The sequence below is a fragment of the Nonomuraea sp. NPDC050786 genome (assembly GCF_040654115.1).
Lineage (GTDB): Bacteria > Actinomycetota > Actinomycetes > Streptosporangiales > Streptosporangiaceae > Nonomuraea.
In genome coordinates, this window is sequence record NZ_JBFAHJ010000053.1 from 1 (window position 1) to 41,774 (window position 41,774).

Here is a 41,774-nt window from a genome sequence, read left to right on the forward strand (position 1 = left end):
TGTGATCTGGGTGCCGAAGTGGGCGGCGTGGCGTTCGCGCAGGGTGCTGTTGATGCCGTCGCCGGCCACGATGAGGTCGGCGCCGGCCAGTTCGTTCTCGTGGGTGATCTCGTGCTCGTACTCGATGCGCACGCCGAGGGAGCGGGCCCGCTCGGCCAGGACGGCCAGCAACTGGTGCCGGCCGATGCCGAAGCCCTCTTCGCCGTGGTCCACCGTCAACGTCGCGCGGCGGTGCAGGTGGGTGACCCAGCTGTCCCAGCGGACGATGTGCTCGCCGATGGCGCGCGCGGACTCCGGATCGGCGAGGTGAAGATTCTGGTACATCTCATCCCAGAAGGTCACGCCCCAGCCGTACGTCGATCCGGCTGGATCGCGTTCGTAGACGGTGATGTCATGGGCCGGATCGGCCCGTTTCATCAGGATCGAGAAGTACAGGCCGGCTGGTCCGCCCCCAACGCACGCGATCTTCACAAGAACCCCCGATTGCCACTTACTGCTATCGATATATCACGTAGAGTAGCCAGGAGTGTCGAACGTGCGGCGGTGGGCGTGAGATAATGATGTCCACGGAGCCCTCTCGGCCTCGGGCGCAGCCCAGGCGAGAGGGTTTTTTCATGCCCGCGGACGCAGTGACGCTCTGCCTGCGGCGGGCGCCCCCGTTCATCCGAATGAAGGAGTCCTCCCATGGACCTTGGTCTGACCTGCCCACGTTTCACCTGGCCCGGCGGCGACGCCGCCATCGCCGGCAGGTTCGCCGCCGTCGCCCGGGGCGCCGACCAGGCGGGCCTGCGCAGCCTCTGGGTGATGGATCACCTCTTCCAGATCCCCAACTTCGGCTCCGCGGAGGACCCGATGCTGGAGGCGTACGGCGCGCTGTCCTACGCCGCCGCCCTCACCAGCCGGGTGAGCCTGGGCGCGCTCGTCACCGGCGCCGTCTACCGAGCGCCCGGACTGCTGGTCAAGCAGGTCAGCACCCTGGACGCGCTCTCCGGCGGCCGTGCCGTCCTCGGCATCGGCGCGGCCTGGTACGAGCCCGAGGCCCGCGGCCTGGGACTCCCCTTCCCGTCTTTGGCCGAGCGGTTCGAGCGGCTGGAGGAGACGCTCCAGATCGCCCGCCAGATGTGGAGCGGCCAGGACAAGCCGTACCACGGCCGGCACTACCAGCTGGAACGTACGCTCGACGCGCCGCGCGCCAACCCGCCCATCCTGATCGGCGGCAGCGGGGAGAAGAAGACCCTCCGCCTCGTCGCCCAGTACGCCGACGCCTGCAACTTCCTGTACGGCGCCGACGTACGGCACAAGCTCGACGTGCTGCGCGCCCACTGCGAGCGGCTGCGACGGCCTTACGAGGAGATCGAGAAGACCCTTCACCTGCGGATCCCCGAGGGCCAGAGCGTGGAGGAGAGTGTCCAGCGCTGTGCCGAGCTGGCCGCCCTGGGCATCGATCACGTCATCGTCGCCGTGCCCGACCCGGCCGACGACGCATGGCTGACCCACCTGGCCGAGGTCGCCGTACGGATATCCGCCATCACCCCGCTCGGCCGCTGAGCCTGCCGTTCCAGCGCCGCCGAGACTTGGCGAGGTCTTGGCAGCTCCCATGCCAATCCCCGAACCCCCCGTGCACAGCCTGCTACGGACCGCGTGTTCGACTGGGTGAGGGGATTGGCGTATGGAGACTCAGCGACGCTGGTCGATTACGACGCGTATCACGCTGTTCGCCGGAGTGGTGGCGGCACTGCTGTCCGCGCTTTTGGCCGCGACGGTCCTGATCGCCACCCATCGGTTCGCCATGCAAAATCTCATCGGAGAGCTGGCCGCGGCCGGTGGCCGCGTGGCGCACGAGGTCGAGCAGAACGAGTTCGCCACGCCGCTGGTCGATCGCGGTGGCCGCGACGTGCAGATCGTCGACGCCACGAGGCGGGTCGTCGCGTCGACGCCGGCGCTGCGGGGCAAGCCGGCCATGGCCGACTTGAACCCCGACGGCAGGAAGATCCTCAATGGCACCGTATGCGGCGGAGTCTTCCCCTCCGGCGAGTGCCACACGGTGGTCGCGCAGTCGGCGGACCGGGCGGGGCAGGACTGGGTGGTCTACAGCTCCTCGCCCGTGGTCCCTCCGTACGTCGATCCGTGGCTGGGCGGGACCGTGATCGGCGCGGCCCTGCTGATGGCCCTGGCCATCACCGTGATCGGCCATCGGATCGTCACCGAGTCCCTCAGGCCGGTGGCCGCCATCCGGGCGGAGCTCGACCGGATCACGGAGACCCGCCCCGACCGGCGGGTGCCTCTCCCGCCGAGCCAGGACGAGATCCGCGACCTGGCCGACAGCGTCAACCGGACGCTGGGACGGCTGGAGACCGCGATGAACCAGCAGCGCCACTTCACCTCGGACGCCTCCCACGAACTGCGCACCCCCATCGCCGCGATACGAGCCGAGGTCGAGGACGCCCTGCAGGCGCCCGAGGAGACCAGCGTGCCCACGCTGGGCGCCACCATCCTGTCCAGCCTGGACCGGCTCGAGGCGATCGTGGGCGACCTGCTGACGATCGCACGGCTGGAGGCGGGCACGGCGGGCCGGCACGAGTCCATCGACCTGGCCGAGTTCGTGACCTCGGAGTGCGAGAGGCGGCCGAAGCCGGACAAGCGGTTCGAGTACTCGCTCGAGCCCGGCGTGGTGGTGACCGGCGACCGGTTTCACCTGTCGCGCCTGCTCACCAATCTGATCGACAACGCCGAGCGGCACGCCGCCACCACCGTCGCCTTCCACGTACGGCATGAGCCCAGCTGCAAACGTGACGCCCAGCGCTACCCGCACGGCGTCGCGATGCTCGAAGTGATCGACAACGGGCCCGGCATCGACCCGGACAAGCGCGAGCTGGTCTTCCAGCGCTTCACCCGGCTGGACACCGCCCGCGACAGGGACGCCGGAGGCACCGGCCTCGGCCTGTCGATCGCCCGGCAGATCGCCGAGGCGCACAACGGCACCCTCCAGATCGAGGACAGCCCCCACGGGAGCCGCTTCGTCCTCCGCCTCCCTCTCGACTAAGGGTGTCATGGCAGGTCAATCGGGTACTGGCCGGAGCGCGGGGGAGTCCGGCACGAGCTGATCGCGCCACGCGAAACCTTCATGGCCTGGAGACGTCCGCCGCTCGTACGGCACGAATCTCGACCAGTCATGTGAGGGGACGCATGAGCACGAAATCGGACACCCTGGCCCGCGCGCTGGGCTGGGTCAGCCTGGCCCTGGGCGCCGCGCAGCTGGCCGCGCCGCGCACCGTCAACCGCCTGAGCGGCGTCGACGACTCCCGCCTCGCCAGGACGGTGACGCGCATGGTGGGCACGCGGCAGCTGATGCACGGGGCGGCGCTGCTGGGCAGCCGCCGGCCCGGACCGTGGACCTGGAGCCGCGTCGTGGGCGACGCGCTGGACCTGGCCCTGCTGGGCAGGGCGGTGACGAGCCGCTCGCGGCGCTCGGGCCGTTCGGGGGCCTCGGGCCGCTCCGGCCGTTCGAGAGCCTCCGGCGGCTCCGGCCGGAGACGCCGGCGGGCGGTCGCGGCGACGGCCGCCGTGGCGGGCATCACGGCCCTGGACCTGACCACCGCCCTGTGCTCCTCCGGCCTCGGCGTCAGGCGGCCGATGAGGCTCCAGGCCTCGATCACCGTCAACCGGCCGCGCGAGGAGGTCTACGCCTTCTGGCGCGACTTCGAGAACCTGCCCGCGTTCATGCTCCACCTCGACTCCGTACGCGCCACGGCCGAGCGCCGCTCGCGGTGGCGGGCCATGGTCGCGACGGCGGACGTGGAGTGGGAGGCGGAGATCCTGGACGAGCAGGCCGGCGAGCTGATCGCCTGGGCGTCGGTGCGCGGCTCCATGGTCACCACGAGCGGTTCGGTCCGGTTCACCGACGGTCCCGCCGGGCGGGGGACGGCGGTCCACGTCACGCTGGAGTACCGCGGGCGCGGCCGGGCTCTCGGCGCCACGGTGGCCAGGATGTTCGGCGAGTACCCGGAGCAGCAGCTCCGCGACGACCTGCGCCGCTTCAAGCAGATCATGGAGACGGGAGAAGTGCTGCTCTCCGAGGGCAGCCCCGAGGGCGTCCGGCTGCTGCGCCCGCTCGGGCAGCGCCCCGCCCAGCCGGTGGGAGGCCGGTCATGAAGGCCAACTGCTACATGGGGCGCAACACCGTCGAGGTGCTGGACGTGCCGGAGCCGCGCATACTCAATGCCCACGACGCCGTCGTCCGCGTCACCTCGACCGCCATCTGCGGCTCCGACCTGCATCTGGTCGACGGCTACGTCCCGGCGGTGAAGAAGGGCGACGTCCTCGGCCACGAGTTCATGGGCGAGGTCGTGGAGGTCGGCCCCGAGGTGGCGAACCTGCGCCCCGGCGACCGGGTGGTCGTGCCGTTCCCGATCGCCTGCGGCCGCTGCTTCGCCTGCGCGGAGGGCCTGTACTCGATCTGCGAGAACTCCAACCCCAACGCGGGCCTGGCGGAGAAGCTGATGGGGCACGCGCCGGCGGGCGTCTTCGGCTACTCGCACCTGCTCGGCGGCTTCGCCGGCGGTCAGGCCGAGTACGCGCGCGTGCCGTTCGCCGACGTGGGACCGATCAAGATCGAGGACGACCTGCCGGACGAGAAGGTGCTGTTCCTGTCCGACATCCTGCCGACCGGGTACATGGCCGCCGAGATGTGCGACATCCAACCGGGGCAGACCATCGCGGTCTGGGGCGCGGGCCCGGTCGGGCAGTTCGCCGTGGCCGCCGCCTACATGCTCGGCGCGGGCAAGGTCATCTGCATCGACCGCTTCCCGTACCGGCTGCAGTACGCCCGGCGCGCGGGCGCGTACACGCTCAACTACGAGGACGTGGACGTGCTGGACGCGCTGCGCGACATGACGGGCGGGCGCGGGCCCGACGCCTGCATCGACGCCGTCGGCATGGAGGCCCACCACCCCACCCCGGCCATGTACGGCTACGACCGCGTCAAGCAGGCCGTGCGGATGGAGACCGACCGCCCGTACGCGCTGCGCGAGGCCATCCTGGCCTGCCGCAACGGCGGCGTGGTCGCCGTCGTCGGGACGTACGGCGGGCTGCTGGACAAGTTCCCGATGGGCTCGCTGATGAACCGGTCGCTGACGCTGCGCACCGGCCAGTGCCACGTCCAGCGCTACCTGCGGCCCCTGCTGGACCGGATCCGGGCCGGCGAGATCGACCCGAGCTTCGTCATCTCGCACCGGCTGCCGCTCAGCGCGGCGCCGCACGCCTTCGAACTGTTCAAGAACAAGCGGGACGACTGCAACAAGGTCGTCCTGACACCCTGAGCCCCGGCCGCCGGATGACCTGATCCGCACCTTGCCAAGCAGGCCGTCAGGAGAGATACGTGGAAGAAGATCCATGTCACTGGGAGGAGACGTGTCGGTGATTCCCGGACCGCCCGCGCGAGGCGACGGCGGGCTGCATGACATCGCTTCCGCGGGCGGCCTGCACGCCTACCAGCTGCGGCTGCACGCCGAATACGGGCCGGTCGTACGCTTCGAGCTGCCCGGCGCGGACTCGGCGGTCTCCGTCGCGGACCCGGTGCTGCTCGAGGCCACGGCCGGGATCGACAAGCGGCCGGAGGAGCTGTTCGCGTTCCTCGCGCCGCTGTGCGAGGCAGGCAACCTGCAGACCCTGCCGGCGGACGAGCACACACCGTGGCGCCGCGCGGTGCTGTCCGTGCTGGCCGGCCGCCGCTCGCACGAGGCCCACTTCGCCGGCCTGGCCGCGCTGGCCGGCGACCTGGCCGACCGGTGGGCGGAGCGCGCCGGCGACGGACCGGTCGAGCTGCAGAAGGACCTGAGCGCGCTGTCGCTCCGGATGATCTGCCAGTACGCCCTCGGCAACGGCGTGGACGACCCGGACGACGTCGTGACGGCCTTCGAGGTCGTGCTCACGGAGTACCTGGGCCGCCTGTACCAGCCCGCCGACCCGGGCACGGAGGAGCAGGGACGCAAGCGTGCGCAGGAGGCGCTGACCTACCTGCGCACGGTCGTGAACGGCGTGCTCGCCTCGGCCCGGCCGGACGGCAACGACCTGGTCGCGGCTCTGGCCGCGGCCGGGATGAGCCCGGCCCGCATACGGGACACCGTATTGATGATCATGCTTGCCGCCCATCACACGACCGGCGTGGCGGTCTCGTGGACCCTCCACCTGCTCTCCCGGCACTCCGCCGAGGCCGAACGGGTCACGGCGGAGATCGACCGGGCGCTGGGCGATCGCGTGACGCCCGAGTACGCCGATCTCAAACGGCTGCCCCGGCTGCGGATGGCGCTCCAGGAATCGATGCGCCTGTATCCGCCGGGACCGTACGGGGCTCGCCAGACCACCGAGGACCTCGTGCTGGCCGGCTACGAGATCCCCGCAGGGACGACCATCTTCTACCCGTTCTGGGCCGTCCACATGAACCCGCGGTACTGGCCGGACCCCCAGGCGTTCATCCCTGGCCGTTTCGCTCCCGAAGAGGTCGCCAGGCGACCCCGCTACTCCTACATCCCCTTCGGCCTCGGACCGCGCAGTTGCGAAGGCGCGAGCCTGGCCATGGTGGAGGCCGAGCTGGTGCTGGCGATCCTGCTGAGGAGGTTCCGCCTCCAGCCGGCCTCCGGGCACGACGTCGTCCCCGTCGAACGGTTCGTCTTATGGGCCGCCGACGGCATCCGCATGAACCTGACGCCCCGGTGACCTGGTCTCGCCGCCCCGCCCGCGCCCCGCGAGCTACTTGATGCGGCCGTGCAGGAGTTCGGCCAGTGTCGCGTGCGTCCGCTCGATCGGCCGGTCCGGATAGAGGGCGCGCCGCTCGATGGCAACCGTCAGGACCATGCCGAACACGGCCGTCGCCGCCGTCTCCACGTCCAGGTCGGCCCGGATCTCGCCGTTCGCGGCGGCCCGGCGCAGCACGTTGGCGTACACGCTGAGCGCGCTCCGGCGCAGCCGTGCCACCGCCTCCTGCCACGCCGTGCGCCACATCTCGGCCAGCAGCACCCGGGCGAAGGCCCCGTGCTCCTCGAAGAACCTGAGCTGGCCGAGCACCACCGAGTCGAGCGCGTCCAGCGCGCTCTCCCCGGTATCGGCGGCGGCCAGCGCCTCGGCGAGCTTGCTGATCGAGTGCTCCAGCAGCGCCTCGAACAGCCCCTCCTTGCTGCCGAAGTTGTAGAACACGGTGCCCTTGGCCACCCCGGCCCGCTCGGCGATGGCGTCGACCGTGGTGGCCGCGTACCCCAGCTCGGCGATCAGCTCCACAGCCGACCTGAACACCTTCAGCCGGGTGTCCTGCCGGCTCCCGCGTCTGGCGGTGCGCTCGCTGCTGTGCCCATTGGTTCGCTCGCTTCGCTCGCTCACAGTGCCAGCTCCGGGTGCAGGCGCTTGACGGTCCAGATGCGGCCGCGCTCCACGGCGAGCGTGGTGAGCGCGAGCCCGAGTACGAGGAAAGCCGACAGCACGCCGCAAGCCTGCCACACCACCGTCGGATCGCCACCGCTGATCAGCCTGCGCAGGGCCGACACCGTCCAGCTCATCGGCAGCCACGGCGAGATCGTCTGGAAGAACCCGGGCGACGTCTCGATGGGATACGTCCCGGCGGCGGAGGTGAGCTGCAGCATCAGCAGCGCCAGGGCCACGACCCGCCCGGGCGGGCCGAGCAGCGCGTTCACCGCCTGCACGACCGCCATGGACGCGGCCGCCGCGAGCAGCAGCAGCCCGACGACCCCGGCCCAGTGCGCGGCCTCCAGCCCGAGCCCGAAGCGCAGCACCGCCACCAGCACGCCCACCTGCGCGGCCCCGAGCGCCGCCCCCGGCAGCCAGCCCGCCAGCGCGATCCGCACCGCGCCCGTCGCGCCCGCCAGCCGCCGCTGGTTCAGCGGTTTCAGCACCATGTACGCGATCATCGCACCGACCCAAAGCGACAGCGGCAGGAAGAACGGCGCGAAGCCGGTGCCGTAGTTGGGCACCTCGTTGTCGACGGTCTTGGCCGGCCGGACCGGGTCGCTCATCATGTCCGCGCGGGCGTCGCGCTCCTTCCTGTCGTAGTCGGGTATCCGGGCGGCGCCGTCGCCGAGCCCGCGGGCCAGGTCCTTCGAACCCTCGGCGAGGCCGGTCATGCCCTTGCCCACCTGGCCGGCGCCGTCGTGGAGCCGGTCCACACCGGTGCTCAGCTCGTTCGCGCCGTCGCTCAGCCTGACCAGCCCGCCGTTCAGCCGGCCGATGCCGTCGGTGACCTGGCGGGAACCGTCGGCCAGCGCGGTCGCGCCCTGGTAGAGCCGGTTCGCGCCGGTGGCGGCCGTGCCGAGGCTCGCGTGCACCTTCGCGGCACCGCCGGCCAGCTTGCCCAGGCCCGCGTCCAGGGCGTTGAGCTGGTCCTTGGCGTGGTCCAGCCTGGAGCCGAGCCCGGGGGCCGCGGCCGCGATCTCGCGAGCCTGCTTCGCCAGCTCCCTCGCCTGGTTCCTCAGGTCCGCGACGGCGCCGGCGTCGCTCGTCCGGGCGGCGTCGCTTCCCGTGCCGCCGGCCGCGCTCGTCCGGGCGGCGTCCTGGGCTCGGTCCGCCTCGGCGGCGGCCCGTCGCGCGGCGGCTGCCGCGTTCCGCAGCAGTTCGCGCACCTGGGGGTCGGCGTCTGCGCCGAGGCGGTCGATCGCGGCCTGTGCCTGCGAGCTCGCCTCCCTGGCGCTGTCGGCCGCGCTGCCCGCCTGGGTGCTCGCCACGCGGACGCTGCCCGTACTCGTCGGAGCGGCGCCGGTCGGCCCGCCGCCGGCGGCGACCTTGTCGGCGGCGGTGGCGACCGCCTCGGCGGCCTTGGAGATCTTCGGCCCCCAGTCGTCCAGTACGGGGACGTACGTGTCGGCGAGCTGGTTGATCGTCCGGGTCTGAGCGTGGACCTGCTGGTATGCCTGCCTCGCGCCGGAGCTGAGCGGAGCGGTTCCCTCCGTGCGGAGCTTGTTCAGGCCGTCGCGCAGTTGCCCGATCGCCTGCTGTGCCTGCGTGAGGCCCTGCGTGACCTGGGCCGAGCCGTCACGCAGCCGGACCGTGGCGGTGTTGGCGCCGCCCAGGCCGGCGGAGAGCCGCCGGGCGCCGTTCTCGGCCGTGCCCAGGCCGCTGCTGAGCCGGGAGACGCCGTCACCGAGTCGCACGGCGCCGTCGTGCAGCTTGTCCGCGCCCTCGGCGGCCTCCGTCGTCTTGTCGTGGATGTCGCCGATCGAGACGAAGACGTTGTCGAAGTAGTCGTGGATCGCCGTGCGCTCGGCGGCCGCCCGTACCTCGTTGAACACCGCGTCCGAGACGCTGCCCATGACGTAGCTGCGGCCCGTGTCCACGCGCAGCCCGAGCCGCGCCGGGCTCGGAGCGGCGGCGTCGTCGGCGGGTGAGGCCAGCTTGGCGCTGAAATCGGCGGGCACGGTCAGCGACAGATAGAAGGTGCCGTCGGCGACACCGTCGGCCGCTTCCCGCGCGGTGGCCTCGTGCCAGCAGAACACGTCGCGCTTCAGCAGCTCGGAGGCCAGGTCACGGCCCGCGTGCAGGGTCTTACCCGCGGCTTGGGCCGGTCGGTCCTCGACGACCAGCGCGACCGGCACGCGGTCCAGGTTGCCCTGCGGGTCCCAGAACGACCACAGATACAGTCCCGCGTACAGGAGCGGCAGCACCACCACCGCCGCCAGCGCGGCCCGTGTCAGCCGCGACCGCAACAGGCCCTTCACGACAGCTCCACGAGCTGGTCGAAGCGGGCGGGCGGCGTCACGCAGGCGGCCACCACCGTGTGGTCCAGGTCGCGCAGCAGGTCCCACAGCGCCTGCTGCCGGTCGGCGGGCAGACCCGCGTCCACGTTGTCGGCGACGATCATCTCCGGCTCGTCCAGCAGCGCGAGCGCGACGCCCAGCCGCACCTGTCGCTCCCGGTCCAGCTCCCGCGCCGGCACCCGCTCCTGGCCCGCCAGCCCGACCCGCTCCAGCACCTCCTGGTACGGCCGGCGCCGCCGCTCCCGCAGGTGCTCCCCGACCGTCAGCGACCGGTCCAGATCCGTCACGCCGTCGACCAGCGCCAGCGCCACGGCTCTGCGGATGGCCCGGCGCGTGACGTGCCCGGCGACGTTCAGGGTGCCTTTCGTGGGCTTCATCCGGCCGGCCAGCGTCAACAGCAGGCTCGTCCGCCCGCTTCCCGCCGGACCCGCGACCACCGTGAGCGTGCCGGCCCCGGCCTTCAACGAGACCTCCGGATACACGCCTTCGACCGCCAGCCCCTCCGCAATGATCAACTCGACTCCTCAATCTTTATACTGACCAGTCAGTACAAAGATAGACCTGGGCCGAGCGCCGCGCTCCGGATGATGTGGTGGCATTCGTCACCTTCAGGCACAGGTGCGGCGCTCTTCCTCAGGGACACAGAGGCCGGCGGGGGGCGGGCTCACGGCCGGGTGGCTGCTGGACGTGCTGCCGCGGAGCCGGCGCCGGCGGGTTCGGCAGGGTGACCGGCTCCGCGCTCAGCGGGAACGGCTCGCCGTGATGGGTCAACGTGATCGGCAGGCCGTCCAGCAGCCGGTAGCTCGTCGTCCCGCTGGTGACGCCGACGTGCAGCAGGCTGCCGCGGTAGCGCAGCCGGAAGGCCAGCCGGGTGAGGCCCGGCGGCAGCCTCGGGGCGAAGCACATCCGGCCCTGGCCGGCGCGCATCCCGCCGAATCCCGCGACAAGGGAGATCCACACCCCGGCCAGCGAGGCCATGTGGAGCCCGTCGACGGTGTTCCGCTCCAGGTCCGCCAGGTCCATCATGGCCGCCTCGCCGAGGTAGCGGTCGGCGAGTTCGAGCTGCCCCACCTCGGCGGCGATCACCGCCTGGGTGCAGGCGGACAACGACGAGTCGCGAACCGTCAGCGCCTCGTAGTAGGCGAAGTCGCGGGCCTTCTGCTCCGCCGTGAACGCGTCGCCGCGCAGATGCAGCGCCAGCACGAGGTCGGCCTGCTTGACCACCTGCCGCCGGTAGAGGTCGAAGTAGGGGAAGTGCAGGAGCAGCGGGTACTGGTCCGGCTTGGTGGCGGCGAAGTTCCAGACGCTGTGCCGGGTGAAGCCCTCGCTCTGCGGATGGACGCCCAGCCGCTCGTCATAGGGGACCGACATCGCGCTCGCCCCCTCCCGCCACGTCGTGATCTCCTCCTCGGTGACCCCGAGCCGCGCCGCCAGGTCGGGATGGCGGGCGGCGGCCTCGGCCGCCTCACGCAGGTTCAACTGGGCCATCAGGTTGGTGTAGACGTTGTTGTCGGCGACGGCGCTGTACTCGTCGGGCCCCGTCACGCCGTCGATGCGGTACCGCCCGTCGCTCTCGTGATGGCCGAGGGCGCACCACAGCCGGGCCGTCCCGGCCAGCAGCGGCAGGCCGATGTCGCGTTCGAACGCCGTGTCACCGGTGGCGTCGACGTAGTGCGTGACCGCGTGGGCGATGTCGGCGTTGATGTGGAACGCCGCGGTGCCGGCCGGCCAGTAGCCGGAGCACTCCTCGCCGTGGATCGTCCGCCAGGGGAAGGCGGCCCCGGACAGCCCGAGCTGCGTGGCCCGCGCCTCCGCCATCGGCAGGGTCCCCCTCCGCCACGACAGCGCGTCCGCCACGGCCCGAGGGTAGGTGTAGGTGAGCACGGGCAGCACGAAGATCTCGGTGTCCCAGAAGGCATGCCCGTCGTAACCGGAGCCGGTCAGCCCCTTGGCCGGGATGGCGCGGTCCTCCAGGCGCGCGGACGACTGCAGCAGGTGGAACATCCCGAACCGGACGGCCTGTTGCACCTCGGCGTCGCCCTCGACCTCCACGTCCGCGCCCTCCCAGAACGCGTCGAGGAACTGCCGCTGATCCGCGCACAACCCGTCCCAGCCGACGAGCCGGGCGGCCGCCAGCGCGGCGACGACCTGGTCGTGCATGGCGGGCCGGGAGCGCCGGGCCGACCAGCCGTACGAGAAGAACTTGACCAGCCGCAGCCGCCGGCCCGGCGGCAGGCGCGTGGCGACGGTCACCCGGCTGACATCGGCGCTGCCCTGCGCGTCGATTTGGGTGCCGTCCGGCCCGTCGACCTCGTGGCACATGGCGGCCGCCACCCGCAGGCCGCTGGCCCGGGTGTGGTGGACCATGACCGCCACGCCGTCGTTGGCCGGCAGGTTCTCCTCCAGGACCAGCGGCGACTCCAGCGGGGCGGCCACCCGCGGGTCGCCGCTCGTGTACTGCCGGGTCTCGTTGGCGACGAGCTCCGACTGCACGACCACGTGCCGCGACCGGTCGACGGCCTCGACCTCGTACAGGATCGCGGCCACCGCGCGGTGCGTGAAGGAGACCAGCCGCGTGGAGGTGATCCGCACCTGGCCTCCGGTCGGCGAGCTCCACAGAGCCGTGCGGGTCAGCGTCCCCGCGCGCAGGTCCAGGGCCCGCACGTGCTCGTGCAGCGTTCCGTACCGCACGTCGAACGGCTCGTCGTCCACCAGGAGCCGGATCACCTTGCCGTTGGTGACGTTCACCACCGTCTGCCCCGACTCCGGATAGCCGTAGGCCGTCTCGGCGTACGGCAGCGGCCGCACCTCGTAGAATCCGCCGAGGTAGGTGCCCGGCTCCCCGTACGGCTCGCCCTCCTCGAGGTTGCCGCGCAGGCCGATGTGCCCGTTGGACAGCGCGAACACCGACTCGGTCTGCGCCAGCACGTCCAGGTCGAGCCGGCACTCCCGCACCGTCCACGGCTCGACGGCGAACGCCGGATGCCGGATCACCGCGCCGCCCCATAGCGCGGGTCCAGCAGTTCGGCGAGGTCGCTCACCACGATGTCGGCACCGTGCTCGCGCAGCGCCTGCGCCTGCCCGGTCCGGTCGACGCCGACGACGAAGGCGAACCGCCCGGCCCGGCCCGCCGCCACCCCCGCCAGCGCGTCCTCGAACACCGCCGCCTCCGACGGCTGCAGCCCCAGCGCCTCGGCGCCCGCGAGGTACATGTCCGGGGCCGGCTTGCCGGCGAGATGCCGCGTCCGGGCCACCACGCCGTCGACGCGGGCCTCGAAATGGCCGGTGAGGCCGGCGGCCGACAGGACCCGCTCGGTGTTCGCGCTCGACGACACGACGGCCCTGCGCAGCCCCGCGTCCCGGGCGGCCAGCACGTACCGGACGGAGCCGGGGAAGGTCTCCACGCCGTCCCTGTCGAGGACCGTCTGGACGAGGGCGTTCTTCCTGTTGCTGAGGCCGTGCACGGTCATGGCGTCCGGCGGATCGCCGGGCGACCCCTCGGGCAGGCCGATCCCTCTGGACCGCAGGAAGCTCCGCGTGCCGTCCAGCCGCTCCTTGCCGTCGACGTAGCGGTCGTAGTCGGCGACCGCGTCGAACGGCACGAACGGCTGTCCCGTCCGGTCGGCCCACCGCCGCAGGAACTCGTCGAACATCGACTTCCACGCGGCGGCGTGCACCGTGGCGGTCCGCGTCAGCACGCCGTCCATGTCGAAGAGACACCCGCGCACTCCGTCAGGCAGCCCGAGCATCAGCCCCCCGATCCGGCACGTCTTCCGTGCCTGCGTGGCGAACTACCCCCCATCCCATGCTTCTCACCGAGGAGGCCCCGTGTCGAAACTTTCGGCACTCACGCGGGGTGTCTTCGCAGCTCATGCAGACATCCATGAGGTTAATGATCGAAATATTTCGGCTCTTCGTTGACACATTTCGAAGGGCTCTTCAGACTGATCGCCTGCCCTCATCCAGAAGGGAGTGATCACCGACACCGGCACCTCGACGATGAACGGATGGACGGTCACCTTCACCCTGCCGGCCGGGCACACGCTGACCGGCTCGTGGAACGGCACCGCCACCGTCACCGGGCAGACCGTGACCATCAGGAACGTCGGCCACAACGGCACCATCGCCCCAGGAGCCAGCCTCACCAACGTCGGCTTCCAGGGCAGCCGCCCGAACGGCGACACCGCGCTCCCGTCCGGCTACACCTGCGCCTGACCACCTCGCGGCCCACCCGTCCCTCACTCAGCTGGGTGGGCCGCTTCGAGGTCAGCGGACGTAGATGTTCGGCCGGGGCGGGGTGGGCATGCCGTCGCCGATGAAGAAGCTCGTGTGCGGCGGCTGGTTGTAGGCGGTGTTCTGCCAGGCGACCGACACCCGGTAGAGCGGGTCGTGCATCAGGGTGTAGATGCGCCGGTCGGTCGGCGTGGTCGTGGCGTAGATCCGCAGCGCCCGATTGTCGCTCGTGGGCCAGATGACCTCCTCGCGCCAGTCGCCGAACAGGTCCGCCGACAGCGACGGAGTGGCCTTGGTGCCGTTGTTGGAGTGCACGCCCGAGGCGGTCAGCAGGCGGGTGTCGCCGCTCGTGCCGTACTTGTCGATCCTCGTCTGGTCGAGCAGCTCCCGCAGCGGGTCGGCGTCCCACCAGATCAGGAAGTTCACCGAGGACGGCTTGCGACCGGCGTTGTTGCCGGTGACGCTGCGCAGGTTGGCGTCGGCGGCGGACCAGAACTCGCTCGCCACCCTGACGGTCGAGATGTCGCCGGCCACGCCGCGGCCGTTGTCGCCGTTGGCGGGCGTGGACCAGAGGATCTGGCCGTTACGCGGGTCGATGTAGAGCGAGGAGGGCTGCGAGCCGGACTCGCTCACCTTGAAGTACTCCAGACCGGCCCTGGCCGGGTCGAAGTCGCCCAGATGCTGCGCGTCGCCGTGGCCGGTGCCCGTGCTCCACATGCCGGTGCCGTTGTCGTTCACGGCCATGGCCCCGTACACGATCTCGTCCCGGCCGTCCTGGTCGATGTCGCCGACGGACAGGCTGTGGCTGCCCTGGCCGGTCCACTGCGAGCCCGCCGAGTTGCTGTCGAACGTCCAGCGCTTGGTGAGCGTGCCGTTGCGGAAGTCCCAGGCCGCGATCACGGAGCGGGTGTAGTAGCCGCGCGCCATGATCAGCGAGGGACGCTCACCGTCCAGGTACGCCGTCCCGGCCAGGAACCGGTCCACCCGGTTGCCGTACGAGTCGCCCCAGGACGAGACGGTGCCGCGGGGCGGGTCGTAGCTGACCGTGGACATCGCGGCGCCGGTCTGGCCGTTGAACATGGTCAGGAACTCGGGGCCGGACAGGACGTACCCGCTCGAGTTGCGGTAGTCGGCCGAGGCGTTGCCGATGACCGTTCCCCGGCCGTCCCTGGTGCCGTCGGCGGTCTTCATGGCGACCTCGGCCCGCCCGTCGCCGTCGTAGTCGTAGACCTGGAACTGGGTGTAGTGGGCGCCCGCGCGGATGTTCCGGCCCAGGTCGATGCGCCACAGGCGGGTGCCGTCCAGCCGGTACGCGTCCACGTACACGTTGCCGGTGTAGCCGGACTGGGAGTTGTCCTTGGCGTTGGACGGGTCCCACTTGAGCACGATCTCGTACCGGCCGTCGCCGTCCACGTCGCCGACACTGGCGTCGTTGGCGCTGTAGGTGTACGCGACGCCGTCCGGCGTGGTGCCGCCCGACGGCGGCTGGATCGGCACGTCGAGGTAGGAGCCGCCGGTGAAGCGGAGCGAGGCGGGCGAGGCGGCCTGCTCGGTCCCGCCGACCACCGCCCTGACCGTGTACGAGGCGTCGGCGGCGGCGCCGTTGTCCAGATAGTTGGTGGAGGCGGTGAGGTTGGCGGCGACCAGGGTGGAGCCCCGGTACACGTTGAAGGCCACGCCGTCGGGGTCGGTGCCGAGCAGCCGCCAGGACACGAGGTTGCCCGAGCCCGACCGGACGCTGACCAGGCCGCGGTCAAGGTCCTCCATCTGCTTCGTGGGCGGTGCGGCCTGGGCGGGCACGCCGCCGATCGCCAGGGCGAGAACCGTCACCATGCCGGCCAGTCGTAAACGCACGTTGCTGACTCCCTTCGCGGTAAGCGCTTTCCCATAGGCCCGAAAAAACGAAACTTTCATCGCGGGCTCCGGCCGTCGGTCAGCGCTGACACGGACGCGCCGGTAAGGAAGGTTCTGGAAGTGAGGACCGGAGCTGCGGGAACGTTCAACGGGTCTCTCCTCGTCGGCGGCGGGAGCGTCCTGCCCCGCGCCGCGCGGTATTAAAGCCTCCGCCCCTCGCCCCCGCAAGCCCCCGGAGTCAGGTCAGGGCGTCCAGCGCGCGGTCGACATCGTCGGCCGTGTTGTAGATGTGGAAACTGGCGCGTACCTTTCCCGCGCGTACGGCCGCCCGGATCCCGGCCGCCGCCAGCCGCTCGCCCGGGGCGTCCACGGAGACGATGGCGGTGTCGGACGGCTCCAGGCCGAGTCCGGTCCTGAACCGGTTGGCGAGGGCGACGTTGTGGTCGCGGACCCGCTCGACGCCGAGCTCGACGAGCAGCTCGATGGCCGGGGCGGCGCCGACGTACGAGAACCAGGCCGGCGACAGGTCGAACGCCCGCGCGTCGGCCGCCAGCCGCAGCGGCGGGCCGTAGTAGGAGCCGCCCTCGTCCGCCCCGCCGTACCAGTTGGCGGCCAGCGGGCGCATGCGCTCGCGCAGGCCGGGCGACAGGTAGCCGAACGCGGCCCCGCGCGGTGCCATCAGCCACTTGTACGCGGCGCAGGCCAGCGCGTCGACGCCCTCGAGGTCGACGGGCAGCCAGCCGCAGGACTGGGAGCCGTCGGCGATGACGAGCGCGCCATGGGCCCGTGCGGCCTCGACGATCTCCCGGAGCGGCGCGACGTAGCCGGTGGCGGACTGGACGAGGCTGAAGGCGACGGCGGCGGTGGAGCCGTCGATCGCGTCGGCCAGCCGGTCGGCGGGGACGGTCTCGACCTCGGCGGCCACCGCCCACGGGAAGAGGTTGCTGGTGAACTCGATCTCCGGCACCACGACCCGCGCGCCCGGCGGGAGCGCCGTGGCCACGGTGGACATGATCTGCGAGACGGTGGAGCTGACGGTGACATCGCCGGCCGGGACGCCGATGAGGCGGGCGAAGGCCTCGCGGGAGCGGCCCACGAACGCGTCCCAGGGTTTCCAGTCGCTGCTGCCGTGCCGCCAGTCGGTCAGGACGGCCTGGAGCTCCTCGAAGGCGCGGCGAGGTGGCAGGCCGAAGGAGGCGGTGTTGAGCCAGCCGGGATCGGCGTCCCAGAGCGTGCCCGCAGCGGCGATATCCATCTGATCAGCCTAGGGTGCTCGGTGCGGGCGATGGGCACCGCTGCGGATGATCCCCAAAGCCGACATCGCGCTGTTCGATGTGGATTGTTGAACGATGCTACGATCCCCTTGAACGTGCCCATGCGCCCCGGCCTGCAGAAGGACGCCCCTTGACCAGCGACGACAACGGCCAGACCCGGTCCGCCGAAGAGGCGGTGCGTGCCTGCGCGCTCCGGGCGAAGCAGAGCTGCGCGACCCTCCACAACGCGACGGACACGGCCATCGACACCGCGCTGCGCGCCATGGCGGAACGGCTGCGGGCGGCGCGGGACACCCTCACGTCCGCCAACGAAGCAGACCTCGCCGCAGCCGTCTCCGCGGGGATGTCACCCGCCCTCCAGGACCGGCTGCGGTTGACCGGCCCACGGCTGGAGAGCATGGCGGCGGAGCTGCGCACGCTGGCGGACGTGGCGCACGAGCCTCGCGACCGGGCCCTCGAAGAGCGCCCGGACGGCCTCACCCTGCTGGAGCGCCGCCGGCCGGTCGGCGTCATCGGCGCGAACTTCGAGGCACGTCCGAACGTCACCCTCGACATCGCCTCCCAGTTCCTCAAGTCACGCAACGCGGGCGTGCTCCGCACCGGTTCGGCCGCGCTCCGCTCCTCCCGGGCCATCGTGGAGCAGGTGATCGCACCGGCCCTCGGCGAGGCCGGTCTCGATCCGGACGCCATCCAGCTGGTTCCCAGCGAAGACCGCTCGGCGGCGTACGCGCTGGTGTCCCTGCCGGAGCTCATTCCGCTGGTCATCCTGCGCGGCAGCGGAGAGAGCACCCGCGACCTCGGCCGCGAGGCCGCCCGCCACGGCGTGCGCACCCTCGCCCATGCCGACGGCGGCGGGGTCCTGTACGTGGATCCGGCCGCCGACGACAAGGTCGTGCATCAGCTGATCGCCGACAGCCTGGACCGGCTGGGCGTGTGCAACCGGCTCAATCTGCTGCTCATCGACCGGTCCGTCTACGACGAGCGGCTGCCCGGCATTCTCCAGGTCCTGGACCGCCTCGGCGTCACCGCCTCCCTGCCCCCGCACACCCACCCGCGCGGGTATGAGTGGTCGCTCGACCCGAAGCGTGCGGCCACCGTGACGGTCGACGCCGTCGACGGCCCGCTGCACGCGGCCCGGGTCGCCAATGAGGAGACATCCGGGCTGGCCGCCGCCATCGCGACCGAGGACCCGGCGGTCGCCGCGCGGTTCATCGACGCCTACGCCGGCTCCGGGGTCTTCTGGAACTCCACCACACGGCTCCTCGACGGCTTCAAGCTGCTGCGGCTGCCCGAGACCGGCATCAACATCGACCGGGTGCCCGGCCCACGCGGTCCGGTGAGCTTCCGTGATCTGTATCTGCGGCAGTACGTGGTTGTGCCGAGCGGACGGTTCACGTCCTGACGGGACCGTCGTCACCCCCGGCCGGGGCGATGTCCCTGATGAAGACGATCCCGTCCGTCCCGCCCACCTGGCCGGGGTCCAGGGGGAGGTAGCCGTGGTTGGCGGAGGTGCGGAGCGTCAGCCCGGCGTCCGCGATGACCGTGCTCAGGCGCCTGGAGTCGACGAGGGAGCGATCGTCCGCGAGTGAGGCGTACAGGACACCCTCCAGGGTGTCCGGCGGGGGAGCGGCGAGTCCGAGGTGGGGCGCCGCGCCGAGCGCCGTGGCGAGGAAGGCGTACTCGGCGCCCACGTGCGCGGCGACGATCGCGCCGGCGCTCCACCACTCCAGCAGCAGGTCGCCGCCCGGCCAGCCGGCCGTCCGCCAGACGCTCCTGTCGCGCTGGAGGTGGCGGTTGTGGGCGTGGACCAGGACCGGCCCGTGCGGCGGCGCGATGGCCAGGAGGTTCTCGGCCATCATCGCGTCCCGCAGCCCCATGAGGCGCCCGACCCGGGCCGGCGACGGGTCGGCCATCCCGGCGTGGTAGCGGAGCAGGCCCGTGGCCGTGCGCCCGTACAAGGAGGCCCGCCACCACGCCTCCCGTGAGGTCGCGGCGATCAGGCGCGGCGACTCGGCCATGAGCAGGGCCACGAGGTCGTCGGCGAGGAGGCGGAGCGAGACGGCCTCGCCGGAGCGACCGACGGACCGGGCGGGATCCATGGTCGCCGCGGGGTCGGTCCACCGGGCGTCGGTGTCGAGCAGCCGGTCGAGGTCGTCGAAGGGCAGGACGTCGAGATGGGCGGCGAGGTAGCCGTGCAGCCCGGCGAGCGCCTGCCGGGGGCTGCCGGGGCCGGACATCTCGAGCGGGCCGTCGAAGCCGAAGAACCGGATCCGCCCGGACGCCGGCCGGTCGCGGTTGTACGACCGCATCCACGCCACGAGCTCCCGATTGGCGGCCGACCCGCCGAGCCCGTGGCTGAAGCCGCGCCGCATGACGTCGTCGAGCGTCCCCACGCCCCGCGTGACGTAGTCGTCGACGATCAGGCCCGCGAGGCAGTCGCTCTCGATCGCGATCGACCGGTACCCCTCGTGCTCGACGAGCTGACGGAAGACCTCGTTGCGCTGTGCCGGAAGCGCCTCCTCGCCGTGCAGGGGCTCACCCAGGCCGAGCAGACGGGGCGGCGCGGGAAGGAGCCCGGTGATCGAGGTGCTGTCGAAGGGCCGGGCCGCGGCAAGGATCTCGGAGGACATGCCTTCAACCGTATCGTTGAACTCCTTGTGTAAACTTTGCCGATGCCTCGTGAGCGACTCCGACCCGTGGACCTGGCGCGTGTGCACGGCCTGTCCACCCAGGCGATCCGAAACTACGAAGAAGCGGGCATCCTCCCGCCGGCGGCGCGCACGCCCAGCGGCTACCGCGCCTACACCCCCGCCCACGCGGGGGCCCTGCGCGCGTTCCTCGCCCTGGTGCCGGGCCACGGGCACCAGACGGCCACCTCGATCATGCGGGAGGTCAACAGGGGCGCCGTCGAGCAGGCCCTGCGGCTGATCGACGAGAGCCACGCCCAACTGCTGGAGGACCGCAGCACGCTGCTGGCCGTGGAGCGGGCGCTGCGCGACCTGACGTCCGAGGACGGGCCCGCCGAACGTCCGGGGCCGGGCGGCGTCACCTTCATCGGCCCGCTGGCCAGGAGGCTCGGGATCAGGCCCGCGACCCTGCGCAAATGGGAGGCCGCCGGGCTGGTCCAGCCGCGACGCGACCCTCAAACCGGCTACCGGGTCTACACCGCCGCAGACGTGCGGGACGCCCGGCTGGCCCACCAGCTCCGGCGCGGCGGCTACCTGCTGGAGCAGATCGCGCCGCTGCTCGCCCAGGTGCGCGCCGCCGGAGGGCTGGCGCCCCTGGAGGCCACGCTGCGCGACTGGCAGGCCCGGCTCTCCGCGCGCGGCCGCGCCATGCTGGCCGGAGCCGCCGCGCTTGACGCCTACCTCCGGGAGGGTCTGCCGAAGGATTAAGATACAGTACAGCTCTGTATAGTAATCCGCCGTGACAGGCAGATGGGAAGACGCCATGGGTGCATACGTGCTCGGCTTCCACGACATCGACAAGACCCTGCTCCCCCTGGTCGGTGGCAAGGGGGCCAACCTGGGCGAGCTGACCGCCGTCGAGGGCGCGCGGGTGCCACCGGGCTTCTGCGTCACCACCGAGGCCTACCGCGCGGTGGTGGAGTCGGACGGGACGGTCGCCGGACTGATCGACGGGCTGTCGGGGCTGCGGGCGGACGACCGGGGCGGGGTCGCGGAGGCCGCCGCGCGGCTCAGGACGGCCGTCGAGACCCTGCCCGTGCCGCCCGAGATCGAGAGCGACATCCTGCGCCACCTCGGCGAGCTCGGCGATGGGCCGTGGGCCGTGCGCTCCAGCGCCACCGCCGAGGACCTGCCGTCCAGCTCGTTCGCCGGGCAGCAGGACACCTACCTGAACGTCAGCGGGGCGCAGGCGGTGCTCGCGAGCGTGCGGCGCTGCTGGGCGTCGCTGTTCACCGACAGGGCGGTCGCCTACCGCATCAAGAGCGGCTTCGATCATCGGGCGGTCCGCGTGTCCGTGGTCGTGCAGCGGATGGTCTTCCCCGAGGCGGCGGGCATCATGTTCACCGCCGACCCCGTGACGGGCAACCGTAAGGTGGTCTCGATCGACGCCGGGTTCGGCCTGGGGGAGGCGTTCGTGTCGGGCGTCGCCAACGCCGACAACTACCGGGTGCGCGCGGGCGAGATCATCGCGCGGAACGTCGTGACCCAGACCGTCGAGCTGCGCCCGTCCCCGGACGGCGGCACCGAGGAGCGGGCGATCGAGCCGGCGCGCCGGCACGTCCAGACCCTGACCGACGAGCAGATCGTCCGCCTCGAACGCCTCGGCCGCCGCATCGAGCGCCACTTCGGCCGCCCCCAGGACATCGAGTGGGGCCTGGTCGAGGGCGACTTCCAGATCCTGCAGAGCCGCCCCGTCACCACGCTCTACCCCGTGCCGCCCGTGTCCGACGGCAAGAACCACGTCTTCATGTCGTACGGCCACCGCCAGATGATGACCGACGCCTTCAAGCCCCTCGGCCTGTCGGTCTTCGCCCTCCTCCACGACCGGCTGGGCCGCTCGGCGGGCACGGTGTCCGGCGGCCGCTTCTACAAGGACGTGTCGCCCGAGCTCTCCTCGCCGTGGGCCCGCGCGGTCACGCTCAAGAGCCTCGGCCAGGTGGACGTCCTCATGGCCAACGCCCTGCGCCAGGTCCTGACCAGGAAGGACTTCATGCGCGACCTGGCCCACGGCAAGACCGAGATGCTGAACTTCGGCGAGGGCGGGCTGCTGTCCATGGGCCGCCAGTACCTGAAGCTGTCCGGCAGCGACGACGCCGGCGTCGTGCCCGAGCTGATCGCCGAGAACGACAGGACGGTCGAGGAGCTGCGGCGGGGCATCGCCGGCAAGTCGGGCGACGAGTTGTTCGCGTACATCCTCGACGACCACGACGTGCTGGCCAGGCTCACGTTCGACCCGCGCAGCGTGGCGGCGGCCTTCGTCGGCATACAGGCGGTGAACTGGGTCGACAAGCACATGAAGACCTGGCTCGGCGTGGAGAACGCCGCCGACGCCATCGCCCGGTCCGCCGACCACAACGTGGTGGCGGCCATGGGCCTCGATCTGCTCGACGTGGCCGACGCGATCCGCCCGTACCCCGAGGTGATCGAGCACCTCGAACGGGCCGGCCGGGACACGCTCCTCACCGGGCTCGACGGCCTGGAGGGCGGCCCCGAGGCCCGCGAGGCGATCGAGGGCTATCTGCGCGCGTACGGGATGCACTGCTCGGGCGACATCGACATCACCAGGACGCGGTGGAGCGAGGACCCTGCCCAGCTCGTCCCGCTCCTGCTCGGCAACGTCAGGAACTACGCGCCCGGCGAGCGCGCCCGCAAGGTGGAGCGGGGGCGCGCCGAGGCCGAGCGGACGGTCGCCGACCTGCTGGAGCGCCTGCAGGCGCTGCCCGGCGGCGAGCGCAAGGCGAAGAAGGCGGCGCGGCGGATGAGCCTCATCCGCCACTTCATCGGCTACCGGGAGTACTCCAAGCACGCCCTCCTCCAGCGGTACGAGCTGTACAAGCAGGCGCTGCTCGCCGAGGCCGGCCGGCTCGCCGGGCGGGGAGTGGTCAGGGAGCCCGAGGACGTCTTCTTCCTGTCGTTCGACGAGTTCCGGGAGGTGGCGCGGACCGGGCGGCTCGACCACGCCCTCATCGAGGAGCGGCGGGCGGCGTTCGAGGAGTATCGCAAGCTCACGCCGCCGCGCGTCATCACCTCCGAGGGCGAGGTGATCTCCGGCGAGTACGACACCGGCGCCCTGCCGGCGGGCGCGCTGGCCGGCATCGCGGTGTCGTCGGGCGTCGTCGAGGGGCGGGCCCGGATCGTGCTGAGCATGGACGAGGCCGCCGTCGAGGAGGGTGACATCCTCGTCACGGTCTTCACCGACCCGAGCTGGTCGCCGCTGTTCGTCTCCGTCAAGGGGGTGGTGATGGAGGTCGGGGGAGTGATGACCCACGGCGCGGTGGTCGCCAGGGAGTACGGCCTGCCCGCGGTCGTCGGCGTGGAGAACGCCACCCAGCTCATCAAGGACGGGCAGCTCATCCGGCTCAACGGCACCGAAGGGTACGTCGAGCTGCTCTGACCTGGCCGGATACGGGCGGTCCCGGGCTTTCCCGGGGCCGCCCTTTCGCTTGTCGGCCGGCATCGCGACCCTCCTTCTGGACGCCACCGGCACCGGCTTCCTCGAATACAGCCGGGACCTGTTCGACCGGGCCACCGCCCGCGCGCTCGTCAGGCGGCTGACCCGCCTGCTCGACCAGGCACTCGCCGACCCGTCCCGGCCGATCGGCCGCCTCGACCTGCTGGACGCCGCCGAGCGCCGCACCCTTCTCCAGGAGTGGAACGGCGACCTGGTCAGCGAGCCGGGCGCCACCCTGCCCGGCCTGTTCGAGGAGCAGGCGCGCCGCACGCCCGGCGCGACCGCCGTCGGCGACCTCATCTACGCCGAGCTGAACGCCCGCGCCAACCGCCTCGCGCACAAGCTCATCGCGTACGGCCTCATCGCGTACGGCGCCCGTCCAGGCGGCGTCGTCGCCCTGTCGCTGCCCCGCACGCCCGACCTGGTGGCGGCGCTGCTCGCGGTGCTCAAGACCGGGCGGCCTACCTGCCGCTGGACCCGTCGTACCCGGCCGACCGCGTCAACCACATGATCGCCGACGCCGCTCCCGTGTGCGTGGTGGACGAGGGCTGGCTGGACGACCTGGGGGAGTGGCTGGACCACGACCCCGAGCGTGACCTGCGGCCGGGCGACGCCGCGTACGTCATCTACACCTCTGGCTCGACCGGCCGCCCCAAGGGGGTGGTCGTCACCCACCACAACGTCGTGCGGCTGCTGTCGGCCACCGACCACTGGTTCGGGTTCGGGGCGTCGGACGTGTGGACGCTGTTCCACTCGTACGCGTTCGACTTCTCGGTGTGGGAGCTGTGTTCCTGTTCCCGCTCATGTACCAGGACGTGCTGGGGCCTCGGCGGCGGATGCCGGCCTGGTGGTGTTCCCCGAGGCGCTGGGGCTCATGGTCGCCGGCTTCGTCGTGGACCGGGCCTGCGCGACGTGGGGCGACAGGCGGGTGATCGCCGCCGGACTGCTCGGCGGCGCGGCGCTGTTCGCGCTGCTCGCCCTGGCCGAGCCGGGGGAGTGGGGGCTGCGGGCCGCCATGTTCGGGGTGGGGCTGGTGCTCGGCCAGGCGGTGACGGCGGTGCAGGTGTCGGCGTTCGCGACGGTCGGGCCGGAGGTGATGGGCCGGGCGATGACGCTCTTCCAGTCACTGCGGATGCTCGGCGGGGGCCTCGGCGTGGGAGCGTGCGCGCTGGCGGCCTCACACGCGGGGTACCGCGCGGCCCTGCTGGCGGCGACGGCGTTCCTGCTGGGCGCCTTCCTGGCGGCCGCGAAGGCGTCCGTACCGAGGGACTCTGCCCGAAGATCCCTTCCTGAGCTGCTGGTGATCACCGTACGTCGGTCGGCCTCGGTGGACGACAGCTATTCGAACAGGGACGTGTCTCCCGTGCCCCGGCGGAGAATCTCGGGTTCCTCCTGCGAGAAGTCGACGACGGTCGTCGGAGTGGCGCCGCATTCGCCGGAGTCGATGACCGCGTCCACCACGTGGTCGAGCCGCTCCTTGATCTCCCAGCCCTGCGTCGAAGGTTCGGTCTCGTCGGGCAGCAGCAGGGTGCTGGACACCAGCGGTTCGCCGAGCTCGGCCAGCAGCGCCTGGGTGACGACGTGATCGGGGATGCGGACGCCGACCGTCTTCTTCCGGGGATGCAGCAGCCGCCGCGGGACCTCCTTGGTCGCGGGCAGAATGAACGTGTACCCTCCGGGAGTCGCCGCCTTGACCTGGCGGAACAGCGCATTGCTCAGGCGAACGAATTGGCCGAATTGGGCGAAGTCACGGCATACCAGGGTGAAGTGGTGGTCGCTGCCCAGGCCGCGGATCTCCCTGATCCGGTCCAGGCCCTCCTTGTTGCCCGGTCGGCATCCGAGGGCATAGCACGAGTCGGTGGGGTAGGCGATGAGCCCGTCCGCCCGCAGGATCTCGGCGATCTGGCTGATCAGGCGAGGCTGGGGATTGTCCGGATGAAGATCGAAGTATCTGGCCACGCCTCGGATCTTAGGGGTCGTCACCATGGCAGGACAGGCGGCCCCAGGGCAGCACGGTCTCGCCGTCCGGCAGCGTCCCAGCAGAGCGCGTTCACCCGCTACAAGGCCGCCCGGGCCGGGATCGCCTGCATCCTGGCCTCGTCGATCCCGCCTACACCAGCCAGCCCTGCCCGCGATGCGGATGGACCATCAGGACGAACCGGATGGCACGCGGCCGCTTCACCTGCACCCGGTGCGGCCTCTCTGGGCACGCCGACCACATCGCGGCCCGCAACATCGCCCGACGCGGCGCCGCGGGCTGGGTTGCCGTCAACCAGCCACACGCTACCGGCCTCCCCTCAGCCAGACGGGACCCTGAATCCAAACCACCGGCTTCAGCCGGTAGCAGTTGATGAGAAGATCCACATGATGACTGGTCTGATGAGCGGCTGCGGCCGCCGAGCAAAGGCGACGGCCACAGCCGTGATCACCACGGACTCGCCGCGCGCATCAAGCCGGGCAGTCACGGCGGGCTCTGCCCGCCCTGCCCGCGTGTGCGATGGCCTACGGCCCGCCCGGGCCGGGCGCGGCGATGTCCGCACGACGGAGGGAGGCCCCATGTGGTGCTCCACTGGCCGGCGCGCGGAAGATCGAGCCGAACGAGGGCGGGCGCGCTTCATCATCGCCCTTCTCTCATTGCGCACGTGGTGAGCATGTCAGCCGCGCCGACCGAGGACCGCAATACGCTCGCGGACACCGGGGTCCGCGTGCCGGCAAGCAGTGGAGGTGCGGGTCAGAGCGTGCCCGGAGCCTTGCCGCGCTCGGCAGATCCCCACGGCATCGTCGAAATCGCCGGGTTGCGGCCGCGTCAGCGACCCGGCGACGGCGGACAGGTGTCCCAGGCGGACGTGGACCTCATCGACGCCCTGGACCCCCTCGCGTGGCGAACCGTGGCCGACTGGCTGCAGGAACGACCCAGCGTGGCCGGGAGAGGCGCCCGCGTGCAGATCCTGGCCGCATTTCTCCGCTGGTTGCACACGGTCGAGCCGGGCCTGAATCTGCTCGCCGCCACCGGGGAACACGTGGACACCTATTGCCGGCAGGCCCGGTCCGGGGCGCTCACCGTCGGTGTACGCATTCCAGGGAAGCCTCTCTCAAGCGCCACGGTCACCGCGAGAGGCCGCGTGTTGTCCTCCTTCTACCGCTTCGCCTGGTCAGCCGGTGTTCTCTCGCAGGCGGCCACGCCGCCGGACATCACCTGGCCGCGCGCGATGACCCGTGACGAACGGCGGCGGCTACGCCATGGTGCCTCCTGCTTGGCGGCCGACGGTCGACTGACGGAGGCTGCGGCCGTGGCCCTGCTCGAAGCAACGGGGGCCGGCGTGGACGCGCTGGCGAGCTTGACCGGTCGCGACCTGCATGCTGTGGGCGAGTCGCTCGTGCTGATCACCGTTCGCAACAGCCAGCGGGATGTCGTGACCTTCCCGATACCCGAGTCGGTCATGCCCTGGCTCCGGGTGCGGAGTTCGCTTCGGTCGCCCGAGGACCTGCTGATCGCGCGCCACGATGGCCGCCCTACGGACTCGGAGTGGTTGAGACGCGCGCTGGTGGACGCGGCGCTCGCCGGCGGCATCCCTGAACGGAGGGCCAAGGCGCTATGCCCGCCCATGTTGCGCGCTGTGACTGCCACATCTCTTGTGGAGCAGGCGGCCTGCGATGTCCCGGCGAGCTCCGGCGCCTGATGCACGTCCTGGTGATCACGTCCGTGGGACACCTATAAATCTACAAAGTAAAGGCGCCGGGACCAGAGGTCCGCTACCGTCAGAGCGAGAACGACAGCGGCGTCGAGGAGAGCCCTGTCGGCAGTGGCGGTGACGGCAGCGGCCGCGAACGCGGGATCGTGCGGCACGGCGTCCCCCGAGCCGATGTCGAGCATCGGATGGATGGCCCGCACGACGTGCGACACGTTCGCCATGTCCGTCATCGCGAACGGCTCCCGCTCCACGGGTTCCGGCCGCCCGAGCGCTCTGGCGTTGGCCGCGTAGAGACGGGCGAGGCCGGCGTCGTCGCGGAAGTCGAGGTAGTCGGGCTCCGGCCGGGTCAGGCGCGCCTGGCAGCCGGTGGCCAGCGCCGCCCCCTGGAAGCAGGCCTCGACGCGGGCGCGCAGCCCGGCGAGGTCCTCCGCGGCGGTGGCCCTGATCTCGTAGGAGGCGGTGGAGCGGGCGGGGATGACGTTGGGCGCCTCGCCCGCGGAGCGCACGACGCCGTGGACGTGCCGGTCGCGGGGGAGTTGCTGGCGTAGCAGCCCAGGAGGACCTGGACGCCCTCCTGGCCCTGGGCGTGACCCCCGTGGCGTCACGAACGGTCAGGGCATCGGCACCCCGCCCGCGTACCTGACCGGCAAGGTCAAGGGCATCCCGGTCGTCGGCAACCTGCTGCAGCCGGTCATCGACAAGGTCGTGGAGGTGGAACCGGACCTGATCCTGGCCGGCGACCTGCAGGACCAGCAGCTGCTCGACCAGCTCCGCAAGATCACTCCCGCGACGGTGGTGACGATGGCGCCGACGGACGACTGGAAGCTGTCGTTCATGGGCATCGGCAACGCGCTGAACAAGCTGGATGCGGCCAGGAAGGTCATGGCCGCCTACGACGCGCGTGTGGCCGAGGCCGAGGGCAGGATCAAGCCTGCCGAGGTGAGCATCGTGCGGTGGAACCCGCAGGGGCCGAGCTGGACGGAGAGGCGGCAGTTCGCCGCCTTCGTCGCCGCCGACCTCGGCCTGACCCGGCCGGCCGCGCAGGACAAGGACGGCACCGCCCGCTCGATGCCGCTCAGCCTGGAGGCGCTGTCGGACATCGACGGGGAGTGGCTGTTCGCGTCCACGCTGACCGCCGAGGGGCAGAAGACGCTCGATAGGGGGCGCGGCGTTCAAGGAGCTGAAGGCGGTCAGGAACGGCCACGTGGTGTCGGTGGACGGCTCGGTCTGGAGCACGCGCGGCGCCTCCCTGGCGGCGGGCATCGTCATCGACGACCTGGTCAAGGCCCTGTCGGGCGGCTAGCTGGCTGCCGACACCGCCGGCTGCCGGGCGCGCCTTCCTGGATGGGAGACCCGCGCCGACCCGGCGACCGGTGGATGTCCGGCCCCCCGGAGGCGTCAGACGACGGCGACGGCGTCGATCTCGACGAGGAACCCGGGGCCCAGGCCGGCCACGACATGGACCGTGATGGCCGGCGGCGGGTCGGCCGGGTTCCACACCTGCCGGAAGGCGGCCACGCCCTCGTCGAACGAGTGGCCGTCCACCACGGCGACGGTCCAGTGCACGATGTTGGACAGGGTCGCGCCCTCGCTCTCCAGGATGGTCGCGAGGTTGCGGAGCGCCTGCCCGGCCTGCTCTCCGACCGTGGGACCGACGACCTTGCCGCTGGCGTCCACGCCGTTCTGACCGCCGATGTAGATCGTCTTCGTGGGCTGTTCGACCACGACGGCCTGGCTGAAGGCCGGGTTGCGGTGGAGCCCCTCGGGGTTGATGTGCCGTACGCCCATGTGCTGTTGCCCTCCTCCAATGGCGAAACCAGTTAAAGGGGTTTCGCTAGCAACACCACTTATAGTGGTTTCATGAGAGTGAACGCAACCGGACGGGTGCTCCATGACCCCAAGGGAGGGTCGTTCCGGTTCGACGCCGGCGCCGTCTGCCTGGACTTCGCCCACACGGGCGGGGAGGGCCAGTACGCGATATTCGAGACTCTCCACGAGCCTGCCGACCTCGGCGAATGGCTGGCCCAGCCGCCGCTGGCCGCCGTCATGACGGTTCCCGTGACGGCCCGCGAGCTGGCCGAGGCCAAGGCCCTGCGCCAGGCGATCTGGGACGCGGCGCACGCCCGGGCGGCCCGCGTCCCCCTCCCCGCCGAGGCGGTCGCGATCATCAACCGGGCCGCGGCCAAGGCGCCGCTGACCCCCGAGCTGGCCGCCGACGGAACGACCGCGGGGTGGGCGCCGCCGGTGCGGGCCACGCAGGCGCTGTCGGCGCTGGCGCGCGAGATGATCGACCTGCTCTCCGGGCCGCTCTCCGAGCGCATCCGCGAGTGCGCGAGCGACAACTGCCCGCTGGTGTTCGTCGACACGTCCCGCCCCGGCGCCCGGCGCTGGTGCGCGATGGAGCGCTGCGGCAACCGCCACAAGCTCCGGGCTCTCCGCGCCCGGCAGGCCGCGGACTCGTGACGGGTGCCGGTGCTCCTGCTCGTGCGCACCCGGTGTCGAGTCGGGGCCGATTTGCGCGCGGGTGGTGAGCTTCCCCCCGCGTACGGCGACGTCTTGTCCGTGGTGACGGCAAGCTACCGGCGCTCGAGAGAGGTCAGGGCGGGCCGTGCCGTCACCGTTGCTCGGCGTGTTCTTGCTCGGCGGCCGCGGCGTAGGCGGCGTCGAGGCGCTCGAACGGGCCTGGACCCTCGTGCGGCCTCGGCGGGGCGCCGAGGTGGCGGACGCGAAGCTCGTCCATGAGTTCCTCGATGAACGCCGGACCCTCATCACGCATGAGCTGCTGTCGGCTTCGGAGCTCGTCGCTGCCCGGGCGCCAGTCGAGGCCCCAGTTGCCGAGGGCGTAGATGATCGGAAGAGTCTGGATACCGGCTTCAGTGAGGCTGTAGCGAGCGCGCTGCCCCCGCGCGGCGGTGCCGCGGGCGAGGATCCCTGCCTCGACGAGCCGTACCAGGCGGTCGGCGAGGATGTTCGAGGCGATGCCCTCGATCGACCCGGTGAGCAGCGCCCGGAAGTAGCGGCGATCGCCGAAGATGACGTCGCGCAGCACGAGCAACGACCAGCGATCTCCGAGCACCTCGACGGCGGCGTTGATCGGACACCCGGACCGTGGTTCCACGATTCCTCCTTGACACATATTTCGCCCTCCCTATAGTAGTTGCAAAATACAATCACTCTTGGGAAGAGAAGCTGATGGGCCGCTTCGTCTATTCGATGCAGGTCTCCCTCGACCTGCGGATCGAGCAAGTTCCGGGGGACAACGGCGCCGGCGAGTGGCTGCGTATCGACGAGGAACTGCACCGCGAGTGCAACGTGCTGACGCAGGCGCTCGCGCTCATGGTCCAGGGCCGGGTCTATTACGAGGTCATGGAGGAGTACTGGCCACGGGCGCGCGAGGACGCGTCGCTGCCGGACTACATGCGTGACTACGGTGAGATCTGGACCGCCAAGCCCAAGGTGCTGGTCTCCCGCACCCGCCGCAGCGCCGATCACAACACCCGGATCATCGGCGGCGACGACGCCATCGGGCAACTCGCCGCCCTGCGGGCCGCGACCGACGGCAGCATCAGTGTGGGCGGCGCGGCGCTCGCCACGCAGCTGCTCAGGGCGGGGCTGCTCGACGAGCTGCTGCTCTTCACCCATCCCGCGATCCTCGGCTTCGGCAGGCCGCTGTTCGACGACTACGACGTGCCGATCGAGCTCGACCTGCTCGAGCAGCGATCGTTCAAGCAGGGCGTCACGATGCATCGTTACGCCATCCAGGACGCAAAGGAGGCGAGCTCGTGCTGAGGCAGGTCGCGGAGGGTGTGCTGGTCCACGAGAGCGAGTTCGTGCAGAGCAACGCCGTTGTGGTGCAGGGCCGGACCGGTGTGCTGCTCATCGACCCGGGGGTGACCGGCTCCGAGATCGACTGCCTCGCGAACGACCTTCGCGAGCTGGGTCAGCCTGTCGTGGCAGGGTTTTCCACGCATCCGGATTGGGATCACCTGCTCTGGCACGCCCGGCTCGGCGAGGCGCCCCGTTACGGCACGGCGCGCTGCGCGGCCACTGTCCGAGATCAGCTGTCGGACGCGGGTGCGAAGGCCCGCATCGCCGCCCACCTGCTCGAGACGGAAATCGCCGGGCAGGTACCGCTGGACCTTTTCGGCCTCATCACCGGCCTGCCCGCCGAAACTGCGCAGATCCCTTGGGATGGCCCTCACGTCCGGATCATCGAGCATCAAGCGCATGCCCCGGGCCACGCGGCGCTGTTGATCGAGGAACGCGGGGTTCTCGTCGCCGGCGACATGCTGTCCGATGTCCTGATTCCGATGCTCGACTTGACCGACACCGCGGACCCGATCGAGGACTACCTCACCGCGCTGCGGCTGCTCGAGGGCGTGGCGGGCGACGTCGATGTCGTCGTCCCGGGCCACGGTTCCGTCGGCGGGTCCGACCAGGTACAGGCGCGGATCGAGCAGGATCGGGCGTACGTACTCGCGTTGCGGAACGGCCAAGTCCCCGCCGACCCGCGGATCGGCCCATCGGCCAAGCCTGGCTGGGAGTGGGTGAGCGACGTGCACCAAGGGCAACTCCAGCGCCTCGCCCGAAGAAGCGAGCGCGATGGGGCGGCCCGCTAGCGATCGGTGCGCGACACAGCCAGTACGCGCGGGTCGCCGCCGGGACGTGGGACAGCGGCACGATGTTCTCCCACCGTTGCCGCAATCGCCCGAACCTGATCGGCATCCCGTAATCCAGCGGGCCGACCTGGCGGAGCGCGGCGGATCGAACGCCGGTTCCTGCCGCCGATGCGGCACTGCGCGGGATCGTCCTCCCACACGGACCCGGAACAGGCCCCGTGCGGCTCAGGAACAGAAATCCATGATGGTGTCGGTGAGGATGCCGGTGAGGCGGTCCAGCGAGGTCAGGTCGACATATTCGGTGGCCGCGTGGGCCCCCGCGCCGTCGACGCCGAAGAGCAGACAGGGGATGCCGGCGCGGTCCAGCAGGGCGCAGTCGGTCCAGAACGGCTCGGCGCGCACCACGGGCGGGTGCCCGAGTGCTCTTTCGGCGTGGCGCGCCAGGGTTCGGGCGATCGGGGACTGCGGGTCGGCCTCGAAGGGCTCGCGATACAGGCCGCGGGTCAGCCGGTACTGGAAGTCGGCCACAGTGGCGGCAAGGTGGTCGAGTACGGCAGTCAGCTCCTGTTCGACGCTGTCGGCGCTCTCGCCGGGGATGGTGCGCCGTTCGAGGGTGATGCGGCAGTGCGCCGGGTAGGTCGAGGGCTCCTCGCCTCCGCGGATGACCGAGGCGTGCACGGTGCCGGTGCCCAGGAGCGGATGGGCGGGGCCATGCGCGAGGCGCCGGCCCAAGTCCTCCAGCGCCACCAGGAAGTGGCCGGCCTTGACGATGGCGTCGATGCCGAGCTCGGGGCGCGAACCGTGGGCGGCGCGGCCCTCGATCTCCACCTCGAACCAGGCGAAACCCTTGTGGGCGAGGGTGAGTTCGAGATGGCTCGGCTCGGTGACGATCGCCGCGTCGGCGGTGAAGAACTTCAGCACTTCCTCGGTGCCGGAGCTGGCGTGCTCCTCGTCCGCGACGCAGGCGACGATCACGTCGCCGCGCAGGGGGCCTCCTGCCGTGGCGCGCGCCGCGGCGACCATCATGGCGGCGATGCCGCCTTTCATGTCGAAGGTGCCGCGGCCGAACATCCTGCCGTCGCGGATCTGCGGGTCAAGGGGGTCGCCGTCGTAGCCGGCGAGGCCGACCGTGTCGAGGTGGCCGTTGAGCATCAGCGAGCGGCCGCCGCCGGTGCCGCGGGCGATCGCGACGAGCGAGGGACGGCCCGGTCGCTCTTCCACGTGGTGCACCTCGAAACCGCGGGCGGCAAGCCAGGAGCCGCAGAAGCCGGCGATGGCGCTCTCACCTGCTCCGCCGGGTACGAGGTCGGGGTTGACGGAGTCGAGGGCGGTCAGCCGGGCCAGGAGCGGAACGGGGTCGAGGTCCTCAAGATCGGAAGCCGCTGAGATCGCAGAGGGTTCGGGCAGCATGAAAGGCCTTCCGCAGCGTTGACGTGTCATCCAGGCACGGCGAGGGGCGGTGGGATTGCCGACGGCGTGTTCGTCAGGCGAGCATCGTGCCCCAGGTCGATCGCGTCGGTCCAGCGCAGGTTCGGCAGCGGAACGTCGACCTCCGTCTCCAGCAGGGAGAGTTCTTGGGAAAACGTCTGATTCGTCGGTCTTGCTGATGAATATAGGTTGAGAACATTCGCTCGACCGATCAGAGGAAAGGGCCGCAGGCTGAGGACGTGCTGGACGATGCTTCTTTCACGAGGATCACGAGGACCCTGCCGTGGTTCGCGCGGCCCGCTGCCCGGTCCTGGACCTGCGCGCCCGCCCCTGCCGGGGTGCGGGACTTTCACGCCGCCTTGCCCGGCTACGCACCCACCCCGCTGACAGAACTTCCCGCACTGGCCGCCGAGTTGGCGGTCGGTCGCGTGTTCGTCAAGGACGAGGCGTCCCGCCTGGGTCTGCCGGCCTTCAAGGTGCTGGGCGCGTCCTGGGCGGTGCACCGTGCCCTGGCGGAGCGTACTGCCCACCACCCGCGTACAGAGCCCGTCACGCTGGTCAGCGCCACCGACGGCAACCATGGCCGCGCCGTGGCGCGCACGGCACGTCTGCTCGGCCGGCGCGCGCACATCTTCATCCCCCGGGGCGTCCATCCGGACGCCGTGGCGGCCATCGCCTCCGAGGCGGCGGAGATCACCCGGGTGCCGGGCTCGTACGACGACGCCGTACGCCGGGCTGCCGACGCAGCCGCCACCGCCGCGGACACGATTTTGATCCAGGACACCGCCTGGCCCGGCTACGAGACGATCCCGGGCTGGATCGTCGAGGGCTACTCCACCCTCTGCGTCGAAATCGACGAGCAACTCGCCGCCGCGGAAGCCGCGGCGCCGGCGCTCGTCGCGGTCCCGGTGGGCGTCGGCTCCCTGGCCCAGGCCGTGGTCACCCACTACCGCAGCCGTCCATCCGCACCGGCGCCTGCCTTGCTGTCAGTCGAGCCGGAGGCCGCGGCCTGCGTCATCGAGAGTCTCACCCGTGGCGAGCCCGTCAGCGTCATCACCGGTCAAACCACCATGGCCGGGCTGAACTGCGGCACGCCGTCCAGCCTCGCCTGGCCCTATCTGCGCCACGGGCTGGACGCCGCGGTTGCCATCACCGACCTCGCCAGCGCCCGCGCGGCCAGCGACCTCGCGAAACTCGGCGTCTCCTCGGGCCCGTGCGGGGCCGCCGCTCTCGCCGGCGTTCGCGCGGTGCTCACCGGGGAGGGAGCCGAAGAGCGCCGTACGGCACTGGGCCTCGGCCCGGCCTCGGTGGTCGTGCTGCTCAGCACCGAAGGCGCAGCCGCCAACCCGCACCGCGCCACCGATCACTGAGCAGCCGCCGGCGGAGTCGCAGGCCAGACGGCCGCCCGGAACATCGACAAAAACCGATGACGTCCACGATCACCGGACGGGCGGCCTACGATGAGCGCCTGGCCGTGCACCGCGCTCTGGCGGCCGTGCTCGACGACGAGCAGTATGCCGACCGCCGCGCCTGGCACCTGGCCGCCGCCGCGATCGGCCGCGCCGGGCCGATCGCCGCCGCGCTCGAACAGGCGGCCGACCGACCCAGGCGGCCGACCGACCCCCGAAGCGGTGCTCCTGCGGCTTGTGCCCGTTGCCGTGGACCAGGCCGGCCAAGCGCTGTTCGACGGTGCCATCCCGGCTCCACGTGGGCGGTCACATGAGCAAGGCGGCGACAAGGCGAGTCAGCGTGTCGCGGGCAGGCACAGTGGGACGATGTCCGACCAGGGCGAGCGTGGTCAGCCCCTCGACCAGCGGCAGAAGCGTTTCGGCCGCCAGGTCGGCGTCGAGATCGCCGCGGAACTCCTCGGTCTGCTGACCATAGCGGACCAGCCAGGCCAGCAGGTCGCGCGTCTTGGCGTGGGCCTCCCGCAGGATCTCCGCCAGTGGCGGGTTGGTCGCCGCGTGGGCGGTGAACGCCGCCATGATCCTGGCGTCGCGCTGCTGGTCCGGCTCGATCAGGGCGAGCGTGCGCAGGGTGGCGCTGAGCAGGGTCACTGCCGACTCCGGTGCGGCGGAGGCCTCGATCTCCGCCTTGCCCTGCTCGGTGACGCGCTCGGTGATGTGGCGCAGGGCGAACACGAGCATCTCGTCTTTGGTGGCGAAGCAGCGCTGCACCGCTCCCATGGAAACTCCGGCCTGTCGTGCGACGTCGCGGAGGGTCGCGCCTTCGGGGCCGTGCCGGTCGATCAGGTCGCAGACCGCTTCGGCGATGTGACGGCGTCGCGCCTCGTAGTCGACCTGCTTGGGCATGAAGCTCCTTCCTGAGCGGACCACGATCCGATGCAGTTGCATCATATCAGCATTTCCGGTTTTATCTGATGCGAACGCATCGGAACGAAGGAAGGACTGGCATGAGCCGCCTCAAGACACCGACCAGCACACCCGACAAGGCGATGTGGCTGCTCGGTGCCCTGTTCACGATCCAGGGATTCGGATCGGCGATCACCGAGTCCCAATGGGGCACCAGCTTCGGGATCGCCGGCATCCTGCGCGCGGCCGGCTTCCCGAACTGGGCCGATCTGGTCATCGGGGCCGTCGGGGCCGTGTTCCTGCTCGTGGCCCTGTACCGGACGGTGCGCCGATGAGGCCCAGAGGTATGGGGCGGATTCGGCTGGCCATGGGAGCGGTGACCGGCCTGGCCGTCGTCGCGACTTGCGGGGTCCCCGCCGTTCCGGCCTCGAGCCAGCGCCGGCCCGTCATCCACACGTCGTCCGGCGCGGTGGCCGGCGAGCACGTCGACCGCGACCTCCAGCGGTTCAACGCCATTCCCTACGCCGCACCGCCGACCGGGGCCCTGCGCTGGCAGCCGCCGCGACCTGCCCAGGCGTGGAAAGACGTCAAGGACGGCGCTCGTACGGCCCCGCGCTGCCCCCAGCACGCCAACCCCGCCGACTCCAACCCGGCCGGCACCGCCGAGGACTGCCTCTACCTGAACGTCACCGCTCCCCGGACCGCGTCCACCGGACGGCTGCCGGTCATGGTCTGGCTGCACGGCGGCGGCTTCACCCAGGGAGCCGGCGGCGACTACGACGCCCGGCGGCTGGCCCGCGCGGGCGCCGTCGTCGTGACCGTGAACTACCGGCTGGGCGTCTTCGGCTTCCTCGGCCACCCGGGGCTGGCCGGCTCGGGCGCGTTCGGCCTGCTCGACCAGCAGGCAGCGCTGCGCTGGGTACGGCACAACGCGGCGGCCTTCGGCGGCGACCCGCGCAACGTCACGCTGTTCGGCGAGTCCGCCGGCGCCTTCAGCACCTGCGCGCAGCTGACCTCTCCCGCAGCGACGGGGTTGTTCGACAAGGCGATCATCCAGAGCGGCAGCTGCTCGATGCGCCAGATGGGCATCGACCCCGCCGGAGGAGACACGATCTGGCCTTCTCGGGAGGCCGGCGAGCGGATCGCCGCAGCAGTCGCCGCGCAAGTCGGGTGCGCGGAAGCGGCGCAGACCATGCCCTGCCTGCGCCGGGTGCCCACCTCACGCCTGCTCGCCGCGCAGCAGAAGGTTCCCGCCACCTGGGCGCCCTCCTACGGCACGGACACACTGCCGCGGCAACCCGGCCAGGCGGTGGCCGAGGGACGCTTCCACCGTGTGCCGCTCATGGTCGGCGGCACCGCGCACGAGGCCAGGTATTTCGTGGCCATGTACTTCGACGGTCCAGGCCGGCCGCTGAACCAGGAGACCTACCAGCAGTTCCTGCGCACCTCCTTCGGCCGGGACGCGAAGCGGGTATCGGAACGGTATCCGACCGGCGCCTACGGCTCGCCTTCCCTGGCATGGGCAGCCATCGCCACCGACCGCGCCTGGACCTGCCCGACCCTCGCGGGCAGCCGCCTGCTCGCCCGCAGGACCTCCATCTACCAGTACGAGTTCGCCGACGGCAACGCCCCCCGACCGGCCGGTTTCGCCGTCCCCCGCGCTTTCCCCCTGGGCGCCTACCACGGCGCGGAACTCTCCTATCTCTTCGACGGACCGGGAGCCGCCATCGACACCCCCGCCTCGTCCGGCCAACGCCGCCTGGCCGACCAGATGATCGGCTACTGGACGAACTTCGCCGCCACGGGCAACCCGAACGGTCAGGGCCTGCCGTTCTGGAAGCCGCTGACCAGTAAGAGCGCGAACGACGTCCACACCCTGACGCCGAACGGAAGCAACGGAGACGCCGCAGCACCACATCACTGCCGCTTCTGGGCCGCACACAGCTGAGAGACCTCCTCACCCTCAGCCCGCCGTGCCGCCGTGCCGCCCTGCCGCCGTGCCGCCGTGCCGCCGCGCCGTCGCGCCGTCGCGCCGTCGCGCCGTCGCGATGAGCCTGTGGACTGGCTGAGCGCACCATCCCGGCTCGGTTTCGTTGAGGATCCTCCTGCTGGCTACGGCCCCCAGAACCCGCGGGCCGCCTCTGCCTGGAGCTCAAGACAGGCGAGCTGTCGCAGCCGGCCGGGCCCGGCGGCTTCGGTCAGCAGCGCCCCCATCATGGCCATCACCTGCACCTGAGGGTGGGCCCCGCCCGCCTGACCTCTCGGCCGGCGGACGGGGCGACTCCAGCGGTCCCGCCGTCAGACCTTGACGCGGACCGGGACCGTACCGATCGTCACGCGATGGTCGGAGCACGGTCCGCCACCACAGCCGGTGCCCTCCCCCAGCGCGTCACCGGAGTACGGACCGGCGATCAAGCTCTCCCGTACGAAGATCAGGTCGATCTTGGGGCGCTGGTCGCAGGGTTCCTCAGTGGGGATCGGCGTCCCATCACCGCTGGTTTCAAGGACGGTGGTCTCGCCGACGCCGGGGCATCGCGGATCCAGGTCGTCGAGCTCCCTGTACGCACCGGTGTTGTTGCCGTTGTTCGGCCCGTTGACAGTCGGGGAGTACCAGTCGTTGAGCCGGCGAAGATGGGGGCGTGCGTTGAAGTCGCCGGCGATGATCACGGTGTCGCCGTCGTTGTAGAGGTCCTCGAGATGGCCTTGTACCGCGTCCAGTTGCTGCTCGTTGATGGGGCTCCCGCCGATGTCCGTGTGGTCGCTGGTGATGTGCGTGGTGCAGAACCGCATATGCGGGCGGGCGGCAAGCGGCGCGCAGAGCAGCTTGTTCACGCCGCCCTTGGTGTCCTTCGGCAGGTCGTACTTCTTGGCGGTGCCGAGGTCTTGCCGGCTGAAGATGGCGATGCCGAACTGCTCGTAGCCGCAGGCCGGATCCTGGCGCGGTTCTTCCCCGTTTCGGATGGCCGCGAAGCGGGCGAAGCTTGTGCCCGCGGAAACCCAGCCGTTCTGTACCAGCTTGTCCTGCAGCGCTTTGTACTGACTCCAGCAGAGTTCGTTGAAGGCGGCGAAATCCGTGTTCCTGTTCAGGATCGACGCGGCCGCGGCGTCCACCATTCCGGTGGTCGTGGACGCGCGATTCATCTTCCAGCCCGACACATTCCACTGCCACACGTTGTACGTCTCCACCACCGAATCGGCGGCGCGCGCCGAGCCGCCGGTCAGTAGTGTCGCGCCCAAGGCCACCACGGCGACCATCAACCGGGCGAGCATTCTCATCTCACGTACTCCCCTCGAGGCTGTACTTGTCAGCCCCGACGCTATTCACCGTCAATCTCCGGCGAATCTGTCAATCGACTGGTGACTCATGGAGATGATCGGAATTGAAGCTCCCCGCGCACGTCACCCCCCGGGCCGGAATCGGCGTTTCTCTGTCTTCTCGTGGGCGGCGATGAGGGTGTCGATCTGGACGCTGAATTTGGCGCCCAAGGGCCAGCCGATGTAATGGGTGAGGAAGACGGCGATCTCGCGGAGTTCGGTGGCGGTGACCTCGAAGTCGCTGCGGGCCGCCGTTCTCTGCGATGTGCGATGTCGACGGCCGCGCGGCGGGCGGGCGCGCCGTGGCGACGGGGGCCCGGCGACGGGCAATGAAGGCGCGGTGAGCATCGATCGTCTCGGCCGGGTAGATCGCCTTGTAACCCATGGTCGTATCAAGACTCTTGTGCCCGCAGATCACTTGGGCGATGTGTGGTGGCAGGCCGTTCATGATGGCGTCGGTCACGAAGATCCTGCGGAAGTCGTGCGGGGAGAAGATGAGCGGTTCGCCGGCGGCATGTCTTCGTCGAAGACGGCCTCTGGCGACGTCAGGCATTCCAATTTTCCGAATGCCCATGTCGGGCCGCGGTTTTGATGCGGTCGAGTAGCGGTGGGGTCCAATGGGGTCCGTAGGCGGCCTGAAGCTGAGGCAGGCGCCAGTCGTTACCGGTCACGGTGCGGCGACAGAGGGGCTTGCCGCAGTGGCAGGACATCGACCATGCTTCAACACCGGTGTGAGTGGCGTAGTCGATGGTGAGTTCATCGCCGGGACTGATGTCGAGGCGTGCGATCACGGTGGTCGCGTCGCGGTGCCAGAGGTTGGGCTCACACGAATGATTGCCGTAGCGCACCGGATGAGCGGGATCGAGAAGCAGATGGAGACCCTCCTCGACCGTCAGGCTGCTGTAGGGAGGGGCGAGAGAGACCAACGTCTCATCGTTGATCAGTCGTCCGCCGAGCCGCATGACAACCTCGTCTTGCCGGATCCGTTCGACGGCGAACAGGCCGATCCCTTGAATAGACGAGGGCCTGGTCTCGGCTCTTGGTGTGAGCCAGCATTCAGTCGCGTAAACCGTGCTCATCGTGGCTGTTCTCCTTCCAGATGGGTGTGGTCAGTCCGGGGGCTCGGCGGCTGACCTCGGCGGCGTAGGCGGCCGAATCTCCGGCGGAGGCGCGTTGCCGAGCGGCGGCTGTCGTGATGTGGATGCCGAGCATGCGGGATCGCGGCTCCCTCTACGAGTGGACGCTGCTGGTCACCATTGTTGTCGTGTTGGTCGCCAACAGCCTGCTCGAAGAGGTCTTCTACCGACGCTGGCTGCAGACCCCGATGGGAGCACATCCTCGGCCGCCGGCCCGCCATCGTGATGAACGATCACTGTCCTTCCGGGTGGCGATTATCCTGACCCTTCATCGGTCCCTGGCCAGCTCTTCTCGTGAACACCCACGTAGCGGCGTCGGCGTAGGCAGGCGTCACACATTTGAGCTGGGCGGCCGGCACAGGGCGTCACCCCAGGATGCAGGGCTCAGCCGTCAGGCGATCTTATTGATGGCGAGGTCGGCGGTGCGGGAGCCGAGCGAGCTGACCAGGCGATGACAGCCGCCGCCAGCGCCAGCACTGCCGTCGAGCACGTTCATGCCGCCCTGCGGGTCAAGGGGTGTGGCCCCCGATCGCAACGCTCGCCCCTTGCGGGCCGGTGTGACGATGTCGGTGGCGGTGCGTTCGCCGCTCCAGGCGGTATCTGGGAGTCGCACCCGCTGCCCGAAATCGGTGGGGGCGCCGTCCGCACGGCCGGACAACCAGTCATCCAGCAGTTGCAGCGTCAGTCCAGCGCAGGTGCCTGTCTCTGGCGTCGAACCGCCAGGGGATGCAGGCTGGGCCTGATCGAGGAAGCTGGCGGCCGGCACGCTGTTGTGATCGGTGGCGGCTTCGACGAACACGCGTAACGTGGTGGCCGCCCAGGTGCGTGCAGGACCGGTCGGCGCGGACACGATTCTGTTCTGGTCGGCGATCTCGAGGGAGCTGAGTAGGTTGCCGACCAGATCGCCGGCGACGACATCAGCATTCTCTTCCATGACGGGCTTCGCCGGAGTGTGCTGCATTCTGCTCTCCGGTCACGTGGGCGGCTGCAGCAGCCCTCCCGCCGGTGAGCGCGGGCTCGATCAGCGTGTTAAGGGTCTGTTCGAGGCCGCCGGTGGCCGCGTCGCAGATCGCGGCGGCGGGCTCGGCCGGGACGAGGCCGGACCGTTCGCACTTGGTGGCAAGCGCTCCGGCGGGGATGCCGGGTGAAAGTTTCAGTTCCGAAATCCCAGGATGGGCCGCTGATCGGGAATGGCTGCAGGCGAAGCCGTGGTCGGTGCGCAGGCTCTGGGCGCGGGTCGGTTCCCGCATTGACTCCGGTCCTCCAAGAGAGGTACCTCCGAGGGGAGGCGTTCCCCGTGCCCGCTCCTGCCGAAGGGTTGGTCATGACGAGACGACGTACATCGCGGTTGGCTCGGGTGGCGGCGGCTCTCGCCGGCATGATCGTATTGATTGCCACGTACGCCTCGCCCGCGCAGGCGACGATCATTGCGTGCAAGTGGGAGAAAGTCAGCTCGTGGACCAACGGTTTTCAGATCAAGGTCACCCTCATCAACGACCTGATACTGGTCAACAGCTGGACGGCCACCTGGACGTGGGATGGCGACACCAAGGTCACTAACGCGTGGGATGCGATCGTGACCCAGTCGGGTTACAGCACGTCGGCCGGCAATCAGTCGTACAACGGCCATGTCCCGGCGTCCGGCTGGGTGAGCTTCGGCTTTGTGGCCACCGGCGTCAGCGACAGCCACGGCGGCGGACTGAGGGTCAACGGCGGACCCTTGCTGCCGTGCTGAGCTTGCCCGTCGCAGCGGACCGCGATGGTGTCGGCGGTACTCGATGGTGCTACGACGCCCCCGCGGCCAGCAGAGTTACCATGTCGCTCGAGTCGCCGGTCTTCGTCGTGGTCTTGTCGACGTAGGTCTTGACGGCCTGCCCCGCCCAGTCGTCCCTGACGAGCTCGTCGATCCGCTTCTCGTCGTCGATGGCGAACAGCTGCTTGAGCACGCCGCTGTGGTGCGTCAGGGCGAGCAGGGTGACGGTGCGGGCGTCCGGCTTCCGGCCGCGGAGCACCTGGCC

General features: G+C 70.8%; 38 protein-coding genes and 4 pseudogenes. 21 read left to right on the top strand and 21 right to left on the bottom strand.

The genetic code is table 11. From position 1 onward, the window contains the following. Nucleotides 1–417 (bottom strand): annotated as a pseudogene (locus tag AB0H84_RS51080) (FAD-binding monooxygenase); the annotation flags it as partial. A 267-nt stretch (nt 418–684) separates the two neighbouring features. Here AB0H84_RS51080 and AB0H84_RS51085 point away from each other — a divergent pair. From AB0H84_RS51085 to AB0H84_RS51105, 5 genes are all read left to right on the top strand, one after another. Continuing rightward, complete coding sequence (locus AB0H84_RS51085; protein WP_357621350.1) at nt 685–1,548, top strand: LLM class F420-dependent oxidoreductase; 864 nt, start codon at nt 685–687, stop codon at nt 1,546–1,548. A gap of 121 nt (nt 1,549–1,669) precedes the next feature. Then, nucleotides 1,670–3,043: a HAMP domain-containing sensor histidine kinase gene (locus AB0H84_RS51090; RefSeq protein ID WP_357621353.1), complete on the top strand. Its 1,374-nt coding sequence runs from the start codon at nt 1,670–1,672 to the stop codon at nt 3,041–3,043. Nucleotides 3,044–3,186: 143 nt separating this feature from the next. Beyond that, a complete protein-coding gene (locus tag AB0H84_RS51095; RefSeq protein ID WP_357621356.1) occupies nt 3,187–4,152 on the top strand; it encodes an SRPBCC family protein in 966 nt (321 codons plus the stop codon). Then, the gene (locus tag AB0H84_RS51100; RefSeq protein ID WP_357621358.1) at nt 4,149–5,318 is read left to right on the top strand and encodes a zinc-dependent alcohol dehydrogenase; all 1,170 of its coding nucleotides are present in this window, start codon (nt 4,149–4,151) and stop codon (nt 5,316–5,318) included. Before AB0H84_RS51095 ends, AB0H84_RS51100 begins: the two co-directional genes overlap by 4 nt. A 73-nt stretch (nt 5,319–5,391) precedes the next feature. Further along, a complete protein-coding gene (locus tag AB0H84_RS51105) occupies nt 5,392–6,714 on the top strand; it encodes a cytochrome P450 (RefSeq protein WP_357621361.1) in 1,323 nt (440 codons plus the stop codon). A 33-nt stretch (nt 6,715–6,747) separates the two neighbouring features. Here AB0H84_RS51105 and AB0H84_RS51110 read toward each other — a convergent pair whose 3' ends face one another. From AB0H84_RS51110 to AB0H84_RS51130, 5 genes are all read right to left on the bottom strand, one after another. Continuing rightward, the gene (locus tag AB0H84_RS51110) at nt 6,748–7,371 is read right to left on the bottom strand and encodes a TetR/AcrR family transcriptional regulator (RefSeq protein WP_357621364.1); all 624 of its coding nucleotides are present in this window, start codon (nt 7,369–7,371) and stop codon (nt 6,748–6,750) included. Next, nucleotides 7,368–9,716, bottom strand: a complete 2,349-nt coding sequence (locus tag AB0H84_RS51115) for a YhgE/Pip domain-containing protein (RefSeq protein WP_357621367.1) — start codon at nt 9,714–9,716, stop codon at nt 7,368–7,370. Before AB0H84_RS51115 ends, AB0H84_RS51110 begins: the two co-directional genes overlap by 4 nt. Continuing rightward, nucleotides 9,713–10,270 carry an ATP-binding cassette domain-containing protein gene (locus tag AB0H84_RS51120; protein ID WP_357621370.1) on the bottom strand — a complete coding sequence of 186 codons (558 nt, stop codon included), beginning with the start codon at nt 10,268–10,270 and terminating at the stop codon, nt 9,713–9,715. The genes AB0H84_RS51115 and AB0H84_RS51120 overlap by 4 nt, the downstream gene beginning before the upstream one ends. A gap of 118 nt (nt 10,271–10,388) precedes the next feature. Then, complete coding sequence (locus tag AB0H84_RS51125; RefSeq protein ID WP_357621373.1) at nt 10,389–12,749, bottom strand: glycosyl hydrolase family 65 protein; 2,361 nt, start codon at nt 12,747–12,749, stop codon at nt 10,389–10,391. Beyond that, nucleotides 12,746–13,504: a beta-phosphoglucomutase family hydrolase gene (locus AB0H84_RS51130; RefSeq protein ID WP_357621376.1), complete on the bottom strand. Its 759-nt coding sequence runs from the start codon at nt 13,502–13,504 to the stop codon at nt 12,746–12,748. Before AB0H84_RS51130 ends, AB0H84_RS51125 begins: the two co-directional genes overlap by 4 nt. Nucleotides 13,505–13,727: 223 nt before the next feature. On the opposite strand from AB0H84_RS51130, the gene AB0H84_RS51135 reads away from it, so the two are divergent. Continuing rightward, on the top strand, nt 13,728–13,970 hold the full coding sequence (locus tag AB0H84_RS51135; RefSeq protein WP_357621378.1) for a cellulose binding domain-containing protein: 243 nt from the start codon (nt 13,728–13,730) through the stop codon (nt 13,968–13,970). Between the two features lie 51 nt (nt 13,971–14,021). On the opposite strand, the gene AB0H84_RS51140 is transcribed toward AB0H84_RS51135, so the two are convergent. Then, entirely contained in the window at nt 14,022–15,821 is a 1,800-nt protein-coding gene (locus AB0H84_RS51140; RefSeq protein ID WP_357621439.1) for a rhamnogalacturonan lyase, read from the bottom strand. A gap of 259 nt (nt 15,822–16,080) precedes the next feature. After that, entirely contained in the window at nt 16,081–17,097 is a 1,017-nt protein-coding gene (locus AB0H84_RS51145; protein ID WP_357621381.1) for an aminotransferase class V-fold PLP-dependent enzyme, read from the bottom strand. A gap of 149 nt (nt 17,098–17,246) precedes the next feature. Here AB0H84_RS51145 and AB0H84_RS51150 point away from each other — a divergent pair, with 149 nt between their 5' ends. Continuing rightward, on the top strand, nt 17,247–18,518 hold the full coding sequence (locus tag AB0H84_RS51150) for an aldehyde dehydrogenase family protein (RefSeq protein ID WP_357621383.1): 1,272 nt from the start codon (nt 17,247–17,249) through the stop codon (nt 18,516–18,518). Here the strand turns inward: AB0H84_RS51150 and AB0H84_RS51155 are convergent. After that, the gene (locus tag AB0H84_RS51155; protein WP_357621385.1) at nt 18,508–19,746 is read right to left on the bottom strand and encodes an erythromycin esterase family protein; all 1,239 of its coding nucleotides are present in this window, start codon (nt 19,744–19,746) and stop codon (nt 18,508–18,510) included. The two genes, AB0H84_RS51150 and AB0H84_RS51155, sit on opposite strands and share 11 nt — an antisense overlap. Nucleotides 19,747–19,788: 42 nt before the next feature. On the opposite strand from AB0H84_RS51155, the gene AB0H84_RS51160 reads away from it, so the two are divergent. The 4 genes and pseudogenes from AB0H84_RS51160 to AB0H84_RS51175 form a co-directional block, all read left to right on the top strand. Further along, nucleotides 19,789–20,511 (top strand): TioE family transcriptional regulator, encoded by a 723-nt coding sequence (locus AB0H84_RS51160; RefSeq protein WP_357621387.1) that lies wholly within the window; start codon nt 19,789–19,791, stop codon nt 20,509–20,511. A gap of 31 nt (nt 20,512–20,542) precedes the next feature. Beyond that, a complete protein-coding gene (gene rph / locus AB0H84_RS51165) occupies nt 20,543–23,197 on the top strand; it encodes a rifamycin-inactivating phosphotransferase (RefSeq protein ID WP_357621389.1) in 2,655 nt (884 codons plus the stop codon). Between the two features lie 49 nt (nt 23,198–23,246). Beyond that, nucleotides 23,247–23,989: pseudogene (locus tag AB0H84_RS51170) on the top strand (AMP-binding protein); the annotation flags it as partial. 139 nt (nt 23,990–24,128) lie between these two features. Then, nucleotides 24,129–24,479: pseudogene (locus tag AB0H84_RS51175) on the top strand (hypothetical protein); the annotation flags it as partial. 113 nt (nt 24,480–24,592) lie between these two features. On the opposite strand, the gene AB0H84_RS51180 reads toward AB0H84_RS51175, so the two are convergent. Beyond that, nucleotides 24,593–25,213 (bottom strand): L-threonylcarbamoyladenylate synthase, encoded by a 621-nt coding sequence (locus AB0H84_RS51180; RefSeq protein ID WP_357621391.1) that lies wholly within the window; start codon nt 25,211–25,213, stop codon nt 24,593–24,595. Between the two features lie 188 nt (nt 25,214–25,401). Here AB0H84_RS51180 and AB0H84_RS51185 point away from each other — a divergent pair, with 188 nt between their 5' ends. After that, nucleotides 25,402–25,605: a zinc ribbon domain-containing protein gene (locus tag AB0H84_RS51185; RefSeq protein WP_357621442.1), complete on the top strand. Its 204-nt coding sequence runs from the start codon at nt 25,402–25,404 to the stop codon at nt 25,603–25,605. 300 nt (nt 25,606–25,905) lie between these two features. Beyond that, nucleotides 25,906–26,934 carry a hypothetical protein gene (locus tag AB0H84_RS51190; RefSeq protein ID WP_357621394.1) on the top strand — a complete coding sequence of 343 codons (1,029 nt, stop codon included), beginning with the start codon at nt 25,906–25,908 and terminating at the stop codon, nt 26,932–26,934. A 32-nt stretch (nt 26,935–26,966) separates the two neighbouring features. Here AB0H84_RS51190 and AB0H84_RS51195 read toward each other — a convergent pair whose 3' ends face one another. Then, nucleotides 26,967–27,452, bottom strand: a complete 486-nt coding sequence (locus AB0H84_RS51195) for a peptidase dimerization domain-containing protein (RefSeq protein WP_357621396.1) — start codon at nt 27,450–27,452, stop codon at nt 26,967–26,969. On the opposite strand from AB0H84_RS51195, the pseudogene AB0H84_RS51200 reads away from it, so the two are divergent. Next, nucleotides 27,421–28,044 (top strand): annotated as a pseudogene (locus AB0H84_RS51200) (ABC transporter substrate-binding protein); the annotation flags it as partial. The gene AB0H84_RS51195 and the pseudogene AB0H84_RS51200 sit on opposite strands and share 32 nt — an antisense overlap. Before the next feature lie 300 nt (nt 28,045–28,344). On the opposite strand, the gene AB0H84_RS51205 reads toward AB0H84_RS51200, so the two are convergent. Then, nucleotides 28,345–28,734, bottom strand: coding sequence for a RidA family protein (locus tag AB0H84_RS51205; protein ID WP_357621398.1), 390 nt, complete (start codon nt 28,732–28,734; stop codon nt 28,345–28,347). A gap of 72 nt (nt 28,735–28,806) precedes the next feature. Between AB0H84_RS51205 and AB0H84_RS51210 the strand changes: the two genes are divergently transcribed. After that, a complete protein-coding gene (locus AB0H84_RS51210; RefSeq protein WP_357621400.1) occupies nt 28,807–29,409 on the top strand; it encodes an ABATE domain-containing protein in 603 nt (200 codons plus the stop codon). Nucleotides 29,410–29,560: 151 nt separating this feature from the next. Here the strand turns inward: AB0H84_RS51210 and AB0H84_RS51215 are convergent, their stop codons facing one another. Then, nucleotides 29,561–30,064: a helix-turn-helix domain-containing protein gene (locus tag AB0H84_RS51215; RefSeq protein ID WP_357621403.1), complete on the bottom strand. Its 504-nt coding sequence runs from the start codon at nt 30,062–30,064 to the stop codon at nt 29,561–29,563. A 74-nt stretch (nt 30,065–30,138) separates the two neighbouring features. Between AB0H84_RS51215 and AB0H84_RS51220 the strand changes: the two genes are divergently transcribed. Further along, complete coding sequence (locus AB0H84_RS51220; RefSeq protein WP_357621406.1) at nt 30,139–30,735, top strand: dihydrofolate reductase family protein; 597 nt, start codon at nt 30,139–30,141, stop codon at nt 30,733–30,735. Continuing rightward, nucleotides 30,729–31,565, top strand: coding sequence for an MBL fold metallo-hydrolase (locus tag AB0H84_RS51225; protein ID WP_357621409.1), 837 nt, complete (start codon nt 30,729–30,731; stop codon nt 31,563–31,565). Before AB0H84_RS51220 ends, AB0H84_RS51225 begins: the two co-directional genes overlap by 7 nt. Before the next feature lie 225 nt (nt 31,566–31,790). On the opposite strand, the gene AB0H84_RS51230 is transcribed toward AB0H84_RS51225, so the two are convergent. After that, nucleotides 31,791–32,975 carry a M20/M25/M40 family metallo-hydrolase gene (locus AB0H84_RS51230; protein ID WP_357621412.1) on the bottom strand — a complete coding sequence of 395 codons (1,185 nt, stop codon included), beginning with the start codon at nt 32,973–32,975 and terminating at the stop codon, nt 31,791–31,793. Between the two features lie 257 nt (nt 32,976–33,232). Between AB0H84_RS51230 and AB0H84_RS51235 the strand changes: the two genes are divergently transcribed. Then, nucleotides 33,233–34,363, top strand: coding sequence for a diaminopropionate ammonia-lyase (locus tag AB0H84_RS51235; RefSeq protein WP_357621415.1), 1,131 nt, complete (start codon nt 33,233–33,235; stop codon nt 34,361–34,363). A 345-nt stretch (nt 34,364–34,708) separates the two neighbouring features. Here the strand turns inward: AB0H84_RS51235 and AB0H84_RS51240 are convergent, their stop codons facing one another. Continuing rightward, nucleotides 34,709–35,305 (bottom strand): TetR/AcrR family transcriptional regulator, encoded by a 597-nt coding sequence (locus AB0H84_RS51240; RefSeq protein WP_357621417.1) that lies wholly within the window; start codon nt 35,303–35,305, stop codon nt 34,709–34,711. Between the two features lie 101 nt (nt 35,306–35,406). On the opposite strand from AB0H84_RS51240, the gene AB0H84_RS51245 reads away from it, so the two are divergent. Both AB0H84_RS51245 and AB0H84_RS51250 read left to right on the top strand, forming a co-directional pair. After that, a complete protein-coding gene (locus AB0H84_RS51245) occupies nt 35,407–35,640 on the top strand; it encodes a hypothetical protein (RefSeq protein WP_357621419.1) in 234 nt (77 codons plus the stop codon). Then, the gene (locus tag AB0H84_RS51250) at nt 35,637–37,253 is read left to right on the top strand and encodes a carboxylesterase family protein (RefSeq protein WP_357621421.1); all 1,617 of its coding nucleotides are present in this window, start codon (nt 35,637–35,639) and stop codon (nt 37,251–37,253) included. Before AB0H84_RS51245 ends, AB0H84_RS51250 begins: the two co-directional genes overlap by 4 nt. A gap of 350 nt (nt 37,254–37,603) precedes the next feature. On the opposite strand, the gene AB0H84_RS51255 is transcribed toward AB0H84_RS51250, so the two are convergent. The 5 genes from AB0H84_RS51255 to AB0H84_RS51275 form a co-directional block, all read right to left on the bottom strand. Beyond that, nucleotides 37,604–38,581, bottom strand: a complete 978-nt coding sequence (locus AB0H84_RS51255; RefSeq protein ID WP_357621423.1) for an endonuclease/exonuclease/phosphatase family protein — start codon at nt 38,579–38,581, stop codon at nt 37,604–37,606. Between the two features lie 70 nt (nt 38,582–38,651). Beyond that, nucleotides 38,652–39,194 (bottom strand): site-specific integrase, encoded by a 543-nt coding sequence (locus AB0H84_RS51260; RefSeq protein WP_357621426.1) that lies wholly within the window; start codon nt 39,192–39,194, stop codon nt 38,652–38,654. Beyond that, nucleotides 39,166–39,699 (bottom strand): SET domain-containing protein-lysine N-methyltransferase, encoded by a 534-nt coding sequence (locus tag AB0H84_RS51265; protein WP_357621429.1) that lies wholly within the window; start codon nt 39,697–39,699, stop codon nt 39,166–39,168. The genes AB0H84_RS51260 and AB0H84_RS51265 overlap by 29 nt, the downstream gene beginning before the upstream one ends. A gap of 448 nt (nt 39,700–40,147) precedes the next feature. Further along, the gene (locus AB0H84_RS51270) at nt 40,148–40,690 is read right to left on the bottom strand and encodes a hypothetical protein (protein WP_357621431.1); all 543 of its coding nucleotides are present in this window, start codon (nt 40,688–40,690) and stop codon (nt 40,148–40,150) included. Continuing rightward, the gene (locus AB0H84_RS51275) at nt 40,674–41,006 is read right to left on the bottom strand and encodes a hypothetical protein (protein ID WP_357621433.1); all 333 of its coding nucleotides are present in this window, start codon (nt 41,004–41,006) and stop codon (nt 40,674–40,676) included. The genes AB0H84_RS51270 and AB0H84_RS51275 overlap by 17 nt, the downstream gene beginning before the upstream one ends. Nucleotides 41,007–41,080: 74 nt before the next feature. Here AB0H84_RS51275 and AB0H84_RS51280 point away from each other — a divergent pair, with 74 nt between their 5' ends. After that, on the top strand, nt 41,081–41,491 hold the full coding sequence (locus AB0H84_RS51280; protein WP_357621435.1) for a cellulose binding domain-containing protein: 411 nt from the start codon (nt 41,081–41,083) through the stop codon (nt 41,489–41,491). A 49-nt stretch (nt 41,492–41,540) separates the two neighbouring features. Here the strand turns inward: AB0H84_RS51280 and AB0H84_RS51285 are convergent. Continuing rightward, nucleotides 41,541–41,774: GPP34 family phosphoprotein (locus AB0H84_RS51285; RefSeq protein WP_357621437.1), on the bottom strand; the 234-nt coding region annotated here is incomplete at its 5' end.

Bases quoted from the DNA above. Each gene is read 5' to 3' on its own strand.
- AB0H84_RS51085 (WP_357621350.1), top strand. From the start codon at position 685: ATGGACCTTGGTCTGACCTGCCCACGTTTCACCTGGCCCGGCGGCGAC.
- AB0H84_RS51090 (WP_357621353.1), top strand. From the start codon at position 1,670: ATGGAGACTCAGCGACGCTGGTCGATTACGACGCGTATCACGCTGTTC.
- AB0H84_RS51095 (WP_357621356.1), top strand. From the start codon at position 3,187: ATGAGCACGAAATCGGACACCCTGGCCCGCGCGCTGGGCTGGGTCAGC.
- AB0H84_RS51100 (WP_357621358.1), top strand. From the start codon at position 4,149: ATGAAGGCCAACTGCTACATGGGGCGCAACACCGTCGAGGTGCTGGAC.
- AB0H84_RS51105 (WP_357621361.1), top strand. From the start codon at position 5,392: ATGTCACTGGGAGGAGACGTGTCGGTGATTCCCGGACCGCCCGCGCGA.
- AB0H84_RS51130 (WP_357621376.1), bottom strand. From the start codon at position 13,504: ATGCTCGGGCTGCCTGACGGAGTGCGCGGGTGTCTCTTCGACATGGAC.
- AB0H84_RS51140 (WP_357621439.1), bottom strand. From the start codon at position 15,821: ATGGTGACGGTTCTCGCCCTGGCGATCGGCGGCGTGCCCGCCCAGGCC.
- AB0H84_RS51145 (WP_357621381.1), bottom strand. From the start codon at position 17,097: ATGGATATCGCCGCTGCGGGCACGCTCTGGGACGCCGATCCCGGCTGG.
- AB0H84_RS51155 (WP_357621385.1), bottom strand. From the start codon at position 19,746: ATGTCCTCCGAGATCCTTGCCGCGGCCCGGCCCTTCGACAGCACCTCG.
- AB0H84_RS51160 (WP_357621387.1), top strand. From the start codon at position 19,789: ATGCCTCGTGAGCGACTCCGACCCGTGGACCTGGCGCGTGTGCACGGC.
- AB0H84_RS51190 (WP_357621394.1), top strand. From the start codon at position 25,906: ATGTCAGCCGCGCCGACCGAGGACCGCAATACGCTCGCGGACACCGGG.
- AB0H84_RS51205 (WP_357621398.1), bottom strand. From the start codon at position 28,734: ATGGGCGTACGGCACATCAACCCCGAGGGGCTCCACCGCAACCCGGCC.
- AB0H84_RS51210 (WP_357621400.1), top strand. From the start codon at position 28,807: ATGAGAGTGAACGCAACCGGACGGGTGCTCCATGACCCCAAGGGAGGG.
- AB0H84_RS51220 (WP_357621406.1), top strand. From the start codon at position 30,139: ATGGGCCGCTTCGTCTATTCGATGCAGGTCTCCCTCGACCTGCGGATC.
- AB0H84_RS51230 (WP_357621412.1), bottom strand. From the start codon at position 32,975: ATGCTGCCCGAACCCTCTGCGATCTCAGCGGCTTCCGATCTTGAGGAC.
- AB0H84_RS51240 (WP_357621417.1), bottom strand. From the start codon at position 35,305: ATGCCCAAGCAGGTCGACTACGAGGCGCGACGCCGTCACATCGCCGAA.
- AB0H84_RS51245 (WP_357621419.1), top strand. From the start codon at position 35,407: ATGAGCCGCCTCAAGACACCGACCAGCACACCCGACAAGGCGATGTGG.
- AB0H84_RS51250 (WP_357621421.1), top strand. From the start codon at position 35,637: ATGAGGCCCAGAGGTATGGGGCGGATTCGGCTGGCCATGGGAGCGGTG.
- AB0H84_RS51255 (WP_357621423.1), bottom strand. From the start codon at position 38,581: ATGAGAATGCTCGCCCGGTTGATGGTCGCCGTGGTGGCCTTGGGCGCG.
- AB0H84_RS51260 (WP_357621426.1), bottom strand. From the start codon at position 39,194: ATGGGCATTCGGAAAATTGGAATGCCTGACGTCGCCAGAGGCCGTCTT.
- AB0H84_RS51265 (WP_357621429.1), bottom strand. From the start codon at position 39,699: ATGAGCACGGTTTACGCGACTGAATGCTGGCTCACACCAAGAGCCGAG.
- AB0H84_RS51270 (WP_357621431.1), bottom strand. From the start codon at position 40,690: ATGGAAGAGAATGCTGATGTCGTCGCCGGCGATCTGGTCGGCAACCTA.
- AB0H84_RS51275 (WP_357621433.1), bottom strand. From the start codon at position 41,006: ATGCGGGAACCGACCCGCGCCCAGAGCCTGCGCACCGACCACGGCTTC.
- AB0H84_RS51280 (WP_357621435.1), top strand. From the start codon at position 41,081: ATGACGAGACGACGTACATCGCGGTTGGCTCGGGTGGCGGCGGCTCTC.